This window comes from Micromonospora sp. WMMD737 (assembly GCF_049179055.1).
Lineage (GTDB): Bacteria > Actinomycetota > Actinomycetes > Mycobacteriales > Micromonosporaceae > Micromonospora > Micromonospora reichwaldensis.
In genome coordinates this window covers 1913187-1970857 of sequence record NZ_JBMHMH010000001.1, presented here as the reverse complement: position 1 = coordinate 1970857, position 57671 = coordinate 1913187, and the positions used below count along the sequence as shown (strand labels likewise).

26 protein-coding genes (1 of these 26 only partly in view) are annotated in these 57671 nt (G+C 75.0%); 3 read left to right on the top strand and 23 right to left on the bottom strand.

Annotated features, from left to right (window positions below):
• Positions 1–102 precede the first annotated feature (102 nt).
• Entirely contained in the window at positions 103–2247 is a 2145-nt protein-coding gene (locus tag ACN27A_RS07600) for a cellulase family glycosylhydrolase (protein WP_421450733.1), read from the top strand.
• 74 nt (positions 2248–2321) lie between these two features.
• On the opposite strand, the gene ACN27A_RS07595 is transcribed toward ACN27A_RS07600, so the two are convergent.
• The 8 genes from ACN27A_RS07595 to ACN27A_RS07560 all read right to left on the bottom strand — a co-directional run bounded on the left by ACN27A_RS07595 (position 2322) and on the right by ACN27A_RS07560 (position 10944).
• Entirely contained in the window at positions 2322–3581 is a 1260-nt protein-coding gene (locus ACN27A_RS07595) for an MFS transporter (protein ID WP_421450731.1), read from the bottom strand.
• Positions 3578–4708, bottom strand: coding sequence for a SagB/ThcOx family dehydrogenase (locus tag ACN27A_RS07590; protein ID WP_421450728.1), 1131 nt, complete (start codon positions 4706–4708; stop codon positions 3578–3580). Before ACN27A_RS07590 ends, ACN27A_RS07595 begins: the two co-directional genes overlap by 4 nt.
• A gap of 1147 nt (positions 4709–5855) precedes the next feature.
• Entirely contained in the window at positions 5856–7154 is a 1299-nt protein-coding gene (locus ACN27A_RS07585) for an SDR family oxidoreductase (RefSeq protein ID WP_421450725.1), read from the bottom strand.
• A gap of 59 nt (positions 7155–7213) precedes the next feature.
• On the bottom strand, positions 7214–8767 hold the full coding sequence (locus ACN27A_RS07580; protein ID WP_421450722.1) for a long-chain-fatty-acid--CoA ligase: 1554 nt from the start codon (positions 8765–8767) through the stop codon (positions 7214–7216).
• Positions 8764–9015, bottom strand: a complete 252-nt coding sequence (locus ACN27A_RS07575) for an acyl carrier protein (RefSeq protein ID WP_421450719.1) — start codon at positions 9013–9015, stop codon at positions 8764–8766. The genes ACN27A_RS07580 and ACN27A_RS07575 overlap by 4 nt, the downstream gene beginning before the upstream one ends.
• 2 nt (positions 9016–9017) lie before the next feature.
• On the bottom strand, positions 9018–9290 hold the full coding sequence (locus ACN27A_RS07570) for an acyl carrier protein (protein ID WP_132240601.1): 273 nt from the start codon (positions 9288–9290) through the stop codon (positions 9018–9020).
• Entirely contained in the window at positions 9287–10306 is a 1020-nt protein-coding gene (locus tag ACN27A_RS07565) for a transglutaminase domain-containing protein (protein ID WP_421450716.1), read from the bottom strand. The genes ACN27A_RS07570 and ACN27A_RS07565 overlap by 4 nt, the downstream gene beginning before the upstream one ends.
• Positions 10303–10944: a hypothetical protein gene (locus tag ACN27A_RS07560; RefSeq protein WP_421450713.1), complete on the bottom strand. Its 642-nt coding sequence runs from the start codon at positions 10942–10944 to the stop codon at positions 10303–10305. Before ACN27A_RS07560 ends, ACN27A_RS07565 begins: the two co-directional genes overlap by 4 nt.
• 272 nt (positions 10945–11216) lie before the next feature.
• Here ACN27A_RS07560 and ACN27A_RS07555 point away from each other — a divergent pair, with 272 nt between their 5' ends.
• Positions 11217–12272: an FAD-dependent oxidoreductase gene (locus tag ACN27A_RS07555; protein ID WP_421450711.1), complete on the top strand. Its 1056-nt coding sequence runs from the start codon at positions 11217–11219 to the stop codon at positions 12270–12272.
• 85 nt (positions 12273–12357) lie between these two features.
• On the opposite strand, the gene ACN27A_RS07550 is transcribed toward ACN27A_RS07555, so the two are convergent.
• The 14 genes from ACN27A_RS07550 to ACN27A_RS07485 all read right to left on the bottom strand — a co-directional run bounded on the left by ACN27A_RS07550 (position 12358) and on the right by ACN27A_RS07485 (position 55844).
• Positions 12358–13233 (bottom strand): TauD/TfdA dioxygenase family protein, encoded by an 876-nt coding sequence (locus ACN27A_RS07550; protein WP_421450708.1) that lies wholly within the window; start codon positions 13231–13233, stop codon positions 12358–12360.
• A 22-nt stretch (positions 13234–13255) separates the two neighbouring features.
• Positions 13256–13924: a hypothetical protein gene (locus ACN27A_RS07545; protein ID WP_421450705.1), complete on the bottom strand. Its 669-nt coding sequence runs from the start codon at positions 13922–13924 to the stop codon at positions 13256–13258.
• The gene (locus ACN27A_RS07540) at positions 13914–14975 is read right to left on the bottom strand and encodes a GSCFA domain-containing protein (RefSeq protein ID WP_421450703.1); all 1062 of its coding nucleotides are present in this window, start codon (positions 14973–14975) and stop codon (positions 13914–13916) included. The genes ACN27A_RS07545 and ACN27A_RS07540 overlap by 11 nt, the downstream gene beginning before the upstream one ends.
• A complete protein-coding gene (locus ACN27A_RS07535) occupies positions 14972–24463 on the bottom strand; it encodes an amino acid adenylation domain-containing protein (protein WP_421450701.1) in 9492 nt (3163 codons plus the stop codon). Before ACN27A_RS07535 ends, ACN27A_RS07540 begins: the two co-directional genes overlap by 4 nt.
• Positions 24463–28521: an amino acid adenylation domain-containing protein gene (locus ACN27A_RS07530; RefSeq protein WP_421450699.1), complete on the bottom strand. Its 4059-nt coding sequence runs from the start codon at positions 28519–28521 to the stop codon at positions 24463–24465. The genes ACN27A_RS07535 and ACN27A_RS07530 overlap by 1 nt, the downstream gene beginning before the upstream one ends.
• Positions 28518–42110 carry an amino acid adenylation domain-containing protein gene (locus ACN27A_RS07525; protein WP_421450697.1) on the bottom strand — a complete coding sequence of 4531 codons (13593 nt, stop codon included), beginning with the start codon at positions 42108–42110 and terminating at the stop codon, positions 28518–28520. Before ACN27A_RS07525 ends, ACN27A_RS07530 begins: the two co-directional genes overlap by 4 nt.
• A 129-nt stretch (positions 42111–42239) precedes the next feature.
• Positions 42240–42911 (bottom strand): hypothetical protein, encoded by a 672-nt coding sequence (locus ACN27A_RS07520; RefSeq protein ID WP_421450695.1) that lies wholly within the window; start codon positions 42909–42911, stop codon positions 42240–42242.
• Complete coding sequence (locus ACN27A_RS07515) at positions 42908–46201, bottom strand: non-ribosomal peptide synthetase (protein ID WP_421450693.1); 3294 nt, start codon at positions 46199–46201, stop codon at positions 42908–42910. The genes ACN27A_RS07520 and ACN27A_RS07515 overlap by 4 nt, the downstream gene beginning before the upstream one ends.
• Before the next feature lies 1 nt (position 46202).
• Entirely contained in the window at positions 46203–51680 is a 5478-nt protein-coding gene (locus ACN27A_RS07510) for a non-ribosomal peptide synthetase (RefSeq protein WP_421450690.1), read from the bottom strand.
• A gap of 21 nt (positions 51681–51701) precedes the next feature.
• Positions 51702–51923 (bottom strand): MbtH family protein, encoded by a 222-nt coding sequence (locus ACN27A_RS07505; RefSeq protein WP_421450687.1) that lies wholly within the window; start codon positions 51921–51923, stop codon positions 51702–51704.
• A gap of 70 nt (positions 51924–51993) precedes the next feature.
• Positions 51994–53280 carry an MFS transporter gene (locus ACN27A_RS07500; RefSeq protein WP_421450684.1) on the bottom strand — a complete coding sequence of 429 codons (1287 nt, stop codon included), beginning with the start codon at positions 53278–53280 and terminating at the stop codon, positions 51994–51996.
• Positions 53281–53305: 25 nt separating this feature from the next.
• The gene (gene menC, locus ACN27A_RS07495; protein WP_421450681.1) at positions 53306–54436 is read right to left on the bottom strand and encodes an o-succinylbenzoate synthase; all 1131 of its coding nucleotides are present in this window, start codon (positions 54434–54436) and stop codon (positions 53306–53308) included.
• 70 nt (positions 54437–54506) lie between these two features.
• Entirely contained in the window at positions 54507–55142 is a 636-nt protein-coding gene (locus ACN27A_RS07490; protein WP_421450679.1) for a MurR/RpiR family transcriptional regulator, read from the bottom strand.
• A gap of 3 nt (positions 55143–55145) precedes the next feature.
• A complete protein-coding gene (locus ACN27A_RS07485) occupies positions 55146–55844 on the bottom strand; it encodes a GNAT family N-acetyltransferase (protein ID WP_421450676.1) in 699 nt (232 codons plus the stop codon).
• 97 nt (positions 55845–55941) lie between these two features.
• Here ACN27A_RS07485 and ACN27A_RS07480 point away from each other — a divergent pair, with 97 nt between their 5' ends.
• Positions 55942–57084, top strand: a complete 1143-nt coding sequence (locus ACN27A_RS07480) for a M20/M25/M40 family metallo-hydrolase (protein WP_421450673.1) — start codon at positions 55942–55944, stop codon at positions 57082–57084.
• 142 nt (positions 57085–57226) lie between these two features.
• On the opposite strand, the gene ACN27A_RS07475 is transcribed toward ACN27A_RS07480, so the two are convergent.
• Positions 57227–57671 carry the 3' end of a hypothetical protein gene (locus tag ACN27A_RS07475; protein WP_421450670.1) on the bottom strand. The gene runs 638 nt beyond the window's last position, so the window shows 445 of its 1083 coding nt (coding positions 639–1083); its start codon lies off the right edge, out of view; it ends in the stop codon at positions 57227–57229.

The window sequence follows — 57671 nt, the reverse complement described above, 5'->3', positions numbered from 1 at the left end:
TTGGAACCCAAACTTAATCTGCGGTTCGCGATCGGGTGCGGCCGCGTTCGTGGTGGCGCCTGCCGCGAGCCCGTCCCAGCGGCACCCCAGGCGAGGAGCGTCATGGCCGAGATGCGAGGCACGACGAGAAGAACCCGATGGCGGCTGAGCCTGTTCACCAGCGCCCTCACCATGCTGTTGGTGAGCCTCGGCCTGACGTTCGCGGTGAGCGCGCACGCGGCTGCCGGCTGCCGGGTGGCGTACTCGGCCAACCAGTGGCCCGGCGGCTTCACCGCGAACGTGGCCGTGACCAACCTCGGCGACCCGATCAACGGTTGGCGGCTGACCTGGACGTTCCCCTCCGGGCAGCAGGTGACCTCGGCGTGGAACGCCAACGTCACCGCCGCCGGCGCCAACGTCACCGCCACCGACGTCGGCTACAACGCCGCCATCGGCACCAACGCCACGGTGTCCTTCGGCTTCAACGGCTCCTGGTCGGGCGCGAACACCGCCCCCACGTCGTTCGCGCTGAACGGCGTCACCTGCACCGGCGGCGTCGGCCCCACCTCCGCGCCACCCACCACCGTGCCGCCGACCACCCCGCCACCCACCACCCCGCCACCCACCACCCCGCCACCCACCACGCCGCCGCCGACCGGTGACCCGATGGCCTACGTGGCCGCGATGCAGCCCGGCTGGAACCTCGGCAACACCTTCGACGCGGTCGGCAGCGACGAGACGGCCTGGGGCAACCCGCGGGTCACCCAGGCGCAGTTGGACGCCATCCGGGCGCAGGGCTTCAACAGCATCCGGATCCCAATCACCTGGAGCAACCACCACGGCCCCGCGCCGGCGTACACGATCGACGCGGCGTGGCTCAACCGGATCAAGGAGGTCGTCGGCTGGGCACTGGACGACGGCTTCTACGTGATGATCAACATCCACCACGACTCGTGGCAGTGGATCAACGCGATGCCGACAGACCGGACCACCGTCCTCAACCGCTACAACGCGCTCTGGACCCAGATCGCGGCCGCGTTCCGGGACGCCTCGCCGAAGCTGCACTTCGAGAGCGTCAACGAGCCGCAGTTCGCCAACAGCTCCGGCGACGCCCAGAACGCCCAACTGCTGCACGAGCTGAATACGTCCTTCCACCGGATCGTGCGGGCCTCCGGCGGCAACAACGCCACCCGGATGCTCGTCCTGCCCACCCTGCACACCTCGTCGGAACAGGCCCGCATCGACGAGCTGACCAGCACCTTCACCCAGCTGGGCGACCGCAACCTGATCGCCACCGTGCACTTCTACGGCTACTGGCCGTTCAGCGTGAACGTCGCCGGGGGCACCCGGTTCGACGCCACCACCCAGAAGGACCTGACCGACGCCTTCGACCGGGTGCACAACGCCTTCGTCGCCAAGGGCATCCCGGTGGTGATCGGCGAGTACGGCCTGCTCGGCTTCGACCGGCACACCGGAACCATCCAGCAGGGCGAGAAGCTGAAGTTCTTCGAGTTCCTCGGCTGGTACGCGAAGACCAGGAAGATCACCACCCAGCTCTGGGACAACGGGCAGCACTTCAACCGGCTCACCTTCCAGTGGAAGGACCCGGAGCTGTTCGCGCAAATCAAGTCGAGCTGGACCGGCCGGTCCGGGACGGCCCACGCCGACCAGGTGTACGTGCCGCGTACCGGCTCGATCACCGCCAAGACGCTCGCGCTGAACCTGAACGGCACCACCTTCCAGGGGCTCTACCAGGGCAGCACCGCCCTGGCGCAGGGCACCGACTACACCGTGTCGGGCAGCCAGCTCACGCTCACCGCGAGCGCGCTGACCCGGCTGGTCGGCAGCCGGGCGTACGGCGTGAACGCCACCCTGCACGCGCGGTTCTCCGCCGGGGTGCCGTGGCGGATCAACGTCATCACGTACGACCCGCCGGTGCTGTCGAACGCGACCGGGAGCACCACCTCGTTCGCCGTGCCGACCCAGTTCCGGGGTGACCAGCTCGCCACCATGGAGGCGAAGTACGCCGACGGCAGCAACGCCGGCCCGCACAACTGGACGCCGTTCAAGGAGTTCGACGTGGCCTTCGCCCCCGACTACACCGGCAACCGCATCACGCTGACCGAGGCCTTCTTCGCGGAGGTCAACGACGGCGCCCGGGTGACCCTCACCGTCCACTTCTGGAGCGGCACGACCGTCACCTACCACGTCACGAAGTCGGGCAGCGGCGTCACGGGTGTCACCGCCGCCGCGGCCCGGGTGGGCTGACCCGGCAGCGGTCTGCACGCGCAGCGGGCCGCGGCCGCCAGGCGGTCACGGCCCGTTCCGCGTACCCGATGGGATCATCCGCTGCGGTCCGCGCCGGCGGCGTGGGCACGGGCGGGGTCGCTGAAGGTGCTGACGCCGGGGACCAGCAGCGTGAGGGCGCTGGCCGCGGCGGTCAGGGCGGCCGCCGCGACGAGGGTGGGCTGGATCCCGAACGCCGTGACCGCCGGCCCGGTGAGGGCGTAGCCGACCGGCAGCAGGGCGAACGCGCTGAGCTGGTCCAGGGCGAGGGTCTTGCCCAGCACCTCGGCGGGGATCTCGCGTTGCAGGGCGGACAGCCAGTAGAGGAAGTAGATCTCCACGACGAACCCGCCGACCGCGAAGCAGAGCGCCGTGACGGGCAGCGGCAGGGCGAAGGCGAGGCTGGCGGGCAGGGCGGCGTAGGTGGTGAGGGCGAGCATGCTGACCGTGCCGGGCCGCCGGGGCCGCCACCGACCGGCCAGCACGATGGCCGGCAGGGCACCGGCGGCGGCAGCGGCGAGGACGATCCCGTAGGCGAGTTCGCCGCCGAGGCGGTCCGCGGCGATCAGCGGCAGCAGCGTCAGGCTGGGTGCGGTGCCGGCGAAGAGCTGGACCGCCACGGCAGCCATGACGGCGGCGACCCAGGGGCGGCGCCGGACGGTGGCGATGCCGGCCGCGGCATCGGCCAGGACGCTGGTCCGGGGCCGGTCACCGGCGGCGACGTCGCGCACGCCCAGCACCGCGAGGGCGCCCGTCGCGAACAGCAGGGCCGCCAGGCCCAGCGCGGCGTGGATGCCGATGGCCGTGACGATCGCGGCGCCGGCGAGCGCCCCGAGAAGGGTCGCGAAGCGCTGCACGGCGGAGACCATGGCGTTGCCGCGTTCCAGCAGGGCGGCGGGGAGCAGCGCCGGAACCAGGGAGCGCATCGCCGGCCGGGACAGGGACTCGGCCACGCCGGACAGCGCGGTGACGACGCCGAGCGCGGCCAGGGGCAGGTCGTCGAGGGCGAGCAGCGTGCCGAGGACGATGGCGGTGCGCATCAGGTCGGCGGTGAACAGGATCCGGGGCCGGGAGACGCGGTCGGCGAGGATGCCACCGGCGAGCAGGCAGACCACCAGGGCGATCGCCCGGCCGGCGAGGATGACGGCGATGGTGCCGGCACCGGCCCCGCGCTGTACGGCGTACAGCGCGAACGCGACCGGCAGGATCTGGTCGGCGACGGCCCCGGCGGACTGGCTGGCCCACACCCGCAGGAACAGCGGATGCTGGCTCAGCTTCCGCGCGGCGACGGTGGCGGGGCTGGCGGGCGCGCTCACTCCGGGTCGGCCGGTGACCGGTGGGAGCTGGCGGCCAGGCGGAACGGCGGTGGATATCCCGGCCCGGTGGGACCGGTGCCGTCGTCGGGTGCGGGATTGCCGGCGGAGAGCAGGTAGGTGGCGAACTCGTGGTCGGGATCCACGCCGAGCATCGCCTCGACGCCGCTGTCGTGGAACGCCACGGTCTGGAACGGCGCCAGGCCGAGCGCCGTGCAGGTCAGCGCGAAGGTCTGACCGTAGTGGCCGGCGTCGAACATCCACAGCCGGTAGGCCCGGGGGTGCCGGTACTTCCAGGACAGGCGGGCGGCGACGGTGGTGGTGAGGCAGGTGAAGGCCCCCTGGTAGGAGGGTTCCTGCTCGTACGCCAGGGCGGCGATGCGCGCGCGGTCGACGGTGGCGTCGAGGAGTTCGAGGCGGTGCACCTCGGGCGCGTAGTGGTAGAGGCCGGCCGGGACGCCGGTGACGTCGTGGACGGCCACGTAGCACTCGACCTCGTGCCGGCCACCGGCGGAGGCGCTGATGCGTCCCTGCTGCGGGCCGAACGCGCCGCCGTCGAGGAACCGCTGGGGCGCGAAGGTGCAGGACAGGACGGTCGCGAGCGCGTCGATGCCGACCGGGGTGCCGGCGAACGCGCGGTGGGTGCGTCGGGCGGCGAACACCTCCTCCACGGGCGTGCGCAGCGGCAGGGCGCGTCGGGGAAGGTGCACGGCCGGGGCGTCCGGGTACCGCTTGAACGGCGCCGGAGGCGCGCCGTCGGCGGCGATCTGCGCGGCGGTGGCGTCGCGCTGCGGCGAATCCACCAGGTAGTTGGCGTCGCGGGCCTCGGTGTGCATGCGCGACGCGATCGGCCCCCAGTGCTGCCAGACGGGCGGGGTGCAGGCGTCGTCGGTGTCGGCGACGAGGATGCCGGCCTCGCGGAGCTTGTGGACCGCCTGGACCGCGGCGTCGGCGGCCTCGCCCCCGAACTGGGCGGCGACCTCGTCGACGTCGGTGAAGTCGTCGAGCCGCTGCAACAGGCTCAGCAGGTCGGGGGTGACCCGCAACCACCGGCGTTGACCGGGCAGGGCGACCATCAGCGCATCGCTGTCCCAGCGGCAGACGAGCTGGTCGCGGCGACGTACCCGCATTCCGATGCCCTTTCCACGACGAAGCACGACGGACGGAATGGTGCCGGACCCGCACGCGGGTCCGGCACCGGGCGCGTCAGACGGCGCCGTGGTTCAGCACAACGTCGTTCGTCTCGACGATCACGATGTCGAAGGCCATGGCTCGTACCTCCTCTCGGGCGCGGTGGGCTCGGTGCACCCCTGGACGGGGCCGTCCCCGCTGCAGCCGGGACGGGCGTTCGGGGGAACCTCGGTGCCGCGGAAACGCAGTCAGGATGCGGATCGGTCGGGCGGACGAGGCGGGGAAAGTCGACTGCGGCGAGCTTTCGGGACCCCGAAAGAGAAATTCGGAGCAATTTCCCGGGCGGCGCGCCGTGACGACGACTCCCTTCATCCGTTCCCGCTTGCGGCAATAGAGAAGGTAGCGAATGCGTCGACCCCCTGCCAAGGGGTCGGCGTCCTTTCTCGGGCCGCCTTACAGCGAGAATCAATGGAGATGCGAGGCGACCGCCAGGGCCGGCGGCGGCCGGGGCGCCGGGCACCTGGTCGCCGCCACGACCGGGCGGCTGAGCCGGCGGTCAGGTGCCGGGAGTTGGCGTGCCGTCCAACGGCTCGGCGCAGGCATTCGTGCAGGTGGCGCCCCTGTTCCGGCCGACCCCGCGCCCGCTGGCGAGGGGCTCGCCGGGCGTCTCGGGTGGTGGTAGCCGGAGCTTCCTCGGGTTCGGCGCGCCGCCGCGCGGGCGGGTGGTCGGGTGCTCCTCGGCGGCGATGGGGCGAATCGCCTGTCCCGGGACGGGCAATGCCGCCGGGTGGTGGGGAATTCCCTCTCGATGGGTTGCGGGTGGGGCATTTGTGCACAGGCTGGCGTATCGCCTCGGCGGGCCTTTGGCCATTGGTGTCCGGGCATTCCTACCGGCGGCTTGGCGGCTGGTCAACGCATTCGGATGCGTCAAAGTCCCGGAGGTGGCCGACTGGCTTCGCGGCCGAGGGGGAGCGCCAGCACCGCATCCACCGCCAGGCCCGCCGCGGCCAGTGCGGAGACCTCGGCCGGCCTGCCGGACCGGGGCCGCCAGCCCGCCAGCCCGCGCTGTGTGCCGACGCGCCGACGCCGGCCGACCTGGCTCGGGTGCCAGGTCGGCCGGCGTCGCTGTCGCGCGAGAGGGGAGGGTCAGACGGCCCCGACGGCCACCGGCTCGGCGGCGGGGGCCTCAGCGGGAACCGGCGCGGCGACGGCGGCGGGAGCCACCGTCTCCGCGGGCAGGTACTTGCCGAGCTTGCGGATCCGCCTGGCGTTGTTGACCAGGACGTCGATCGGCGGCAGGTCGGTGTCGAGCCGTACGGTCGTCGGGTTGGCGGCGGCGTGGTGGATGTTGCTCAGCAGCGTGTGGAACGACCGCGGGAAGAGCGAGCGTACGAACTTGGACTGCTGCCGGCCGCGCTTGATGCTGGTGATCGGCTTCGACCAGTCGATCTGGCCCGGCCGGAACCGGTGCTGCCGCATCAGTTCGCGCCGGAACTCCTGCCACGACACCAGCTTCAGGTCGAACCGCTCGGCGATCTCGCGGGTGGTCGCCGGGGTCACCGGGTAGCTGATCGGCCGCGGCGCGTCCGACAACGCGTTGTCCACGACCGACCGGGCCAGCACGTCGCCGGCGACGATCGGGCTGGTGACCTCCGAGTCCCAGATCAGGCCCAGCTGGAGCATGTGCGAGATCATGTTCCAGAACGAGTACTCCATGCCGGGGTCCTTGAACCCGGTGGGCGCGCCGCCCAACGCGAACGGCGCCTGGTAGATGTGGATGGGCACGCCGTCACGGTTCGCCCGCAGGCTGAGGTGCTTGACGACCCACTTCATCCGGCTGTAGCCGGTGTAGAAGAAGCTGTTGCGGTAGAAGTCGCGCCGCTGCTGGTAGACCTCGCTGCCGACCGAGCCGATCACGTGCAGGGTCTTGAACCGCTCCTGCAGGCAGAATTCGGCGAGCCGGAGCGTCGGCAGGACCTTCTCCTCGCGGTACCGGGCGTAGGGGTAGTCGTGGGTCGTCGCCCCCGCGGCGTCGATGACCACGTCGACCTCGGTCAGCAGCTCGTGGTGGGCGGCGCGGTCGAGCCCCATCGCCGGCTCCAGGTAGCTGCCCTCCAGGACCGACAGCTTCCCGGTGTCGGGCAGCTCCATCTTGTACTTGCGCAGCTGCCGGGCGATGCGGTCCTCGCCGGACTTGTCGCCCTTGCGGCGCACCAGGGCGTAGACCGTCGCCACCCGGGCGTCGCCGAGGAGCTCACGCAGCATGTGCATGCCGACGTATCCGTTCGCGCCCAGCAGGAGCACGTTCTTCGGCTCGTCGGCACCGCGTCGGGGGAGCCGGCCCGCTACCGCCCGCGGGTCCTCCGAGTAGCCGAGCGAGAGCCGGTTGGGGCTGCCTGTCGACAGCGCGATCCGGTCGCTGTGGTGGCGCAGGAAAATGTGCATCGATCCGCCTTTGCACGAAGGGTGGGTGTTGGGGATCCGGACGGGGACCGCGCCGGCTGTCAGGCCACGCGCCGGTCGAGGTGCTGCCAGAACCTTTCGCGCAGCTCCCGCCGGAGAAGCTTCCCGCTGGGGTTGCGGGGCAGCTGGTCGACGAACTCGAAGCTCGCCGGGATCTTGAAGTCGGCGATCCGTCCCCGCAGGAACGGGGTGAGATCGCGGGCGGTCGCGGGCTGGTCGGGGTGGGTCACCACGAAGCAGTGCACGACCTCGCCCCAGTGCTCGTGCGGCACGGCGACGGCGGCGGCCTCGACCACCCCCGGGTACGCGCAGACCGCGTTCTCGATCTCCGCCGGGTAGACGTTCTCGCCGGCCACGATGATCGTGTCCTTGATCCGGTCGCGTACGAAGAGGAAGCCCTCGTCGTCCAGGTAGCCGGCGTCGCCGGTGTGCAGCCAGCCGTCGACCAGGGTCGCGGCGGTGGCCTCGGGCAGGCCCCGGTACTCGATCATCCGCGCCGGGGTCGACAGGCAGATCTCGCCGACCTCGAACGGCGGCAGCACGCGGCCCGTACCGTCGATGATCTTCACGGCGAAGCCCGGGTACGGCCGGCCGGCCGCCTGCATGCGCGGCCCGCCGACGACGTGCTCCGACGGCGGCAGGCAGACGGCGGTGTTGCCGCTCTCGGACAGGCCGTAGATCTGCGCGAACTCGCAGTCGAACATCTCGATGCTGCGGCCGAGCAACGCCTCGGAGATCGGCGACCCGCCGTAGACGATCTTCCGCAGCGAGACGAAGTCCTCCCGCTTCGGCCGGGGCGGCGCGAGCATCATCTGCAACTGGGCCGGCACGACACACGCCGTGGTGACGCCGTGGCGCCGGATGAGGCGGACCGCCTCGTGCCCGGCGAACACCCGGACCGACACGTTGGTGATGCCGGCGCTGAACCCCTGGATAGACCACCAGAGCCCACCGATGTGGAACCCCGGGATGCCGATCAGGCTCACGTCGTCCGGCCGCCAGTCGATCCAGTCCAGGCCCTCGGAGGCGAGCGCGTCCCGCACCGCGAAGAAGCTGCGGTGGGCCAGCACGACACCCTTGGGGTTGCCGGTCGTGCCGCTGGTGTACACCTGGGCCAGGGGTTGCTCCTCGGACCAGGACGGGTCCAGGTCGCCGTCCTCGTCGGCCTGCCAGCCGGTGAAACCGGCCAGCGACACGACCTCGCGCAGCTCGGGCAGGTCCGGCCGCAGCGCGTCGACGGTGTCCAGGAGGTCCTCGTCGCAGAAGAGGACCGTGCTGCCGGAGTCGCGCATGATGTGCCGGATCTCGCCGGCGCGCAGCCGCCAGTTGATGGGGACCAGCACGGTGCCGGTCTTGGCGCAGGCGAACAGGACGTCGTAGTAGTGCTCGGACTCCTTGCCCAGGTAGGCGACCCGGTGCCCGGCCGTGACCCCGGCGCGCCGCAGGGCGTGCGCCGTCCGGTTGCTCGACCGGTGCAGCTGCGCGTAGCTGACCGTACGGTCCTCGCAGTGCACCGCCGGATGGTCGGGTCGCTGCCCGGCGTGGAAGGCGACGACGTCGTGCACCGTGCGCAACTGCGGGTGGTACGCCGTCATCGGCCCGTCCCGTCCGGGACCGCCAGCGTCTCCTCGAGGTACTGCACGATCGCCGGGCCGGACGCGAGGGCCGGCAGCAGGTTCGGGTCGATCTCGATGCCGAACGCGCTCTCCAGCGCCATCATGAGCTGGATCTGGCGCAGCGAGGTCCAGCCCGGGACGGTGTCCGGGTCCAGGCGCTCGGGCAGCTCGTCCGGTGCGACACCGAACACCGAGGCGACCACCTCGCGGACGCGGGTCTCCAACATTGCTACTCCTTGGGTGTCGCGCCGGGGCCCTGCCCCGGGGTGAAGAAACGTCGCGTGATCCGCGAGATGGTGCGGAAGTCGTCCGTGCTCACCTCGTCGAGGGAGATCTCCGTGCCCAGCTCCGCCTCGATCAGGTAGAGCAGCTCGACGAAGTGCATCGAGTTCAGCACGCCCGTGTCCACGAGGTCGTCGTCGAGCCCGACCGAGTCGATGTCCGGACATCTGGCGCGCAGGAACGTGGTGAGGAACTCCGGAACGGTCTCGGTCGTACTCATGACCCCTCCTGGGGGCGTGTCGGTGCGGGGAGGATCTTCGTGGTGAGCCGGGCCGCCGACGGTTCGCCGGCGCACCGGTGTGCGGCCACGGCCCGTCCCGTGGACAGGCCCGTCGGGATGAGCCGGTTGGTGCGCAGCGCGACGGCCGGATCGCGCAGCAGCGGGTTGGTGTCGCGCACGGTGGCGGAGAACAGCGCGAAGACCGGGTCGATGACCTTGGTCGCCCCGTCGGAGTCCTCGACCTCGACCCAGGCGTGGACCAGGTCGAGCATGCCGACCACCCAGCCGATCCGGGTGACCGCCGGGATGCCGGCCCGGCGGCAGAGCTGGGCCAGGTACCGGCTCGCCGAGTCGCAGCTCGCCACGCCGTGCGTGGTCACCAGGTCCACGTCGTTCTGCAGGGCCTCGGGCAGCTTGACCCAGCGCAGGTCCATGGCGGCGAACTCGGCGGCGATCGCGCGCAGCTCCGGGGAGCGCAGCTCGGCCCGCTCGCCCGTCGTGTGGACGGTGGCGGTGACGGCGAGCTGCGACGTCGTACGGGTGACGGTGTCGCCGCGCTCGGCGTCCGGCCCGGCGACGCCGTCGGCGGGTTCCACCGTCAGGTCGTGCACCGCGCCGCCGCAGCGTTCGGGGCGCGGCAGCGCCAGCATGCTGGTCGGCTGCGGGCCGCACGCGTCGGCGGCACACTCGATCCGCAGCGCGAACCGGGAGGCGCGGGGCGCGAGCAGCTCCTCGGTCGACGAGCGCATCCACCGCAGCGAGTAGGCGAAGGCCTGCTCCGGCACGGTCGTGCCGGTGCCCGAGTACAGCGCCAGGTTGAACAGGTCGCGCGAGTCGAACCGCTCCTCGCCCGGGTCGCCACTGGCCGGCAACCCGCGGTCGAGCAACACCGAGAGCGTGTGGTCGTCGCAGCCGAGGACCTGTCTCGCCGAGGCGCGGTCGACGTCGCCGAGCCGGTGCTCCGGCGGGACCGCGAAGAGCGTGTCCAGCCCCCGGGCCAGTCCGGCCGCCGTCACGACCGCACCGGGTTGTCGCGCCACATCGTCTTGATGACGCTTCCGGTGCTCAGCACGTACTCGTCCACGGACGTCCAGCCGAGCATCTCGTTGATCTGCACCTGTTCCGGGCCGGCCGAGGTCTCCAGGTAGCCCGGTAGGCCGAGGGCCTCGGCCCGCTTCTGGCCGGCGCGCATGAGGACGTAGCCGACGCCGACCGAGTCGACCCGCCGGCCGAGCACCGCGAACCACACGTGCGGGCTGTCGGGGCGCATCCGGTCCAGTGCGTTGGAGATGCGGACGGCGTGCACCACGGCCCGCGGCCCGGCCAGCAGGCACGCCACGGAGCGCAGTGCCCACCCCCACCACGGCGTGGTGCGCTCGTCGCCGTAGAGGACGAGGATCCCGTCGAGCCGGTCGGCCCGGTACGCGGCGAGGGTGATGCCCGAGCTCATCAGCTGGGCGATCACCAGTTCCGCCAGGTAGAGGGCGGTCAGCGCCGACCGACGCTGCCACCGGGGGAGCGAGCCGGCGGCGGCCCAGATGGCGCCGTCCTCGTACGCCTCGGCGAGCAGCCGGGAGCCCGCCCACAGCTGTCCCCACCCGAGGTCGCGGACCTCGAGCCTGGGCTCCGGGCGCGCGATCGTTCGACTGTTCACATTTCACCCCACGTACAGACGGGAGCCCGCTGACCTGGGTGAATTTAATGGTCTTGGGTAATCGGCCAGTAATAACGAGATCCCCTCGACGGTGTGCGCCATGGCGGCGACCTCGGGGCCGTCGCGCGACGTCGCGCCCCGTCGTCCACGAGGACCGCGCCCCTCGCCGGGCTGCTCCCTTCCCCGAGTCGGGTCCGGATGGGAGACTGAGCCGTGTCGCGTGACGACGTCGGGAGCCCGCCGGAGCACCACCGCGTCGAGCCGGTGCCGGCGTGATCGCCGGCCACTGGGAGGTCGTCGTGGTCGGCGGCCGGATCGCCGGAGCGTGCACCGCCTGGGCCCTCGCGCCGTACGCGGAGCGGGTCCTCGTCGTGGACGCCTCGCGGCCCACCGCGTTCTGGCCGCAGCAGTCCACCTGGGACCGCTCCGGCAACCTCGCGTGGGCCGAGCTCGGCCTGCTGGATACGGTCCTGGCCTGCGGCGCCCCGCCCACCTACGGCGACACCCAGCGCATCGGCGAGGACGTGGTCGAGCGGGTCTACCCGCGCGAGGACGCGTACTCGTACCGGATGAGCGTGCCCCGCGAGGTGCTGGACCCGGCGCTGCTGGCCGCGGCGCGCGGCCGGGGCAACGTCACCGTGCGGCGCCCGGCCCGGGTACGGGACCTCACCATCGACGCGGGTCGGGTGCGCGGCGTGACCGTTCGGCACGACGCCGTCGACAGCGAGGTCACCTGCGACCTGCTGGTGCTGGCCGACGGCCGGCTGTCGCGCAACGCCGAGCGCGTGGGGGCGGCGGCCTACCGGGTCGTCGAGTCACCGTGGTTCGCGCTGCTGGCCTACTACGAGAACCTGCCGCTGCCCACCGACCGTTCCTACTTCTCGTTGCAGGACCGCAGCGTCCTCATCTCGACGCCCTGCGGCGACAAGCAGTGGTGCGTCGCGGTGGACCTGCACCAGAGCCTCATCGACGAGACCGGCCGGCACCCGGCGCGCTCGTACGAGCGGATGGTGCGCGACGACCCGTATCTCGGCCCGGCCGTCGCCGCCGGCCGCCGGAGCACGTCGATCGGCGGCGCCGGGCGGATGCGCATGCTGCGCCGGCCGATGAGCGGGCCCGGCTGGTGCCTGGTCGGCGACGCCGGCTACCACCTGGACCCGGTCACGGCCCAGGGCACCCGGGCCGCCGTGGTCACGGCCCGGATCCTGCGGGACCGGATCGCGGGTGCCGGCCGCGTCGCGGGCGCGGACCTGAGCGGCCTGACCGGCGAACGCGACGCCGCCCTCGACGACGACTGGGCCTACACCGAGCAGATCGTGCGCGGCTGACCGACGCCCCCACCGGCCCGCGCCGTCACCGGCCGACGCCCACACCGGCCGGCGAGTGGATCCGCCGCCGAGCCGGCCCGACCGGCTACGCCGCCGGCCGGCTGCCGTTGATGGTCACCCGCTGGCCGTAGCGGGAGTGCGGGTAGTAGTCCCAGACGGCGTGGTGCTGGGTGCAGCGGTTGTCCCAGAACACCAGCGTGTTCGGTGTCCAGCGGACCCGGCAGCTCAGGATCGGCTGCTGGGCGACCCAGCCGAAGAGCATGTCCAGCAGCGCCCGGCTCTCGTGGCGGGAGAGCTGCACGATGTGCGACGTGAAGCCGGCGTTGACGAAGAGCAGCTTGCGGCCGGTCTCCGGGTGGCGTACGACGACCGGGTGCTCGCTCTTCGGCACGACGTACTCCGGCGGCGGGGTGTGGCCCTGCCAGGGGATCAGGCCGTCGTGGACCGCGGTCAGCCCGTCGAGGAAGGCCCGCATCGGCGCCGAGAGCATCTCGTACGCCAGGTGCATGTTCGCCCAGAGGGTGTCGCCGCCGACGCCGATCTCCGGCGTCCTGGTGACGTAGAGCATCGAGCCCAGCGACGGCTCGGCCTCGGCGGTGCCGTCGGTGTGCCAGTCCTCGCCGGCCACGAACCGCGAGTCCCGGCCGGCGCTGATCTCGAGGACGGCGGGGTCGCCGCCGTCGAGGTCGGCGAGGGGCTGCCGGCGCAACTCGCCGAACAGGCCGGCGAAGCGCTTGTGGTCCTCGGCGGTGAGCACCTGGTCGCGGAAGACCAGCACGTGGTGGGCGAGGAAGGCGCGCCTGACCTCGGCCAGTTGCCCGTCGGACAGTTCGGTGGCGAGGTCGAGGCCGGAGACCTCCGCGCCGATGACCGGAGAGATCGGCCGGACGGTGATGGTGTCGTAGCGCTCCGGCGGGCGGGTCGTCGCCCGCTCGACGGCGGCAAGGACGTGCTCTTCCATGCGTTCCCTCCTGGATTCGGTGTCACAGCCCCCGCGCCAGCAGGTCGGCCACGATCAGCCGGCCGAAGGCGAGGTTGCCGTGGATCGGGTCGTCCGGCTCGCAGAACGCGGCCCGCTGCCGGCCCGCGCCGTCGGTGACCCGCGCCCGCAGGTCCACGATCTCCACGCCGAGCGCGACGAGCGCGCGGCGGACCGTCTCCTGGGCCGCCATGAACACCAGCGGGTCGGACATCCCCGGCACCCGCTGCGGCGGCAGCACCGCGAGGACGCGCAGCCCGAGGTCGAGGGCGTGGCGGTAGAAGGCCAACGCGTCGCGGGCCATGGCGCGCACGATGTCGTCGAAGAGCCCGCCGGCGAGGAAGCCCGCCGGGAAGGCGCCGTCGCCCGCCCGGTAGATCCGCCAGTTCTCGGTGGTGGCGAAGAAGTGGGCGCTGAGCCCGAACGTCGAGACCAGCGGGACGGCGAGCTGCCCGACGTCGGCCACGCCCAGCTCGGCCAGGAAGCCGCGGTGGCGCTCCTGCACGGCGGCGTCCCGGAACACCAGGCCCTCTTCGCGTACGTCGAAGAAGCCGACGTTGAAGTCGCGCCCCGAGCCGACCGGCCCGCCGACGAAGGGCAGCCCGGCCGCCGTGGCCGCGCGGGCGATCGGCCCGGCGTGCGAGTCGCCCAGCAGCAAGAACCTAGCCGGCACGGTAGTGGTCGAGGACGGCGTCGTCACAGTAGAGGTCACCTCCGTCGGCGGCGTCGGCGCGGCGGTCCGGAGCCGTGGGATTTGTCGGCCGGCCCCCGCCGCGGGTGCGTTCGAGGGCGTCGAAGAAGTGGCGCATGACGAAGGCGACCCCCGCCGGCGTCACGGCGCGCAGGTTCGGCGCGAAGAAGACCCCCCGGAACGGGAAACCGGTGATCAGCTCGTACGAGGGGAAGTAGTCGACGTGGTCGTGTTCCTGGGCCAGCTGGCCCGCCGCGGCCCGCAGCACCGACTTGGAGTACCCGGTGGCGGTCAACGCGTGCGCCCCGGTCGCCGTCGCGGTGAGCGGCACCGGCGACACGGTCAGCAGGACGGTCAGCCGGGGGTTGGCGGCGCGCAGCAGCGCGACGACGGCGCAGAGGTCCCGGTGCACCTCGGCCACGGTGAAGTTGTGGAAGACGTGCCGCCCGGCGTCGAAGGTGCCCCGGACGGTGCCGGGGCAGACCGGGTGGACGGTGCCGGTCGGCACGTCCCGCCAGGCCTCGGTCAGGCCGAGGGTGAAGATGAGACAGCCCGCCTCGGCGACCGCCCCCCGCATCGCCGCCAGGGTGGATCGGCGGGCGGCCAGGGTCGCCTCCGCCGAGTCGTACCCGTCGGGTTCGACCGACGGGCGGTACGGGTCGAAGAACCGGTCGCCCTCGCGCCAGACCTCGTCGGGCCCGGGGTCGTCCGTCAGCGCCCAGGTCAGCCACTGTCGCAGGGTGGCGGCGGTGTAGATGGCGCCGGTGCGGAAGGAGAACGCGCCGTAGTGGCGGGCCTGGCGCTCGGCCTCGGTCAGCCCCGGCGGGGGCAGCTCGACCTCATGCCAGTTCATCCCCTCGTCGCGCAGGGCGGGACCGAGGTGGCGGGCGAAGCAGGATCCGGCGGTGAGGACGGGGTCGTCGGGGTCGAGGCCGAACTTCGGCGTCCACACCTCGCCGATGTCGCGCATCTCCGGCTCGGCCACGGCGGTGCGCCAGAACGACCGCGACGGCAACGACTGGTACGGGTTCATCGCGCTGCCCTCGGGTCGGTTGTCGACGTCGCCTCGTTGATGGCCCCGGCCACCGCGTCCACGTGCGGCGCCCCGACGATGCCGTAGTGGGTGGTGTCGACGAGGTGCCAGGCGAGCCCGGTCAGGTGCCCCCGCCACGTGCGGGCCTGCTCCTGCGGCGCGCCGAGCGCCGGCAGCCCGGCCGTCGGGCGGCCCGCGAGCCAGAGCCGCGCGGGCGTCCCGGCCAGCCGGGGCAGGGTGTGCTGGGCCATGCTCGCCAGGTTGGCCCGGCAGCAGCGCGCCAGCGCGTCCGCGTACGCCGTCGCGGCGGTGTTTCCGCCGGTCGCCGCCCCCAGCTCGTGGGCGAAGAGCGCGGCGAGCCGTTCCTCGTCGTACGCCTCGAGGGTCGGCGCGGCGTCCGGCGGCGGCGGGTCGAGCAGGTACAGCTCGTCCGCCGGCTGGCCGGCCGCCTCGGCCTCCGCCGCCATCCCGAGCGCCACCCAGGCGCCGAAGGACCAGCCGGCGAGCCGCCAGCGCCACTCGTCGCGGGGGAAGCGGTCCCGTAGCGCGGCGTGGTAGCGCGCGGCCCGCTCGGCGAGGGACCAGGCCGGCTGCCCGGGGCGTGTCAGCGCGGGATCGGCGATGACGCAGACCGTGAGCTGCGGGTCGAGCGCCGACACCAGCGGCCGGTACGCCTGGACGTCGCCGCCGACGGGATGGACCAGGCAGAGCACCGTACGCCCCCGGCCCGCCTGCCAGACCTCCACCGCCACGGCGGGATCGGCGGGGTCGACGGCGCGGACCGGCTCGCCGAGGAGCCCCAGCACCTCGGCCAGGCTCACCCGGTGGCTGAGCTGGGACAGGCCGAGGCTGACGCCGAAGTGCTCCTTGACCCGGTCGATCAGGTCCAGCAGCAGCAGCGAGTCGGCCCCCAGGTCGTAGAGGGACGCGGTCGGGTCGAGCCGGTCGGCGCCCAGCCAGTCGCAGAGCCACTCGCCGACCTGCTCGGCGGCGGACCGGGGCAGTACGGCGGGTGTCGCGTCCGCCGCGCCGGCGGGCGGCGCGTAGAACTCCCGCGCCCGGTCCAGCGCGGTGGTGCAGACGAGCAGCTGCGGCAGCCGCAGCCGCAGGGCCTGCGCGAAGAGCCGGCGCCCCTCGTTCACGGAGAGGCCGACCGCCAGGTGTGCCCGGTGCCGGGCGTCGGTGGGCAGGGCGTCCCGGGCCAGGCCCACCTCGCTCCAGACGTCCCAGCCCACGGAGATCCGCAGCGTGGCGTCGGCCCCGTCCGTCCGGTGCCGGGCGAAGCCGTCGAGCAGCCCGTTGGTGGCGGCGTAGTCGAGCTGGCCGACGCCGCCGAGCTGCGCCGACATCGACGAGCAGTAGACGACGAACGACGGCCGGTGGCGCGCGACCAGCCGCTCCACGAGCAGCGCGCCGTACGCCCTGCCGGCCGTGGCCCGCCGCATCGCGGCCGCGTCCCGCCGGCCGATCAGCCCGCCGGCCGCGGTCCCCGCGGCGTGGACCACCCCGTCGACCCGTCCGGTCCGGGCGTCGAGCCGGGCCAGCAGTTCGTCGGGTCCGGTCTCGGCCAGGTCGCCCTCGACGAGGTCGACGCGATCGGCCCACCGCGCCAGCCCGGCCGGCAGCGACCCGCGCCGCGCCAGCAGGACCACCCGGCAGTCGCCCTGCTCCAGCAGCCAGGCGGCGATGCTCCGCCCGATGCCGCCGGTGCCGCCCAGGATCACGTACACGGCGGGTCCGGCCGGCAGCGCGCGCGTGGCGGGCACGGCCGGCAGCGGACGCGGGGCCGGCGCGGCCGGCGGGCGGACCGGCAGCAGCGCCTGCTCCCACCAGTAGCCCCCGCGCAGCGCGAGTCGGCGGGGTGGTGGCGCCTCCTCCGCCAGCAGCGCCGCGAGCGCCGGCGCCCAGTCGGCCGGATCTGGGCCGGGCAGGTCCACCCAGTGGCTCGCGACGTCGCCCTCCTGGGGTGCGACCTCGCAGACCCCGGCGAGCAGGCCCAGCTCGGGCCGGCGTACGTCGTCGTGCACGGGTTGCGCCTGCTGCGACAGCCACCAGGCCCGCAGCCGGGGCCGGCGGGGCAGCGCGGCGACGGCTGCCAGCAGCGCCGCCGGGGTGTCGACGCAGGCCCGGTACGAGTGGGCGAGTGCGTCCGCGCCGACCGGCCCGTCGACGGCCAGCGGCAGCGCGTGGAGCCAGTCGACACCGCCGTGCCCGGGCGCGGCCGGCGAGCCGGCGTCGGCGGTCAGCGCGTCGAACAGCCGGGCCAGCGACCCGGGATCGGCCGGGTCGGCCTGGTAGCTGTCCGGTCCGAGCCGGGCGAAGCCGTCCGCGGCGGTGACGGCCACCACCCGGGCGTGGGACGCCGCGAAGGCGCGGAGCGCGGCCGGCGGCGGTGGTTCCGCGGCCATGATCACGAGCGTCTCCGGGCGGCGGGCACCGGGGTCGGCCCCCGCGTGCCGCCAGCGCAGCCAGTGCGGCTGGTGCAACCACTCGGCCTCGGGCAGCCGCGCCGGCCACGGCTGATCGCCCGCCGCCACCCCGGCCGCCGCCACCCCGGCCGTCGCCACCCCGGCTGATGCCACCCCGGCGGGCGGTGCCGTCCCGGTCGGTGGTGTCGTGCTGGCGGGCGGTGTCGTGCTGGCGGGCGCCGTCGCACCGGTCGGCAGCGTCGCCCCGGCCGGCGGGGCGACGCGGGCGAACTCGTGGTCGACGAGATCGAACGCCGGCGGGGGGAAGTCCCAGGGCGGCTGTGCCGGCCCGGCCGGCCACCGGACCGGCCGACCGGCCAGCCAGGCGGCGACGAGGTCGGCCGCCGGCGGCGTACCGGCCGGGCCGGTGACCTCGACGGGTGCCGCCTCGACGGGGGTGACCTCGACGGCGGTCGCGGTGCGCAGCCAGGCCACGGCGGCGGCCGCGTCGGCGCAGACGGCCGCCGCCCGCCACCGGCCCGGCGTGCGGCCCGCCTGGAGGTGGCGCAGCACCCGGTGGTAGGCCTCGGGCCGGGCCGCCAGGTAGTCGGCGACGCGGTCGGCGTCGGCGCGCAGGCCGGCCGCGCTGCCGCTGGCGAGCAGCACCACCGGTACGCCGGGACCCGGCGGAGTCTCCGGGCCGGCGCCGACCTGCTCGACCGCCTCGCAGACCAGGTGGGCGTTGGTGCCGCCGATGCCGAAGCTGCTCACCGCCGCCACGCGTGGCCGGTCGACGGGCCAGGGCCGGGCCTTCGTGGGGATGTGGAACGGGGCCGGATCGGGGCCCAGCCGTGGATTGAGGCGACGGAAGTCGACGTTCGGCGGGATCAGCCCGTGGTGCACGGCCAGCACGGCGCGGACCAGGCCGACCACCCCGGCCGCCGCGCCGAGATGACCGATCTGGCTCTTCACCGAGGCCAGCGCGACGCGACCGGACCCGGCCAGGCCGAACGCCTGGCGCAGCGCCGCCACCTCCACCGGATCGCCCAGCTCCGTACCGGTGCCGTGCGCCTCCACGTAGCCCACGTCCCCGCTGGTACGCCCGCTGCGACGCAGCGCGGTACGGATCACCTCACGCTGGCCGGCGACCGACGGCGCGGCGAAGCCGATCTTCTCCGCGCCGTCGTTGTTGACGGCGGATCCGGTGATCACGGCGTACACGGTGTCGCCGTCGCGCCGGGCCAGCCGCAGGGGCTTGAGCACGACCACGCCCACCCCGCTGGCGCCGACGGTGCCGCCGGCGTCGTCGCTGAACGGCCGGCAGTGCCCGTCCGGGGAGAAGATGTGCTGCGGCTGGTAGCGGTAGCCGGCGCTCAGCAGCGGGTCCACCAGCACGCCGCCGACCAGCATGACGTCGCTGTCGCCCTGGCGCAGCAGCCCGGCCGCGACGTGGACCGCCACCAGCGAGCTGGCGCAGGCCGCCTGCACGGTGAAGGCCGGACCGGTCAGCCGCAGGTGGTAGGCGACCTTCGTGGCCAGGAAGTCCTTCTCGTGGTGCAGCGCCAACTGGAAGGAGTCCGGCAGCCGCGCCGGATCGGCTTCGCGCAGCATCGTCTGGAAGTACGTGTTCTCGCCGCAGCTGGCGAGCAGGCCGACCCGCTGCCCGCCGGGATCGGCGATGCCGGCGTGTGCCAACGCCTCGACGCAGCTCATCAGCAGGTGCCGCTGCTGCGGATCCATCAGCCGCGCCTCCTGCCGGCTGATGCCGAAGTGCCCCGGGTCGAAGCCGAGCACCCCGGCCAGCTGGCTGCGGGCGCCGACCAGGCCGTCGGCGGCGTCGAAGTGCTCGATGCCCCGGTCGCCGGCCTCCACCATCGCCCAGAAGGCGGCCAGGTCGGCCGCGCCGGGCAGCCGGACGGCCATCCCCACCACGGCGACCGGCTCGTCCGTCGGGCCGGCGACGGCCCCGTCCCGCCCGCCCACCGCCTCCGTGGCCCGCCGCTCGGTGAGGAACCGGGCGAGGCGACGGATGGTGAGATGCTCGAAGAGGTCGGGGATGCTCAGCGGCAGCCCTTCGGCGGCGCAGCGGAGGTGGAAGCGCATCAGGTCGAGGCTGCCCGCGCCCTGGTCGAAGAAGCGCCGGTCGGGTGCGATCGGCGTCCCGACGACCTCCTCGAAGAGCCCGGCCAGCCGGGACTCCAGGACCGACATGACCGGTGCCGGCGCGGCGGCGCCCGGCCGCAGCTCCTCGCCCGGTGCGGTCAACGCGCGCCGGCGGTCCAGCTTCCCGCTGGCGGTACGCGGCAGCTGCGGCAGCCGCCGGAACCGGTCCACCCGCACGTACCCGGGCAGGAGCCCCGCCAGGTGACCGGCCAGCTCCTCCGGGGACGGTGGATCCGCCCGCAGCTCCAGACAGGCGACCAGGTGCGGATCGTCGCGGACCACCACGGCGTTGACCACCGCCGGATGCGTCAGCAGGGCCGCCTCCACCTGGCCCAGCTCCAGCCGGTGCCCGCTCACCTTCACCTGCTGGTCGTCGCGGCCCAGGTAGTGCAGCAGACCGGCCCGGTCGAACCGGGCCCGGTCGCCGCTGCGGAAGAACCAGCCGTCACCGGGCAGCTCGACGAAACGGGCCCGGTCGAGCGCCGGATCGTCCAGGTAGCAGGGCGCCACCAGCTCCCCGCCGATCAGCAGCTGCCCGGGGCAGTCCGGCGGCACCACCTCGTCGGCGGAGTCCACCACCCGCAGCCACGTGTTGGCGACCGGGCGGCCGATGGCGGGGCGGGCCGGCCAGGTGGCCGGGTCGCCATCGAGGCAGAGGCTGCTGACCACGTGGGTCTCGGTCGGGCCGTAGTGGTTGAACAGGCGCGCACCGGGCAGGCCGGTGAACCAGCGGCGGATGCTGTCGGTGCAGATCAGCTGCTCGCCGGCGGTGACGACCTCCCGCAGCCGCGACGGGTACCGGCCGAGGCGGACCCCGTGCTCGGCCAGGAGTTGCAGGGCGACGTACGGCAGGAAGATCCGCTCGATGCCGGCGGCGTCGAGGTGCGCCAGCAGGGCGGGCATGTCCTGCCGGAGCCCGGGACGGGGCAGGTGCAGGGTGCCGCCGCCGCAGAGCGTGCCGAAGATCTCCTGGAAGGAGACGTCGAAGGAGAGCATGGAGAACTGCAGGGTCGCCGCCGCGCCCGCCAGGCCGCCGGCCTCGCCCTGCCAGTGCAGCAGGTTGACCAGCAGGGCGTCGCCGACCTGCACCCCCTTGGGCGTGCCGGTCGAACCCGAGGTGAAGAGCGTGTAGAGCGGGCGGCCGGCGTACGAGGGCGCGACGGGCGTGGCCGACCGGGACAGCACCACCGGGTGCCGGGGATGGGCGCCCTCGTCGATCACGTCGAGGGCGGGCTCGTCGCCGGGCGCGAGCAGCACGCAGAGCGGGTCGACCTGGCCCAGCACCTGACGCAGCAGCGCCGGCGGGTAGGCCCGGTCGAGCGGCACGACGGTCAGGTTGAGCCGGGCCGCCGCGAGCAGCGCCACCACGTGCTCCACCGACGGCGCGAAGAACAGGGCGACGCGGTGCCGGTCGCCGGCCGACACCGGATGGTCCCGCAGCAGTTCGGCGGCGAGCGCCGAGGCGTACGCGTCGAGGTCGGCGTAGCTGAGGCGACGGTCGCCGGCGACCAGCGCGGTCGCGGTCGGCTCCGCCCGCACCCGCCGGGCGAAGGCCTCCGCCACGGTGGGGAAGTCCGACGGGGTACGCGAACCCCGGCCGGGCTCGGGCAGGCTGCGGCGGTGGGGCCGCACCAGCTCGGCCAGCGTGCGCGGACCGGTGCCGGTCAACGCGTCGAGGCCGCGCACGAACAACTCGGCCGCCGCGGCCACGTCGGCGGCGTCGAAGTGCTCGTCGGCGTACTCCCAGAGACAGTCGAGGCCGGAGTCGTGCGCGACGACCGAGAGGGTGAGCGGGCACTTGGCCTCGGTCGGGGCCAGCCAGACCGGCCGGGAGGCGCAGCCGGGCAGCGCCAGCGTGGAGAAGTCGGTGTTGTCGAGGACGAAGAGGAAGTCGAACAGCGGCGCGTCGGCGCCGAAGTCGTGGTCGGCGACGGCGTGCGCGAGCGCCACGTCCTGCGCGTCGAGCACCGCGCGTACGGCGTCGGCCTGTCGGCGCAGCTGAGCCCGCAGCTCCTCGGCGGGGGCCAGCGCCAGGGGCAGCAGCACCGTGTTGGCGAACATGCCGACGCTGGCCTCGAAGTCGCGTACGGGCCGGTTCGCGACGGGGCTGGCGACGCGTGGACGGGTGCGGCCGGTCACCCCGTGCACGGCCCAGCCGAAGAGCGTCAGCAGCAGCGGGAAGCGGGTCAGTCCCAGCTCGGCGCCGAGCCGGTCGAGGGCGGCGCGGCGTTCCGGGCCGATCGTGGTGTGGAGCAGGTGGTCCCCGGTGCCGCCGTGCTCCCGGACCGGCCGCAGCGGCGCGGCGACCTCCGCCACGTCGGCGTAGTGGCCGCGCAGGGCGTCGCGTTGTGCCCGGTAGGCCGGCTGGGCGAACCACTCGGCCTGCCACCGGGCGTAGTCCAGCGGCGTCGGGGCGGGCGCGTCCTCGTCCTCGGTCGTGCCGGCCAGCGCCGCCGCGTACGCGGTCGACAGCCCGCGGAAGAGGACGTCGAGCGACCAGCCGTCGACCGCGATGTGGTGCAGGTGCAGCAGGAGCACCCCGCCGCCGTCGCGGGCCAGCCAGTACGCCCGCAGCATGCGCGGCTGCCCGAGGTCGAAGGGGACGGCGAAGAGGGCGCGGGCGCGCTCGCGCCACCCGGCCCGGTCGCCCTCGCCGGCCCCGTCGCCGTTGCCGGCCCCGTCGCCGGCCCCAGCCCGGCCGTCAGCCCTGGCCCCGTCGTCAGCCCTGGCCCTGGCCCAGTCGCCGTCGGCGCCGGGAGCGGGAGCGGGCTCGCGCCACGGGTCGTAGGGCTCGCCGACCTCCTGGCGCAGCCCCGGCGGCGTGGCCCGGAAGGCGGTCCGCAGCGCCGCGTGACGCGCCACCACCCGGCGCAGCGCGTGCCGCAGCGCGTCGACGTCGACCCGGCCGCGCAGCTCGAAGGCGAGCCCCACGTGGTAGGCGGTGGACGCCGGCGACCGTTGCTGCAACAGCCAGAGCCGCTGCTGCTCCGAGGTGGCCGGCGCGGACCGGGCCCCGGACGGGGGAGCCGGCACCGGGTACGGCGAGCCGGTCGCGGTGAGGGCCGCCGCGACCGCCGCGGCCAGCTCGGCGAGGTCGCCGCCCAGCACCACCGCCTGCGGCACCTCGGCGCCCCAGCGCCGCTGGATCTCGAAGCGCAGCCGTAGCGCCTTCAGCGAGTCCCCGCCGCTGGCGATCCACCTGTCGTCCGGTCGCAGGTCGGGCACGCCCAGCACCTCACCGGCCAGCCCGAGCACCGCCCGCTGCCACGCCGTGCCGGCCGCCTCGGCGGGACCGCCGTGCGGGTGCGGGTCGTGGCGTTCCTCGCGCCCGTCGGGTGGGTGCGGGGCGTCGCGTCCAGCACGGCAGGGCGGGTCCTCGCGCCCAGCACGCCCAGGTGGGTCGTCCCGCCCAGCACGCCAGGGCGGGGCGTCGCGCCGCAGCAGCGCGTCGGCGTCCACCTTGCCGTTCGGGGTCAGCGGCAGCGCCGCGACCCGGTGGACCCGGTGCGGGCGCAGGTACGGCGGCAGAGTGGCGGCCAGGTGCCTGTCGAACTCCGCGAACGAGAGATCGGGAGCCGTCACCAGGTACGCCAGCAGCTCGTTCGTGCCGTGCGCCGGGTCGCGCCGGGTGCACACGTACGCCTGCCGGACCCCCGGGTGGGCGAGCACCTGCCGCTCCACCTCGCCGGGCTCGACCCGGAAGCCCCGGACCTTGACCTGCCGGTCGACCCGGCCGACGTACTCGACGCGGCCGGCGGCGTCGGCGCGCACGAGGTCCCCGGTGCGGTAGTGGCGGCCGGCGGAGCCGTCCAGCCAGGGCAGCCGGACGAAACGCGCGGCGGTCTCCTCGGGCAGGTTGCGGTAGCCGGCCGCCAGCGCCGCGCCGCTCAGGTACAGCTCGGCGACCTCGCCCGGCGCGGCGACACGCTCGCCGTCGACCACCAGGTGCGCGTCGGTGCCCGGCAGCACCCGGCCGATCGGCACCACCTCGGCGTCGAAGTCGCGCGGGATCGGATGGCACAGGGCGAACGTGGTCGCCTCGGTGGGCCCGTAGACGTTGTGCAGCCGGGTGCGGCTGGCGGGGTTGTCGCGGTACCAGCGGCGGATCAGCCGGGCGTTGAGCTGCTCGCCGCCGACGAGCACCTGGCCGACGTCGGCGAAGCAGTGCGGCCGTTCGTCGACCACCGTGTTGAACAGCGCCACGGTGATGAAGAGCGTGTCGATCCGCTCCCGGCGCAGCGCGGCGTCGAGCAGGTGCGGCGTCGCCACCGTCTCGTCGTCGAGCACGACGCAGCAGCCGCCGGTCAGCAGCGGCACCCAGACCTCGAAGCTGATCGCGTCGAACGCCGGGTTGGCGAGGCTCGCGTAGCGGGCCGCCGGGGTCAGCGCGACGTAGCCGGGGCGGGCCAGCCGCAGGATGCCCGCGTCGCGCACCTGCACGCCCTTGGGGCGGCCTGTGGTGCCCGAGGTGTAGAAGACGAACGCGACCGGCGCGGGCGGCCCGTCCGACCCGGTCGCGGGGTCTCCCGCGAGCAGGGCCTCCGCTGGCAGCGGGCGGATCCCGTCGGGCAGGTCGCCGGGCGCGTCCGGGCCGTGGACCACCGCCACGGCGCCCGAGTCGCGCAGCATGTGGTCCCGCCGGGCGGGTGGGCTCTGCCGGTCCAGCGGCACCACGGTCGCGCCGAGCCGCAGGATGCCGAGCATGACGCAGACCAGCCGCCAGCCGCGCGGCAGGTGCACCGCGACGGCCTGACCCGGGCGGGTCCCGGCCCGGCGCAGGGACCGGGCTACGGCGGCGCTGGCGGCGTCCAGGTCGGCGTAGCTGAGGCGCCGGTCGCCGTCGGCCACCGCGACCGCGTCGGGGGTACGGCTGGCCTGGGCGAGCACGGCGTGCGCGAGACCGGGACCCTGGACCATCACGCCTCCCGTACGGCCGGCGTCGTCGGACGGGCGTCGGAGAGCCGGTCCATCTCGCCGCGCAGCAGGGCGGCGACCCGCAGCACCACGGCGCTCTCCAGGATGTCCCAGTGGTCGCAGTGCACCTGTTCCAGCAGGAAGTCGGCCTCGCCGCGCCGCCGCCAGAAGGCACGCACCTCGCGCAGGAAGGCCTCGTCGCGCCCGGCGGTGGCCTGCAACAGCACCAGCCGGGCCGGCGACGCGGGGGTCGGATAGTCGCGCATGGTGGACCGGTTGTGGTTGTAGACGCGGTGGTACTGGTCGATCTGCTCGTCGTCGATGCCCGGGTACATCCCGTTGAACTTGATGAGCTTGTCGCGGAACTCGGCCATGTCCACCGGCTCGATCGCGCCCCGGTGGGCCGGATCGTCGGTGCCCAGGGTGTCCAGCAGGACCACGCTCAGCCCGGGATGCCCGGCGAGGGCCAGCCGGCGTCCCATCTCGTACGCGACCAGCCCGCCGTAGGAGAGCCCCGTCAGCACCACCGGCCCGTCCAGCAGGTGCGCGACCTGCCCCAGGTACGCCTCGGCCATCGCCTCCACGGTGGGCAGGAACTCCTCGCCCGGGTTCACCCCCGGGGACTGGATCCCGTACACGCCGAGGGACTCCGGCAGCGCCTTGGCCAGCGACAGGTAGCAGAACGCGGTGCCGCCGGCCGGGTGCACGCAGATGACCCGGCCGGCGCCGTCGCCCGCCCGGAACTCGATCAGGTTGCTCGGCGGCCGGCCCGACGCGCCCCGCCGCAGCCGGCCGCCCAGCGCCTCGATCGTCGGGTGCAGCATGATCTCGTGGACCGGCAGCGGCTCGCCGAACGCCTCGCCGATCGCGTGGGCCAGCTTGATCGCCGAGATCGAGGTGCCGCCCACGTCGAAGAACCGGTCGCCGATGCCGATCTCCGGGTGCAGCAGCAGGCGCTTCCAGATCTGGTAGAGGGTCAGCTCGATCTGGTCGCGCGGGCTGGCCAGGTTGACCTGCCAGGGCGCGCCGGTACGGGCCAGCCGCAGCACCTCGTCGCGGTCGAGCTTGCCGTTGGCGGTCAGCGGCAGTTGCGGCAGCTCCACGAAGAGCGACGGGATCATGTAGCCGGGCAACCGCCGCGACAGCGCCTCGCGCCACTCGCTGACCAGCAACGGCGTCGCCCCGCCCCGGGCCACCCCGGCGACCAGCCTCGGCTCGCCGGCCGCGTCCGAGTCGACCAGCACCGCCGCCTCGCGTACGTCCGGCCGGTCCCGCAGCGCGGCCTCGATCTCGCCCAGCTCGATGCGGAAGCCCCGGATCTTGACCTGGTTGTCGCGGCGGCCGAGGTACTCGATGTTCCCGTCGGGCAGCAGCCGGGCCAGGTCGCCGGTGCGGTAGAGCCGTTCCCCGGGCACGAACGGGTCGGGAACGAACCGCTCGGCGGTCGCCCCCGGCCGGCCCAGGTAGCCGCGGGCCACCCCGGCGCCACCGATGTGGATCTCGCCGGTGACCCCGACGGGCACCGGCTCCCGCCGCTCGTCGAGCAGGTGGACGCGGGTGTTGGCGATCGGCCGGCCGATCGGGCACCGCCGGGCGGACGGCTGCGGGTCGAGGTAGGCGGTGCTGTAGACGGTGGTCTCCGTCGGCCCGTACCCGTTGAGGACCCGCAGCCCGGGCAGGGCCTCCTGCATCCGGTGCAGGCCCTGCTCCGGCAGCGGTTCGACCCCGACCAGCAGTTGACGCAGCGCCGACCCCGCCAGGCGGGTCGCCGGATCCTCGTCGATCCACCGGACGAAGGCCGGCGGCAGGTAGGCCTGCACGACGCGGTGCTCGCGCAGCCAGCCCATCAGCGCCGCCGGGTCGCCGCGCACCTTCTCTGGTACGAGGTGCAGGGCCCCGCCCGTGGTCAGCGGCAGGAAGATCTCCTGCACGGAGACGTCGAAGCCGACGCTCGACCAGAGCGCCGCCGCCTCCCCCTCGGCGGCGTCGAGCCGCGACACCCAGTGGTCGAGCAGGTTCACGACGCCGCCGTGGGCGACCGCGACGCCCTTCGGGCGGCCCGTCGAGCCCGACGTGTAGATCACGTACGCCAGGTTGGCGGGGTGCACGACGACGCCGGGCGGACCGTCGTGGCGCCCCTCGGCCTCGACGGCGGCCAGGTCGTCCTCGCCGAGCACCAGGGCCGGCGCCGCGTCGGCGACCATGCCGGCGAGCCGCTCCGGCGGCAGGGCCGGGTCCAGCGGCAGGTAGGCGGCCCCGGCCTTGAGCACGCCCAGGATGGCGACGATCAGCCCGGCCGAGCGGCGCGCGTGCAGGCCCACCACCTGGTCGCGGCGTACGCCCCGGGCGATCAGCGCGTGCGCCAGGCGGTTGGCCCGCCGCTCCAGCGTGGCGTAGTCCAGCCGCTCGTCGTCGTCGGCCACGGCGACGGAGGCGGGGTGCCGCCGCGACTGCGCCGCGATCCGCCGCACCACGTCCGCCGGGCCGGTGAGCGGTCGCGCGGTGCGGTTCCACTCGACCAGCAGGCGGTGCCGCTCGTCCGCACCGAGCAGCCGCAGCGCGCCGACCGGGGCCGACGCATCGGCCGCCACCTGGGCGAGCAGGCGGACGAAGTGCCCGGCCAGCCGGGCGATCGTCGCGGCGTCGAAGAGGTCGGTGTTGTACTCGAAGATGACGTGCAGCTCGTCGGCGTGCTCCATCACCTCGACCGACAGGTCGAACTTGGCCGCGCCGGTGCTGCTCGACAGGGGCCGCAGCTCCAGGCCGGGCAGCGCCAGCCGGCCGCGCGGGATGTTCTGGAGCACCAGCATCACCTGGAACAGCGGCGAGTAGCTGGTGTGCCGCTCCGGGTTGAGCGCGTCCACGAGCTGCTCGAACGGCAGATCGGGATGGGCGTACGCGTCGAGCAGGTGCCGGCGCACGTCGGCCAGCAGCGCCGCGAAGGACTGCTCCGGGTCCAGCCGGTTGCGGATCACCACCGTGTTCACGAAGTGGCCGATCAGGCCCTCCACGTCCCGGTGGTTGCGGTTGGCGAACGGGGTGCCGACGCAGACGTCGTCCTGCCCGCTGTAGCGCCACAGCAGCACCGACAGGGTGGCCATGAGCGTCATGAAGAGCGTGGCGTCGCCGGCCCGGCCCACCTCCCGTAGGCCCCGCAGCACCGCGGCGTCCACGGTCGTGCCGTGGGTCTCGCCCCGGTAGCGCTGCACCGCCGGGCGGGGCCGGTCGGTCGGCAGGGCCAGCAGCGCGGGCGCACCGGCCAGCGTCCGCGTCCAGTAGCCGAGCTGGCGCTCCAGCTCGCCGCCGCCGAGGTGCCGGCGCTGCCACAGCGTGTAGTCCGGGTACTGCACGGGCAGCTCTGCCAGCGCGGGAGCCGCGCCCCGCGCGTACGCCGCGTAGAGGGCGGTGACCTCGCCGATCAGGATGCCGACGGACCAGCCGTCGGCCACCATGTGGTGCACGGTGAGCAGCCAGCGGTGCTCGTCGGGAGCCAGCCGGAGCAGGCAGCTGCGCAGCAGGGGGCCGGCGGCCAGGTCGAACGGCGCCCGCGCCTCGGCCTCGGCGGCCTCGTCGGCCCGGCGGGAGCGCTCCGGGCGGGGGAGCGCGGTGAGGTCCGCGACCGGCAGGGCGACCGGCCCGGCCGGCCGCACCACCTGGCAGGGCTCCTCGTCGACGAGCGCGAAGACGGTACGCAGCGCCTCGTGCCGGCGCACCACCTCGGTCAGGGCGCAGGCCAGCGCCGGCACGTCCAGGGCGCCCACGACGTCGAACGCGACCGGGTTGTTGTAGAACGGGTTGCCGGGGGAGAGCTGGTCGAGGAACCAGAGCTGCCGTTGGGCGAAGGCGACCGGCACCGGCGCGTCCGGTCGCGGCCGGCGGGGGATCGTGTCCGCGTCGGCGCCGGTCAGGATCGCGACCAGCTCCTCCTTGTGCGCCTTGAGGTCGGCCAGCAGGTCGGGCGTGAGGACCTCGCGGGAGCCCGTGAGGCGCAGCCGGTCGCCGTCGACCCGCAACCCGACCGCGTGCCGGTTGAGTGTGTCGAGCAGCTCGTAGGCGTTCACAGCTCGACCGTGATCGTGTCGGTGGTGGCGGCGTCGGGCGCGGCCGGCTCCGCCCCGGGACGGCCGCCGCCGAGCAGCGCGTACACCAGCCGGTGCGAGGGGTCCAGGTCGAACAGGGCGGGCAGCTCCGCCGTGTCCAGGGCGCCGACGCCGCACAGGCCGAGACCGTGCTCGGGGGCGGCCATCGTCAGCAGCTGGGCCATGGCGCCCGCCTCGATCGCGGTGAAGGTCGCACTCTGCTCCTGGTAGAGGGGCTCGATGGCCGCGCGCTGCGCCACGAGGAACAGCGCGAACGCGGCGGCCTCGAAGACCGGCCGGTTGACGAAGTAGTCGAAGGCGTCGGGGCTCAGCTCACGGTCGCGACCGAGCGCCAGCAGCCGGTGCGCCGCCGGGTCGTGGTAGTACGCCCCGCCCGGCACCCCGTCGATGCGCCCCGCCCTGACCAGCACGTACGTCTGCACGGCGTAGGTGCCGCCGGCCGAGCCGTACTGGAACTTGGCCCGACCGTCGACCTCCCGCTGGGCGAGGGTGGCCAGCAACCCGCCGAGCGCCTCCGCCGGCAGCGGGTCCGCGGCGAAGCGGCGCACCGTGCGGTAGCCGGTGTAACGCCGGTCGTACGCCTGGTCGGCCGGTGCGGTCAGCGTGACCGCCGGGGTGTCGGGCGCGAAGCCGCGACGGCCCCGCGCGTCCGAGGTGAACGCGGCGCGCGCGGCCGGGTCCTCGACCACCGTGGCGGCCCGCTGCGCGGCCGCGACGACGGCCCGCTCGGCGGTGTGTTCGCGGAACATCCGCAGCAGGTCGGCGAGGGTCGGCTGGCGCATCAGCCGGGCCAGCTTCGGCCGGAAGCCCAACTCGCCGGAGAGGGCGTTCGCGATCCGGACGACGTCGATCGACGTGGCGCCGAGCATCAGCAGGTTGGCGTCGGGCGCGACGACGGGCAGGTCGAGGATCCCGGTGACGATCTCCACCAGCCGGTTCTCGGCCGGGTCGGTGAGCACCGGCGCCTCGGCGACGGTCTCCGGCGACGGCTCCGGGTCGGGGAGCTGGCCCCGGTCGACCTTCCCGTTGGCCGACAGCGGCAGCGCGTCGAGGACGGTGAACGACGACGGCACCATGTACGCCGGCAGCCGCTTCTCCAGGTACGCCACGAGGGCGGCCGGCTCGGGCGCGGGACCGTCCGGCACCACGTACGCGGCCAGCCGCTTCTCGCCCTGCGCCCGGCCGAGCAGCCGCAGCGCGGCGGCGCGTACGCCCGGGTGGCCCTCCAACGCCGCCTCGATCTCGCCCAGCTCGATGCGGTAGCCGTGCACCTTCACCTGGCCGTCCTCGCGGCCGAGGAACTCGATCGTGCCGTCCGGGCGCAGCCGGCCCAGGTCGCCGGTGCGGTAGAGCCGCTCGCCGCTGACCGGGTGGACGACGAAGCTGGCCGCCGTCGCCGCCTCGTCGCGCCAGTAGCCCCGCGCCAGCCCGACGCCGCTGATCCAGAGGTCGCCGGTGGCCCAGGTGGGCCGGGGGCGCAGCGCCTCGTCCAGCACGTGGACCCCCTGGTGGGCCAGCGCCCGGCCGTACGGGATGCTGCGCCAGGCCGGATCGACCTCGTCGACCGGGTGGTGGATGGACCAGATCGACGCCTCGGTGGCGCCACCGAGGCTCTCGACTTGGATCCCCGGCAGCGCCTTGCGCAGCCGGTCGGGGAGGGTGAGCGGGATCCAGTCCCCGGAGAGCATGGCCAGCCGCAGCGACGCCGGCAGCGGATGGCCGGCGTCGGCGTCGTCGAGCAGCATGCCGGCCAGCGCCGGCACCGAGTTCCAGACGCTGACCCGGTGGGCGTGGGCCACCTCCCGCCAGTGGGCCGGGTCGCGGGCCAGTTCCTCATCGAGCGTCACGACCGCCGCGCCGGCCGCGAGGGTGCCGAAGATGTCGAAGACGGAGAGGTCGAAGCTGAGCGCGCTGACGGCCAGGACCCGGTCGGCCGGCCCGACACCGAAGCGAGCGTTGACGTCGAGCAGCGTGTTAACCGCACCGCGATGGTCGATCGTCACCCCCTTCGGCGTGCCGGTGGACCCGGACGTGTAGATCACGTACGCGACGTCGGTCTCCGCCAGCTCGACCGGCCGCAGCGCCGGCCCGCCCGCACCGACGGCGGACGCGTCCACCACCAGGCGCGCGACGCCCTCGGGCAGGTCCACCCGGTCCGAGGCGGTCAGGACCAGCCCCGCCCCGGCCCGCTGGAGCACCCGGGCCACCCGCTCGGCCGGCCAGTCGGGGTCGAGCGGCAGGTACGCGCCCCCGGCGTGCAGGACCGCGAGGGTGGCGACGACCTGCTTCCAGCCCCGGTCGAGCAGCACCGCGACGAGTTGGCCGGGGCCGACGCCGTGGTCCTGGAGCCGCCCGGCCAGCCGGCGTGCCTCGACGCGTACGGTGGCGTGGTCCAGCTGCCGGTCCGGGGCGAGCACGGCGGGCGCGGCGGGGGTCGCCAGCGCCTGCCGGTCGACCAGCTCGTGCAGGAGCCCGCGATTGGCCGGCGGGGTCGCCGGCACGGGCGGGGCGAGCGGCCCGTCCAGCGTGCCGTGCCAGGCGTCCGGCTCCGCCAGCCGCCCGAGCAGCTCCCGGTACGCCGCGAACATCTCGGCGACCAGGCCGGCGGGGAAGAGCTCGTCGATGCTGTCCCAGTTGACGTGCAGCCGCCCGCCGGCCTCCAGGACCGTGTGGTCGATCCACACCTGCGGGGTCTGGGTGATGCCGTGCAGCACCTCGCCGCCGAGCGCCGCCGCGAGGCCGCTGTCGCCGACGTCGGGGGCCGATTCGGTGAGCGTGCTGTTGAAGACGACCGGCAGGGCCGCGTGGCGGGTGCCCCGGGCGCGGGCGAGTTCGCGGTTGACCCGTACGCCGCTGACCGCCGAGTGGTCGATGTCCTGCCAGAGCTGCTCCTGCACGGCACGGGCCCGGGTCACGAAGTCGACCCCGGCCGCCACGTCGACCTCCAGCAGCACCAGCGACGTGAAGTCGCCGATCACCGCGTTGATGCCGGGATGCAGCGGCAGCCGGTTGAACAGCGGCAGGCTCAGCGTGAACCGCGACTGGCGGCTCCACCGGGCCAGCACCTGCGCGAACGCGGTCACCAGCAGCACCGACGGGGTCACCTGGTGCCGGCCGGCGAGCGCCTTCAGCCGGCTCCAACGCTCCGCCGGCACCACCTCGTCGTAGCGGGTGAAGCGCGGCCGTTCGACGCTCTCCGGCTGCCGTTCCAGCGGGAGCTGCGGCGCGGGGGCCAGCGTGCCGACCCGCTCCCGCCAGTAGTCGAGGGCCCGCTCGTAGCGCGGCGTGCGCCGCAGGGCCCGTTCGGCCAGGACGTAGTCGCGGAAGGTCACCGCGAGCGGCGGCAGGTCGACGTCCGGGTCGGCGTAGAGCAGCGCCAGCTCGTGTTCCAGGATCTGCCCGCTGGCCGCGTCGAGGATCAGCGCGTCGAGGCTGACGTGCAGCCGCGCCTCGCCGTCGAGCAGCGTCACCGCGAACTCGAACAGCGGCCAGCGGCCGGCGTCGAACACCTGGTGGGACATCCGCTCCCGGGTCTCGCCCAGCCGGCGGTCGGCGGTCCGCGGGTCGAGCCCGCGCAGGTCCTGCCGGGCCATCGCGTAGCGCGGCACGCTCGGCAGGACCCGCTGGGCGCCGTCGTGGAAGACCGCGCGGAGCATGTCGTGGCGGTCGACCAGTCGGTGCAGCGCCCGGGTGAAGCGCTCCTCGTCGAAGTCGCGCAGCCGCAGCTCGCTGTAGCCGTGCGCGCCGACGCCGCCGAGTTCGATGGTGGACCCGCGGCCCACCCAGTAGGCCTCCTGGATGTCGGTGAGCGGGAACGGCTCGTACCGGCCGGCGGGATCTGCGACGAGCGACGGGAGGGCGTCGACGGCGGGGGAGCCGGGCTCCGCCAGCTCGGCCGCCAGGTCGGCCAGGACCGGCTTCCGGAAGAGGGTACGTAGCGACAGCCGCGCCGACATCCGCTCGTTGATCGCGTGCACGAGCCGGGTCGCCAGCAGCGAGTGGCCGCCCAGCGCGAAGAAGTCGTCGTGCGCGCCGACCCGGTCGCGGCGCAGCACCTCGGCCCAGATGGCGGCCATCCGGGCCTCCCGGTCGTCGCGCGGCGCGACGTAGGCGGTGGCGACGTCGGACTGCTCCGGCGCGCGCAGGGCCCGCCGGTCCACCTTGCCGTTGGCGGTCAGCGGCAGCCGCTCCAGCACCACCCAGCGGGTCGGCACCAGGTGCTCGGGCAGCCGGCGCCGCAACTGCTCGCGGGCCGCCTCGGCGGTGACGTCGCCGACCAGGTAGCCGACCAGGTGCGGGTCGCCGGGGGTGTCCTCGCGCAGCAGCACGGCCGCCTCGCGTACGCCCGGAACGTGCCGCAGGGCGGCCTCCACCTCGCCCGGCTCGACCCGGAAGCCGCGCACCTTGACCTGGTCGTCGGCGCGCCCGACGAACTCGATGGTCCCGTCGGGCCGGCGGCGGACCAGGTCGCCGCTGCGGTACATCCGCTCGCCCGGCCCGACGAACGGGTCCGGCAGGAACCGCGCCGCGGTCGCCGCCGGCCGGTTGAGGTAGCCGCGCGCCAGGCCGGACCCGCCGATGTAGAGCTCGCCGAGCACGCCCGCCGGCACCGGCTCGCACCGCTCGTCGAGCACGTAGAGCCGGGCGTTGGCGATCGGCCGGCCGATCGGCGGCAGGGCCGGCCAGTCGGCCGCCGCCTCGGTGGCCAGCGCGAACTGGCTGACCACGTGGGTCTCGGTCGGGCCGTACTGGTTGTAGAGGTACCGGCCGCCCAGCCCCACCAGCAGGGCCCGGAGGTCGTCGTTGACCCGCAGCGCCTCGCCGGCGGTGACGATCTCGCAGCCGGGCGCGAGCGGGGCGACGGCCCCGGTGAGACCGGCCAACTGGTGCAGCACGGCCGCCGGCAGGAACGCCCGCCGTACGCCCTGCTCGGCCAGGACGTGGCGCAGCCGGCCCAGGTCCCGGCCGCTCTCCTCGCCGATCAGCACCAGCGTGCCGCCCTGGCAGAGGGTGCTCCAGATCTCCTGCGCGGAGACGTCGAAGCCGATCGAGGCGAACTGGAGCACCCGTTGCGGCACGGGGCTGCCCGGCGCGGCGTAGCGGAGCTGCCAGTCGATCAGGTTGTCCAGGCACCGCCAGGTCTGCGCCACGCCCTTGGGGCGGCCGGTGGAGCCGGAGGTGTGGATGACGTACGCGAGGTGGTCGGGCCGGGTGCCGGGGTCGGGGCTGGTGGTGGGGCGCTCGGCCCAGCGGTGCGCGTCGGTGTCGAGGTCGACGAGGGGCGCGTCGGTCAGGCCGTCGAGGGTGGCGCGGGTCGCGGCGTGGGCGAGGACGGCGACCGGGGCGCCGTCGGCCAGCAGGTGCCGCAGGCGTTCGGCGGGGTGGGCCGGGTCCAGGGGCAGGTACGCGCCGCCGGCCCGGGCGACGGCCAGGAGCGCGACGATCAGCTCCGGCGACCTGCGCAGGCAGACCGCGACGAGGGCGTCGGGGCCGACGCCGTGCGCGCGCAGGTGGTGGGCGAGCCGGTTGGCGCGCGCGTCGAGGTCGCGGTAGGTCAGCGAGGTGCCCTCGAACGTCAGGGCCACCGCGTCGGGGGCCGCGGCGACCCGCTCCGCGAGGCGGGCGACGACGCCCGTGTCCACCGGCGACGGCTCGGCCTGGCGCAGCGCCTGCTCCCGTTCCCGTTCGTCGAGCAGGGTCAGCCGGTCGATGGGCTGGTCGGGGTGCGCGACGAGTTGGGTGAGGACGTGGCGCAGGTAGCGGATGTGCCGCTGGGCGGTGGCGGTGTCGAAGAGCGCGGTGGCGTATTCGAGGCTGCCGGTGATGCGGCCGTCGTGCTCGGCGAGGGCGAGGGTGAGGTCGAACTTGGCCGTGCTGTGGGGCGGCGGCAGGGCGGTGACCCGCAGGCCCGGGAGGGTCAGCTCGCCGTCGTCGGTGTTCTGCCAGGCGAACATGACCTGGAAGAGGGGGGTGTGGGCGAGGTTGCGGGTGGGGTTGACGGCTTCGACGACGTGTTCGAAGGGGAGGTCCTGGTGGTCGAAGGTGGTGAGGGTGAGGTCGCGTACGCGGTGCAGGAGTTGGGTGGTGGTGGGGTGGTCGGTGAGGTCGATGCGCAGGGCGAGGGTGTTGACGAAGAAGCCGATGAGGTTTTCGAGTTCGGCGCGGCGGCGGTTGGCGGTGGGGGTGCCGATGATGAGGTCGTGTTGGCCGGTGAGGCGGGACAGGACGATGGCCCAGGCGGTGAGCAGGGTCATGTAGAGGGTGGTGCCGTGGTTGGTGGTGAGGGTTTTGAGGGCGGTGGTGAGGTGGGTGTCGAGGGTGATGGGGAGGTGGGCGCCGTGGTGGTCCTGTTCGGGGGGTCGGGGTCGGTCGGTGGGTAGGTGCAGGAGGGTGGGTGCGTCGGCGAGAGTCTGGCGCCAGTGGGTTTCCTGGCGTTGGAGGGTGTCGTCGGTGAGCCATTGGCGTTGCCAGGCGGCGTAGTCGGCGTACTGCACGGGCAGCGGCGGCAGGGGGTCGGGCTGGCCGTGGTGGAAGGCGGTGTAGAGCGCCCCCAGCTCACGGGTCAGGACGCCGATGGACCAGCCGTCGGACACGACGTGGTGCATGGTGACGAGCAGGACGTGCCGGTCCGGGGCGAGGGTGACCAGGCGGCCCCGGATCAGGGGACCGGTGGTCAGGTCGAACGGGGCCGTGAACTCCTCGTCCTGGAGCCGGGCCAGCCGGGCGGCGGCGTCGGGCGCCCCGGTGAAATCGTGCGTGTGCAGGGTGAAGCCGGTACCGGGCGGGTCGACGTGCTGGTGGACGTCGGAGCCGGCGGGCACGAGCCGGGTGCGCAGGGCCTCGTGCCGGGCGACGAGGGCGTCCAGGGCCGCCCGCAGCGCGTCGTGGTCGAGCCAGCCGGCCAACTCCAGGGCGAGGGGCATGTGGTAGGCGTGGCCGAGACCGCCGAGGCGTTCCAGGAACCACAGCCGCCGCTGCGCGAAGGAGGGCTCCAGCGCGCCGGACCGGTCGACCGGGCGGATCGGGGGCAGCACGTCGCGGCCGTCCGGCGTGAGCCGGGCGACGAAGGCGGCGAGGACCGGCGCCGCGAAGAGCGCCGCCGGGGAGACCTCCCGCCCCAGCACCTGCCGGATCCTGGAGACCAGCCGCATGGCGAGCAGCGAGTGGCCGCCGAGGGCGAAGAAGTCGTCGTGCCGGCCGACCCGCTCGATCCCCAGCACCTCGGCCCAGACGCCAGCGACCATGGTCTCCAGCAGGCCGACCGGCTCGACGTGCCCGCGCTGGCCGAAGGCCTCCCCGTCCGGTGCCGGCAGCGCCGCCCGGTCGAGCTTGCCGTTGGGCGTCAGCGGCCACGCGGCCAGCCGGACGTACGCCGACGGCACCATGTGCTCCGGCAGCTGGGCGGCGAGCCGGTCCCGCAGCCGCGCGGCGTCCGGCGCCCCCGCGCCCAGCACGTACGCGACGAGCCGCTGCTGGCCGCCGGCGTCGGGGCGCGCCACGACGACGGCCTCGCGGACGCCCTCGGTCGCTGCCAGCCGCGACTCGATCTCGCCCAGCTCGACGCGGAAGCCCCGGATCTTCACCTGGAAGTCGTCGCGGCCCAGGAACTCCAGTTCCCCGGCCGGCAGGCGTCTGCCCAGGTCACCGGTGCGGTAGAGCCGCTCGCCCGACACGAACGGGTTGGCGCGGAAGCGCCGCGCGGTCAGCTCGGGCCGGTTCAGGTAGCCGCGCGCCACGCCCGCGCCGCCGATGTGGATCTCGCCGACCACCCCGTCCGGCACCGGCTCGCCCTCGGCGTCCAGCAGGTAGACGCGCACGTTCGGCAGCGGCCGGCCGATCGGCAGGCAGGTCGCCCCGGCCAGGCCGTCCGTCGCCAGCACGTGGCAGGTGCTGTCGACGGCCGCCTCGGTCACGCCGTACGCGTTGACGATCCGCACCCCCGGGCCGCACAGGGCGCGCAGCCGGGCGGCGTCGGCGGCGGTCCAGGCGTCCGAGCCGCAGACCACCGTCTCCAACCCGGCGAGGCTCCCGCCGGTCGGCTCCAGGTGCTCCAACAACGGGTTGAGCACGGCCGGCACGAAGTCGGCGAAGTCCACGTCGTGGCGGCGCAGCAGGGCGTAGAGGCCCGCGCTGTCCAGCAGCAGCGGACGCGGGCAGAGCACCAACCGCCCGCCGAAGCCGAGCGCCCGCACCACGTCGGCGGTGAAGACGTCGAAGGAGAAGCTCGCCATCTGCAGGTGCACCAGGCCGGGCCGCAGGTCGAACAGGCGCTCCCAGGCGGCGGCCACGGCCACCAACTGCCGGTGCTCCACCAGCACCCCGTTGGCGGTGCCGGAGGTGCCGGACGTGTAGATGACGTACGCCAGGTGGTGCGCGCCCAGCCCGTCGACCAGCGGGTCGGTCGCCGGCAGCTCGGCCCAGGCCGACGCGTCGAGGTCCAGGTCGACCACCGGGGTGTCGAGCCCGGCCAACGCGGCGCGCAGCCGCTCGCGGGCCGGGCCGTGGGTCAGCGCCGCCACCGGGGCGCTGTCGCGCAGCATGGCGGCGAGCCGTTCGGCCGGGTACGCCGGGTCGAGCGGGAGGTAGGCGCCGCCGGCCTTGAGGACGGCCAGCAGGCACACCACCGTCTCCAATGACCGCTCGACGCAGATCGCCGCGATCCGGTCCGGCCCGACGCCCCGGGCGCGCAGGTGGTGGGCGAGCCGGTTGGCCCGCGCGTTCAACTCGCCGTAGGTGAGCCGCTCGTCGCCGTCGACGAGGGCCACCGCCTGCGGGTCGCGGGCCGCCCGGGCCTCGACGAGGTGGTGCACCAGGCGCCCCGGCGGGTACGACACCGTGGCGTCGTTGCCCTCCTCGACGAGCCGGCGCCGCTCGGCGGCGGGCAGCACGTCGAGCCCGCCCACCGGCGCGTCCGGCGCCCGCTCCAGCGCGTCGGCCAGCGTCTCCAGGGCCCGTTCGACCATCGCGCAGACCCGGTCGGGCGTCACCCCGGCCGCGGCGGCGACGGTCAGCGCCACGTCGTCGCGCAGGTCGTCGACGTCCAGCGCGAGCGGGTAGTTGCCGTGCTCCTGCGCGGCCAGGTAGGTCAGGTCGTCCGCGTCGGGTTCCGGCGCGGGGGCGTCCGACTCGGCCAGCACCTCGGCGTGCCGGTAGTTCAGCAGGGCGGTGAAGAGCGGCGCCGGCGGCGCGACCCCGCTGCACGACTGCGCCAGCGCCAGCGACGCGTGCTCGTGCCGGATCAGCCCGGTCAGCGCCTCGTGGGTGCGCAGCACGCACTCCGTGGCGCCGGTGGCGTCGACGGTGACCCGCAGGGGAAGTGTGTTGAGGAAGGGCCCGAGGACGCGGTCGCTGCCCGCGCCGGCATCCATCCGCCCGGACAGCACGGTGCCGAAGACGACGTCCCGGCGGCCGGCGGCCCGGGCCAGCACCTGCCCCCAGGCGACGTGGAAGAGGCTGGTCACCCCGACCTGGAGGGCTTGGGCCCGCTGCCGCAGCCGCCGCGTCAGCTCCGGCCCGAGCCAGACCCGCGCGTCGCGCATGGTGTGCCCGTCGCCGTGGATGTCCCGCAGGCCGAAGGGCACGGTCGGGCTGTCCACGTCGGAGAGCATCCGGCGGAAGAAGCTCTCCTGCTCGGCCCGGTCGACGCCGCGTCGGATCCGGGCCACGAAGTCGCGGAACGGCAGCGGCGGCGGCAGTCGGTCGCCCTCGCCGGCCAGGTACGCGCGGACCTCGGCCCGCAGCTGCTTGAGCGAGGTGTTGTCGTCGACGATGTGGTGGATCAGCTCCACGGCCAGCCACCCGCTGTCGCGCGGGTCCCGCGCGACCAGCAGCCGCAGCAGGGGGGCCTGGTCGAGGGGAAGGCGGGCGTACCGCCGCTCGACGTGCTCGCGGAGCTGCCGCAGCGGGTCGTCGCCCGCCGGGTCGAGCGTGACCTCCTCCACGGGCAGGGGCGCACGGCGCCACACCACCTGCACCGGCTCGTTGATCCCGTGCCACACCACCCCGGTGCGCAGCACGTCGTGCCGGGCGATGACCGCCTCCAGCGCGGCGGCGTAGCGGTCCAGCCGGTCCCGGTCGGCGAAGCGCAGGACCGTGGTCACCAGGTAGGGGTCGCGGTCGCTGGCCATCAGGTGGTGGAAGAGCATCCCCTCCTGCACCGGGGCCAGCGGGTAGACGTCCTGCACGTTCGGCGCCCCGCCGGACACGGTGGCGACGACCGCGTCGATCTCCGGCTGGCTCAGCTCCACCAGCGGCAGCAGGTCCGGGGTGATCCGGTCGCAGCCGGCCGGGATCGGCTCCGGCGTCGCGTCGGCCCGGTCCGCGCCGGCACCCAGGGCGGCGGCCAGGTCGGCCAGGACCGGCGAGGCGAAGAGCGCGCGTACGTCGGCGGAGAGGCCCTGACGGCGCATCCGTTCGAGCACCCGCAGGGCCAGCAGCGAGTGCCCGCCCAGCGCGAAGAAGTTGTCGTGCCGCCCGACCCGCTCGACGCCGAGCACCTCGGCCCAGATGGCGGCGAGGGCGGTCTCCGTCGGACCGACCGGCTCGGCGTAGTGCCGGGCGGCGAAGGCGGACCCGTCGGGTGCGGGCAACGCCCGGTGGTCGAGCTTGCCATTGGGCGTGAGCGGCCACTCGGCGACCCGCACGTACGCGGCCGGGACCATGTGCTCCGGCAGGACGCCGGCCAGCCGGGTCCGCAGCGCCTCGGCCGTCAGCCGGCGCACCGACGCGGTGTAGTAGCCGACCAGGCGCGGCTCGCCCGTGGCGTCCGTCGTGACCGTCACGACCGCGTCGCGTACGCCGGGACAGGCGGCCAGCCGGGCCTCGATCTCGCCCAGCTCGACGCGGTAGCCACGGATCTGCACCTGGGAGTCGTTGCGGCCCAGGTACTCGAGACCGCCGTCGGGGCGGTGGCGCACGAGGTCACCGGTGGCGTAGAGCCGGTCCCCCGCGACGAACGGGCTGGGCCGGAAGCGTTCCGCGGTCAGCGCGGGCCGGTTGAGGTAGCCGCGCGCGACCCCCGCGCCACCGACGTGCAGCTCACCGACGACCCCGGGCGGCACCGGCTCCCCCCGCCCGTCGAGCACGTAGAGCCGCAGGTCCCCGATGGGTCGCCCGATCGGGCTGACGCCGGGTCGTTCGGTGTCGGCCGGCGTCAACGGCCGGTGGGTCACGTGCACGGTGGTCTCGGTGATGCCGTACATGTTGACCAGTTCGGTGCGCCCGTTGCGCGCGTCCGCATACCACGGCCGCAGCATCGTCGGGTCCAGCGCCTCGCCCCCGAAGACCACCGTACGCAGCCGGTGCGCCCGCGCGCTGTCGGCCTGCGCGGCGATCAGGCTGCGGAACGCGCTGGGGGTCTGGTTGAGGACGGTGACGCCCTCGTCGCAGAGGAGCCGGTGGAAGTCGGCGGGGGAGCGGCCGACCAGCCGGGGGACGATCACCAGCCGGCCGCCGTGCAGCAGCGCCCCCCAGATCTCCCAGACGGAGAAGTCGAACGCGAAGGAGTGGAAGAGGCTCCACACGTCCGTCGGGCCGAAGCCGAACCACCCGGCCGTGGCGGAGAAGAGCCGCACCACGTTGGCGTGCTCGACCATGACGCCCTTGGGTCGGCCGGTGGAGCCGGAGGTGTAGATGACGTACGCGAGGTGGTCGGGCCGGGTGCCGGGGTCGGGGCTGGTGGTGGGCCGGTCCGCCCAGCGGTGCGCGTCGGCGTCGAGGTCGACGAGGGGCGCGTCGGTCAGGCCGTCGAGGGTGGCGCGGGTCGCGGCGTGGGCGAGGACGGCGACCGGGGCGCTGTCGCCGAGCAGTTCGCCGAGGCGCTCCGCCGGATGGGCGGGGTCGAGCGGCACGTACGCGCCGCCGGCCTTGAGCACGGCCAGCAGGGCGACGACCAGCTCGGGTGAGCGTTCCACGCAGACCGCGACGAGGGTGTCGGGGCCGACGCCGTGCGCGCGCAGGTGGTGGGCGAGCCGGTTGGCGCGCGCGTCGAGGTCGCGGTAGGTCAGCGAGGTGCCCTCGAAGGTGACGGCCACCGCGTCGGGGGCCGCGGCGACCCGCTCCGCGAACAGCCCGGGGATCGTCCGCCCGGCCGGGTACGCGGTCGCGTCGCCCCAGGTCGCGAGGAGTTCGCGGCGCTCCGCCGGGTCGAGCAGGGTCAGCCGGCCGATGGGCTGGTCGGGGTGCGCGACGAGTTGGGTGAGGACGTGGCGCAGGTAGCGGATGTGCCGCTGGGCCGTGGCGGTGTCGAAGAGCGCGGTGGCGTACTCGAGGCTGCCGGTGATGCGGCCGTCGTGCTCGGCCAGGGAGAGGGTGAGGTCGAACTTGGCGCTGGTCCACGGGCTGCGCAGGGCGGTCACCTCGACACCCGGCAGGTCCAGGTCCACGTCCTCGTTGTTCTGCCAGGCGAACATGACCTGGAAGAGGGGGGTGTGGGCGAGGTTGCGGGTGGGGTTGACGGCTTCGACGACGTGTTCGAAGGGGAGATCCTGGTGGTCGAGGGTGGTGAGGGTGAGGTCGCGTACGCGGTGCAGGAGTTGGGTGGTGGTGGGGTGGTCGGTGAGGTCGATGCGCAGGGCGAGGGTGTTGACGAAGAAGCCGATGAGGTTTTCGAGTTCGGCGCGGCGGCGGTTGGCGGTGGGGGTGCCGATGATGAGGTCGTGTTGGCCGGTGAGGCGGGACAGGACGATGGCCCAGGCGGTGAGCAGGGTCATGTAGAGGGTGGTGCCGTGGTTGGTGGTGAGGGTTTTGAGGGCGGTGGTGAGGTGGGTGTCGAGGGTGATGGGGAGGTGGGCGCCGTGGTGGTCCTGTTCGGGGGGTCGGGGTCGGTCGGTGGGTAGGTGCAGGAGGGTGGGTGCGTCGGCGAGGGTCTGGCGCCAGTGGGTTTCCTGGCGTTGGAGGGTGTCGTCGGTGAGCCATTGGCGTTGCCAGGCGGCGTAGTCGGCGTACTGCACGGGCAGCGGCGGCAACGGATCCGGCCGACCGTCGTGGAAGGCGGCGTAGAGCGCCCCCAGCTCACGGGTCAGGACCCCCAGCGACCACCCGTCGGAGACGATGTGGTGCATCGTCAGCAGGAGCACGTGCCGGTCCGGGGCGAGGGCGACGAGGCGGCCCCGGAACAGCGGGCCGGCCGCCAGGTCGAACGGGGCGGTGCTCTCCTCCTGCTGGAGCCGGGCCAGGGCGGCGGCAGCGTCCGCGTGCCCGGTCAGGTCGTCGAGCCGGAGCGGGAACGCGGCCCCGGGCGGGTCGACGCGTTGGGCCGCCTCGGCGCCGTCGGGCACGATGCGGGTACGCAGGACCTCGTGCCGGGCGACCAGGGCGTCGAGGGCCGCCCGCAGCGCCTCGTGGTCGAGCCGGCCGTCGAGCTGGAGGGCGAGGGGCATGTGGTAGGCGTGACCGACCCTGCCGAGGCGTTCCAGGAACCACAACCGCCGCTGCGCGAAGGAGAGCGGCAGGAGACCGGAGCGGTCCGGCAGGCGCTCGACCTCGGCGGGTGTCCGTGCCGCCGGGACGCGACCGGGGGCCGGAACACGGGTCGGTTTGTCGTCCGGCAAGTGCGCCCCCTCGATCGCCCGACGGCCCGTCGCGCCACCTGACTGCGCCACCTGACATCGGCCGAAGTGGATCCACAGTAGACGACTCGACAGGCTGGGACCAGGGACCGACGGGCCGGTCCGGGGACCTCAATCCGACACGCGGCTCAGACTTTCGGCCAGCGCGTCGGCGAGCCGGCCGTACGCCGCCGCCAGCACGTGCGGGGCACCCGCCGCGCCGGCCCGGTTGGCCGCCGCCAGGGCGTACGCGCGTGCCAGGGCGGCCGGGTACGTCTCGGCGTACGCCGCCGCGTCGGCCATCGCCAGGGCGTCCGCCAGCGCGTCGGCGTTCGCGATGGCGTTGGCGTCGGCGAACGCCTCGGCGTTGGCCCCGGTGCTGAGGTCGGCGTAGTGCGCGGCGAACTCGACGACCTCGTCGGGGCCGTAGCCGTTGGCGCTCGCATAGACCTCGGCGTTGGCGTACGCGACCGCCCGGGCCTCGGCGTACGGGTAGGCGGCCCGGTACAGCTCGCGCAGGGCGGGCCGGAGCGCGTCGCGCCACTCGTCGGCCCCGACCCGGTCGCCGGCCAGCGCCCGTCGGTGCAGGTCACCCACCAGCCGGCCGGCGTCGCCGCCGGGCGTCGAGGCGAGCACGCGCGCCTGCCAGTCGTGCACCACCGGGAACGGCACCCGGCCGGCGAGCCGGTCGAGTTCCCCGTCGACCCGCCGCCGCCAGTCCGGCGGGGTGGCCGGGTCGTGGCCCTCGGCGAGCGCGGCGAGCACCGCCGCCAGCCAGGCCGGTGGCTCCGGCGGGCCGCTCATCCGTCCCACCTCGACGGCCCGTCCATGCCGGCGAGGAGGTCGTCGACGTCGTCGTCGGTCAGCGTGTCGAGGTAACCCGCGCCGTCGGGACCGGCCGGCGCGCCGGCCCCCGCCGGTGCGGCGCCGGCGGGTGTCGCGCGGGTTCCCGCCCCGGCGGCGGTGACCGCGGCGGCCAGCCCGGCCACGGTGGGATCGTCGAAGAGCGTCCGGACCGGCAGGTCGACCCCGTACGTCGTCCAGACCCGGGCCATCAGCTGGGTGGCCTTCACGGAGTGCCCGCCCAGGACGAAGAAGTTGTCGGCGACCCCGACCGGGCCGGGCAGGCCCAGCAGGTCGGCCACCAGTCCCGCCAGTTCCCGCTCCAGCGGGCTGCGCGGGGCGACGGGCGGCTCGCCGGAGCCGGCACCCCGGGCCGGCGGTGGCAGGGCGCGCAGGTCCAGCTTGCCGCGGGAGGTGCGGGGCACCTCGGGCAGCGCCACGAGGACCGCCGGCACCATGTGCGCGGGCAGGAACCGGCGCGCGTACCCGGGCAGGTCCGCCGGCGGGTCGGTCGCGGGCGGGTCGGTCACCACGTACCCGACCAGCCGTACGCCGTCGTGCGCCACGTCGGACACGGCCGTCACGACCGCGTCGCGGACCTGCGGGTGGCCGCGCAGCACCGCCTCGACCTCCGCCGTCTCGACCCGGAACCCCCGCACCTTCACCTGCCGGTCGGCCCGGCCCAGCGGCTCGATCCGCCCGCTCGGCAGCCAGCGGCCCAGGTCACCGCTGCGGTAGAGCCGGCCGCCGGGGGTGAACGGGTCGGGCACGAACCGCTCGGCGGTCCAGCCGGGCGCGTCGGCGTAGCCCCGGCCGACCCCCGCGCCGCCGATGCAGACCTCGCCGACCACGCCCGGCGGCACCGGCCGCAGCCACCGGTCCAGCACGTAGACCCGGCTGCCGGTGACGGCCGGGCCCAGGTCCGGCGGCGCCGACCCCGGCTCGACCTCGGCCCCGGTGGAGTAGACGGTCGTCTCGGTCGGACCGTAGAGGTTCCACAGGCGCGTGCCCGGCTCCGCGAGGGCGTCGGCGAGGGCCCGGGGCAGCGCCTCCCCGCCGCTGAGGCGCAGCCGCACCCCCGCCGGCACCCCGCCGGCCGCCACCAGCATCCGCCACGTCGTGGGGGTCGCCTGAAGCATCGTGGCCCCGGTCGTGGCGAGCAGCCGCCGCAGCCGGTTGCCGTCGATCACGTCGTCGTCGCCCGCGACCACCACCGGCGCACCGCACAGCAGCGGCAGGAGCAGGTCGAGCAGGGCGATGTCGAACGCGAACGGGCTCACCGAGAGGACCCGGTCGGCCGGCCCCAACGGGACCATCTCGCGGAACGCGTGCAGCAGGTGCGCCACCGCGCCCTGGGTGACGGTGACCGCCTTCGGCCGGCCGGTCGACCCCGAGGTGAACAGCACGTACGCCGCCGCCGTCGCCGGCACCGCACACGGCGGCGCCACCGGTCGCGCCTCCGCGCCGGTGGGCTCCGGCCCGGCCAGGTCCAGCAGGGTCACCGACGCGGCCAGCTCGGCCAGCAGCGGTGCCGGGACGCCGCCGCTGTCCGTGACGACCACCCGCACCCCGGCGTCGGCGAGCATCCCGCGCAGCCGCCCCGGCGGGTGGGTCGGATCGAGCGGCAGGTACGCCGCCCCGACCCACCAGACGCCCAGCAGCGCCGGGAGCGGACGCGCTCCCCGGGGCAGGACGATGCCCACGGTCTCCTGGACCCGTACGCCGAGCCCGCGCAGCCCGGTGGCGATCCGGCCCGCGAACCCGCGCACCTCGGCGCCGGTCAGGGTCGCGTCGTCGCCCACGATCACCACCCGGTCGCCGGCGTCGACGTCGGTCACGAGCGCCGCCGCGGTGCACTCCGGCGGCGGGAGGGACCCGGAGCGGGCCGCCGGCCACACCCGGGTGACGAGGTCCGCCGTCGCGGGGGAGAGCAGGTCCACGTCGCAGACGCGGGTCTGCGGGGCGGTCGCCAGCGCGGCCAGGATCGCGCCCAGGGCGTCGGCCAACCGGCCCGCGCCGTCCGTAGTGAAGAGGTCGGTCAGGTAGCGCAGGCGCACCGTCAGCTCGTCCGGGCCGGCGACGGCGGCCAGCTCCAGCTCGAACTTGCCGGTGCCGGTGGGCACCAGCTCCGGCCGCCAGCGCAGCGCCCCCCGCTCCAGCGTCGGCAGGGCCTCCTCGACGGTGCACATCACCTGCACCAGCGGCGCCCGCGTCGGCTGCCGCTGCGGCCGGCACAGCTCGACCACCCGCGTGAACGGCAGGTCCTGGTGGGCCTGGGCGCGTGCGGTGGCGGCGTGCAGCCGGTCGAGCAGCTCGGCGAGCGTCGGGTCGCCGTGCAGGGTCGCCCGGATCGCGACGGTGTTGGCGAAGAGGCCCAGCATCGGCTCGGTCTCGATCCGGGTGCGCCCGGCCACGGGCACGCCGACGAGCACGTCGTCCGCGCCGCCGAGCCGGGACAGCAGGGCCGCGTACGCGGTCAGCAGGACGGTGAAGAGGGTGCTGCCCCGCGCCCCGGCCAGGCGGCGCAGCGCCCCGGCCAGCTCCCCGTCGACCGGCACCGCGACCTCGGCGGCGGCCGGCGACAGCCGGTCGGGGTACGGGTGGTCGACCGGGAGCGGCACCTCCGGCGGCGCACCGGCCAGCTCGGCCGGCCAGAATCGTTCCGCTTCGGCGTGGCCGCCCGCGTCGTCGTGCTCCCGCTCCCAGAGGGCGAAGTCCGCGTACTGCAGGGGCGGCTCGACGGAGCCGGGCGGGCGGCCGGCGCGCAGCGCCTCGTAGTCGGCGGAGAGCTCGTCGAGGAGCAGCCGCAACGACCAGCCGTCGACGATCGCGTGGTGCGCCACCAGCGCCAGGACGTGCCGCTGCGGGGCGAGCCGCAGCAGCCTGACCCGGGTCAGGGGGTCACGTTCCAGCGGCAGGGGGGTGCGGGCGTGCTCCCGCAGCGCGGCCCGGGCCGCGGCCTCCCGGTCCGCCTCGGGCAGCTCGTCCAGGGCCACGATCTCGATGGCGGTCGCGGGGGCGTCGTCGTCGATCACCTGGATAGGCCGCCCGCCGTTGGCCCGGAACCGGGTGCGCAGGATCTCGTGCCGGGCGACCGCCGCCGCCCAGGCCCCGTCGAGCGCGGTGGTGTCCAACGGGCCGTCCAGCCACACCGCCCAGCCGACGTGGTAGGTCGGCTGGCCCGGGTCGAGCTGGTCGAGCAGCCACATCCGGCGTTGCGCCGCCGACGCCGGAAACTCGAACACGGCCATCTCAGCGCACCCGCCCGTCGACCGCGACGACCCGCAGTTCGGCGGTGTACCGGCCGTCGGGCCCGGTCAGCCAGAGCTGGTCCGGCGCCGGCAGCATCTCCACCACGGCGACCGTGGCGTCGTCGCCGCCGTGCCGGCGGGCCCGGCGGACCGACCGGGACACCAGGTCGACCGAGGCGAGGCCGGTCAGGTCGGCGTGCACCGGCTTCCGCTCGCCCGCGCAGCGCAGGAACACGTGCCGCGGCAGGCCGTGCTCGCCGGCCCAGGCCCGCGCCTGCCGGAACCGCAGCGCCTCGTCGCGGGTGTCGGCGAAGGCGAGGTCGGCGGCGGCGAAGGTCCACGACTCGCGGCTGACCACGAGGGAGTCGATGGTGATCCGGGGCTGGTGCGCCGCCGGGGGCAGGACGCGGAAGAGCTGGGACAGCCCGGCGCCGACCACGTCGCCGAGGACGTGCATCAGGTCCACGTCGAAGCGCCCGTCGCGCGACCGTACCCGCAGCCCGCCGGCCACCTCGACCAGGTCGCACTCGCCGACGCGCAGGCTGCGGCGCGGGTCGTGCCCGAACGAGTCGTGCGCGAACACCAACCGGACGTCGTCGGGCCCGGCCAGCGCGTTGCTCTGCCTGGTCGGCACGCCGCCCTCCTGACCGGTCTCGGCGGGATAGACCGCACCGGCGCCCACGTCGCGGGCCAGCGCGGCGCGCAGCGCGTCCGCCTCCGGGTGGTAGGCCACCCAGGTGGCGTACCGCAGCGTGTTGACGCCCGGGTGCAGCTCGCCCAGGACCCACTCGTCGCCGGCCCGCATCAGGTCCGGGCTGTGCTGCCGCGCGGTCGGCCAGCCGGGCCGCCCCGGCGGGAAGGCGGCGGCCACCGCCGGAGCCAGCTCCGCCGCCGTGAGCCGGATCCGTCGCCGGTCCGGCGGCAGCGCCAGCACGTCGGCCCAGCGCCGGTGCAGCGCGGCGGTCAGCAGGTCGGTCAGCCGTCGCGGCGGATGGAACAGCGCCTCACCGGCCAGCAGCCAGAAGTCGGCCAGCGGCACCACGTCGGTGCCCAGCTCGGCGGCTCGGCGGCGGTAGATCTCCGCGCAGAGGCGGCGGTAGAGCGCCGCGCCGGCGGCGGTGAACCAGCGTGCGCTCTCCAGCACCAGGCCGAGCGCGTCGCGGATCCCGTCGAGGCTAGCCTCGCCGACGCCGACCGAGCCGGCCCGCAGGCACTCCTCGTAGACGGGGGTGCGCCCGGCGTACATCGTGCCGGCGCGCCGGGTGGCCGGGACGCCGGCCAGCCGGGTGAAGGTGGCCTCCAGGCCGGCCATCGCACCGGTCAACCGCTCCGGGTCGCCGGCCGCCGAGGCGAGCGCGTCCCGGGCGGCGACAAGCTCGGCCAGGGCGGCGAGCGCGGGTGCGCGCACGGCCTCGTCGGTGACCCGGGCCAGCCGGGCCCGCATGGTCCGCTCCGGCCGGGTGTCGTGCGGCGCCACCTCCGGCTGCCAGGCGATCCGGTGGGCCCCGGCCAGCGTCTCCAGCACCTCGTGCACCTCCCGCGTCGAGCGCAGTCCCGAACCCGGCTCGGCCAGCACGGCCCCGGCGACCTCGTGCGCGTCGCGGACCCCGTCGCAGGCGCGCAGCACCGCCGCCTCGGCGTCGGTCAGCGCCACCGGCGGGGCGAGCGGCACCCGCAGCGTCGTCCCGGCCAGCTCCAGGAAGGGCATGAGCCGGGGTACGAGCCACGGGCGCAGCCGTTGCGCGTACGGGGCCAGCACGGCGGCGACCGCCCACCCCTCCAGGTAGACGGTCCGCCCGGCGAGTAGCGCCGGTGGGTCCGCGGGGTCGACCCGCACGCCGCCGCCCGGCTCGATCCGCGCCCAGCCGACCGGCCCGAAGAACCCGATGGTGTCGTTCTTGGCGCAGTAGCGCTGGAGGTAGCTGGTGACCAGCGCCTCGTGCTGGCGGTGCTTGGTGTTGCGGGTCGGGCTGTCCGGGCCCCGGCGCAGCAGCGCGTCGACGCCGGTGCGCAGCGCGTGCGGGTTCTGCCAGGCCACCGCCTCGCGGAAGCGGGGGTGGGCCGCCACCGCGTGCAGCGCGACCGCGAGTCGGCCGACGGCCTCCGGGTACGCCGCCGCGTACGCCGCCTCGGCGGCGGCGACGCCGGCCGGGTCCCCGTCGGACCGGGCCGCCACCACCCGGTCGGCGGCGGCGGCGAGTTCCGCGTCGCCGAGCGGGGCCAGCAGGTCGACCGGGAGGCCCGCGCCCCGCAGGCAGACGGTCCGCCACAACGCCCACCCGTCGGTCAGCCGGGCCAGGTGCGCCGGCAGGTCCCGTCCGCTGCGGTGCGGCACCCGGTCCCGGCGGCGCAGCGCCGGCCCGGCCTGTCCCCGGTGGCCGGGCGCCGATCCGGTCGCCGCGTCGATCGCCGCCGCCGTCGCGGCCAGGGTCGGCGCCCGGTAGAACGGACCCACGCCCAGCTCCACGCCGAACGCCTCGCGGATGCGGAACATCAGCCGGGTGGCGGTCAGCGAGTTGCCGCCGAGGGCGAAGAAGCTGCTCTCCCGCCCGATGCGCGCGGGCGGGCGCCCGCCGGGCAGCAGCCGGGACCAGAGTTCGGCGAGCCGGTGCTCGGTCGGCGAGGCGGGCCCGGCGACGTCGGGATCCTCGTCGGCGGGGTCGGGTGCCGGCAGCGCCGCCCGGTCGACCTTCCCGTACGCGGTCAGCGGCAGCCGGTCGAGGACGGCGTACGCGGCCGGCACCAGGTGGGCCGGCAGCCGGGCGGCGACGTGCTCGCGCAGGCCCGCCGGGGTCGGCGCCGCCGGGCCGGCCGGTGTGACGTAGCCGACCAGGTGCCGCTCCGGCCCGTCGCCCCGTACGCCCACCGCCGCCGAGGCGACCTGCGGGTGGGTCCGGAGCACCGCCTCCACCTCGCCCGGCTCGACCCGGAATCCCCGGATCTTCACCTGGTCGTCGCGGCGGCCGAGGAACTCCAGCACCCCGTCCGCGCGCCAGCGCACGACGTCCCCGGTGCGGTAGAGGCGCTCGCCGGGCGCCTGCGGGTCCGGCACGAACGCCCGGGCGGTGGCCGCCGGGTCGCCGAGGTAGCCGCGGGCAAGCCCGTCGCCGCCGGTGTAAAGCTCGCCGGCGACCCCGACCGGCACCGGCCGCCCGCTGCCGTCGAGCACGTGGACGGTGGTCTGCGGCACGGGACGGCCGACCGGCACCGGGTCGCCGACCGGCCCGGCGCCGCTCATCAGGTGGCAACTGGTCATCGTCGTGTTCTCCGTCGGCCCGTACGCGTTGACCAGCGGAAGCCCGCCGCGCGCGGCGAGCGCGGCGCGGACCGCGCCCGGGTCGGCCACGTCGCCGCCGGTGAGCAGCTGCCGGACCTCCGCGAGGGACGTGACGTCCTCCTCGGCGAGCTGCCGGAAGAGCCCGGCGGTGAGGAAGGCGACGGTGACCCCGCCGTCGCGGATCAGCGCGGTCAGCCGGGTGAGGTCCATCGGGTCCGGGGGCGCGACCACCGCCGTGGCGCCGGTGAGCAGCGCGCCCCATATCTCCCAGGTGGACGCGTCGAACGCGGTCGGGGCGAACTGGAGCACCCGCTCGCCGGGGCCGAGGGTGGCGAAGTCCGGGTCGGTCACCAGCCGCACCACGCCCCGGTGGGTGATCCCGACCCGCTTGGGCGCGCCGGTCGAGCCGGAGGTGTGCAGGACGGCGGCAAGTTGCGACGGGTGGATCCGCCCCGGCGGCGGGCCGGCCGGCGCCGGCTTCCCGGCGGGCGCGTCGACGTCCAGCACCCGGACCGGGCCCAGGTCCGGCAGGTCGGCGGCGGTCGCGGCGGTGGTCAGCAGCAGGCGGGTGCCGCTGGCCGCGAGGAGATCCGCGATCCGGGCGGGTGGGGCGGACGCGTCCACGGGAAGGTAGGCGCCGCCGGCCTTGAGCACGCCCAGCAGGGCCCGGATCAGCGGTTCGCCCCGGGGGAGCAGCACGGCGACGGGGGTCTCGCCGGCGACCCCGTGCCGGCGCAGCGTCCAGGCCAGCCGGTCCGCCGCCCGGTCCAGCTCCGCGTAGGAGGCGGTGCGGTCGCCGACCACCAGCGCGGTGGCGGCCGGGTCGTCGGCCACGCGGGCCGCGAAGACCTCGGGGACGGAGGCGTCGCGGGGGTAGGGCCGCCGGGTGGCGTTCCAGGCGGCGCGCAGCGGCGCCTCCTCGGCGGCGCCGAGATCCAGGTCGGCCAGGCGGGCGTCCGGCCGCTGCGCCAACTCCAGCACGGTGCGGTGCAACTGCGCGAGGATCCGCCGCGCCGAGGCGTCCAGCAGCCTGGTGCCGTCCCACGTCACGCCCAGGCGCAGCTCCGGCTCGTCGAAGGCGTGCACCGTCAGCGGATAGCCGGGCATCCGGTGTACGCGGGCCGAGCGCCGGGCCGCCTCCGGGCCGCCCTCGGCCAGGGCGGTGGACAGCCGCTGGCGCTCGAACACGACCAGGCTGTCCAGCAGCGGCGTGTCGGGCGCCAGTCCCGCCTGGTCGAGGATGGTGTGCAGCGGCGTGAGCTGGTGCTCGCGGATCCGCCGGATCCGGACCGCCACGTCGGCGAGGAGCCGCCGCACCGTCCACTCCGGATCGAGCCGGATCCGCAGCGGCACCGTGTTGAGCAGCAGTCCGACGATCCGGTCGGCGTCCGGGACGCTGTCGTACCGGCAGGATCTCGTGACCGCGAAGGTGACGTCGTCGACCCCGCCGTAGCCGCCGCGCAGCAGCGCCCAGGCCACGTGGACCACGGCGCTGACGCCGACGCCCACTCCGGCTGCGGCGGCGCGGAGCCGGTCGGAGTCCGTCCGGGTGACGACGACCTCGTGCGAGGCGGGCACGCCCCGCGCGCCGGGATCCGCGTCGAGGCGGCCCGGGAGCGCCCGCGGCATCGGGGCGCCCGCGAGGTAGCCCTTCCAGAACGCGTCGCCGGTGCTCGGGTCGCGCGTGCCCCACCAGTGCACGAAGTCCGCGAACGGCGGCGGGGGCGGCGGGTCCGGCACCCGGCCGGCCCGGCGCGCGGCGTAGTCGGCGAGGACCTCGTCGAGCAGCATCCGGGTGGAGCGGCCGTCGAGGATCGCGTGGTGGAAGGTGACGACGACCTGCTGGTCGCTCAGCGCGGTGACCCGGAGCAGGGGCGCCCGGCCCACGTCGAAGGGCTCGTACCGGTCGGTGGCGAGGAAATCGTCGAGCGTCGTCTCCCGCCACCGCAGGTCCGGCGCCACGGTGGACCGGACGACCTGGGCCACGCCGTGGTCGCCGTCGATCTCGAAGGCCGTACGCAGCACCGCGTGCCGCCGGGTCGCGGCCTGCCAGGCGGCGCCGAACGCGTCCCGGTCCGGCGGGCCGTCCCACCTGATCGTGACCTGCTGGACGTCCACCCCGCCGGCAGGCTGCCGGAGCGTCTGCAGCACCATCCCGCGTTGCACGGCGAGGGCCGGATACCGCTGGCAACTGTCGCTCATGCGCCCTCGTCCGGTGCGGCGTCAGCCGGTCGGGGCGTGCTCGTCCATCCAACGCCGCAACGACGCGGGCCGCATGTCCGTCCACACCTCGTCGATGTGGGCGAGGCACTCGGCGCGTGTCCCGGTGGTGCCCTCGCGCCGCCAGCCGGCGGGCACCTCCCGGTCGTCCCACCAGATCGAGAACTGTTCCTCGTCGTTGACGACCACGGCGTACGTCCGGGTGTCGTCGTCCTCAGCGCTCATCGGACCCCCTTCGCCGGGAAGGATTTCAGCCGCGTCGATTCCGTGTCAAGGATCGGTCGATCTTCCGACGTCACGCGGAGGTGGGCTCGGGATCCTTTGTGGATGGTGGCGGCGGCGCGTCGGCGCCGGCGCCGGTCCGCGGCGTTCGGGCGACCCAACCGACGGCCGGGCCGGCGGCCAGCGCGCAACCCACGAAGATCGCCGCGACGACCCACCAGCCCCAGCCGCCGGTCTGGATCGCGAGGAGGGTCAGGCCGACCGGCGCGAAGACGTCCGCCGCCGAGCTGATCGTCTGCGCCGTGCCGAGGTACACCCCGCGCGACGCGGCCGGCGGCACGTCGGTCTGGAAGAACCAGAGCGCCGCCGAGAACCACAGCTCGGTGGTGGTCACCAGCACCACGACGCCGAGGAGCGCGACGACGGTCCACCAGCCGCCGGTCCGACCCGCGAACGCGGCCAGCGGGCAGGCGAGCGCGGTGACCAGGGCGCCCCGGCGGATCAGGCGGGCCGCGCCGGGGAGCGAGTCGGCGCCGCGCGCCGCCGGCACCTGCAACGTGATCACCAGCACCGTGTTGAGGGCCAGCATCGCGCCGAGCAGCGGCTTGGGGGCGTCGGTGTGGGTGATCGCCCAGAGCGGCAGGATCTCGACGAGGATCACCGAGTGGAACATCATGACGGCGAGGAGCACGGCGCTCGTCGCGTAGGGCAGGTCCTTCAGCACCGCCCACCGCGAGGCGGTGGCCGTCCGCTCGTGCCGCACGATCGGCGCGGCCGGGAGCCGGGTCACGAGGGCGGCGTTGAGCAGTGACAACGCGGAGTTGAGCAGCACCATGGCGACGAGCGCGGCGGCGGAGTCGAACGCCAGCGCCGCCGCGCCGAGACCGGTGCCGACGGTGAATCCGGCGTTGAGGTACGAGCGGGCGTACGCCATCGTCCGCACCCGGTCCCCGGCCGGCATGGCGGCGGCGGTGTAGATGGTGCGCCCGGCGTTGGCGAACGAGTCGGTGACGGCGGCCACCACCATCAGCACCGCGAAGCCCGCGAACGACGTCACGAGCGGGTAGGCGGCGAACGTCAGCGCCGAGCCGAGCGCGCCGAGGGCCCAGGACCGCTGCCCGCCGATCCGGTCGGCGAGCGCGCCCAGCGGCAGCGAGGTGGCCACCCCGGCGAGGCCCGCGATCGAGAATCCGATCCCGATCTGCACCGGGCTGAGCCCGAGGACCTCGGTGAAGAACACGATGCTGCCGGTGAGGAACGTGCCGCTGCCGACGGCGACCATGGCGGACTGGTACGCGATGGCCCGGGGCAGCCCGGGCGGTGGCAGGAGCCGGGACACGGCGAATCGGTGACCGTCCATGGTGCCGGTCAGGCTACCCGGCCCGTCACGCCGCCGGGTCCGCGCGCAGCACGAGCCGGTCGGTGGTCCTCTCCCCGATGTACGTCAGGTCGGCGTCCCACCCGAGGCCGGGCACGGTGGGCACCTCGACCAGCCCGTCGGCGCTCACGATCGGGCGGGTGGTGACGTCACGGGCGTAGTACTTGTCGGAGCCGGAGACGTCCGAGGGGAGCGTGAAGCCGGCGAGCGCGCTCAGCGCGACGTTGGCGGCCCGGCCGATCCCGAACTCGTGCATCCCGCCGCACCACACTCCGACGCCGTGCTCGCGTGCGAGGTCGTGCGCCCGTACGGCGTGGGTCAGCCCACCCATCCGTGAGACCTTGACGTTGAGCACGCGTACGGCGCCCAGGCGCAGCGCGGTGACGAGGTCGTCCAGCTCCTCGACGGACTCGTCGAGGCAGACGGGCGTGGCGATGCGTTCCTGCAGGGCGGCGTGCGCGACGAGTGCGCGCGGCGCGAACGGCTGCTCGATCATCAGCAGGCCCAGGCCGTCGAGTTCGGCCAGGACGGCCCGGTGTTCCGGGGTGTCCTCGTAGGCGCCGTTGGCGTCGACGTGCACCGGCACGTGCGGATGCGCCGCGCGTACGGCCCGCACCGGGTCGACGTCCCAGCCGGGCGCGATCTTGAGCTTGATCCTGCGGTAGCCCTCGTCGACGCGCAGCCGCACCTGCGCGAGAAGGTCGTCGACGGTGCGTTCGATCCCCAGCGACACCCCCGCCTCGACGCTGCCGCGCGTGCCGCCCAGCGCGTGCGCGAGGGAGATGCCCTCGGCGGCCGACCACAGGGCCCAGGCGGCGATGTCGAAGCCGGCGCGGGCGAAGTGGTTGCCCCGGACCCGGCCGAGCGTCGCGGCCAGGTCCGCCGGGTGCTCCCAGTCGGTACGCAGGACCAGCGGCGCGAGGTGGTCGCGGGCGACGGCCCAGCAGCTCTCGACGGTCTCGGCGCAGTAGAACGGGCCGCTCGGTGACGCGATCTCGCCCCACCCGACGGCGCCGTCGGTGTCGGTGAGCGCGACCAGGATGTGCTCCAGCTCCCGTTTGGCGTGGGAGCTGGTCTGGAACCGGTGCACGAGCGGCAGTCGTACCCGGCGCAGCTCCACCGCCTCGATCCGCCTCACGCCGTCACCTCGCCGTGCCGGCGGTCCCCGGCCGGCTCGTGGGCGGCCCCTCCGCCTCGCCTGCGGTCGGTCACGGTTCCTCCTGGTAGAGATCGAGTTCGGCGGCGAGGGCGTCGCGCTCGCGCAGGCGGCGGCCGGCCCCCTTCGAGCTGGCGATGGTCAGGGTGGCGAGCAGGTGCAGGGCGAGCACCACGGAGGTGGGGGAGTTCGCGTAGGAGGCGCTGTCGGTGCCGATGACGATGCGGACGGCGGCGGTCTCGGCCAGCGGCGCGTCCTCGGCGTCGGTGACGAGGACCAGCTGGCCGCCGTGGCGGACGTAGGCGGAGGCGACGTCGATGGTCTCGCGCCGGTAGCGCGCCATGCAGACGGCCACGAGCAGGTCGCCCTGGCGGATGTCGCTGAGCACGTCGAGGGGCCGCAGCGCCGCGCCGTCGACGAGGTGGACGCCGGAGAGCCCGGCGCTGAGGTCGGCGGCGAGCAGGGAGGCGAAGCCGAGCGACTTGCCGTGGCCGAGCAGGTACCGCCGGCGGGCCGACACGATGAGCGCCGCGGCCCGCTCGATGGCGTCCTGCTCGGCGGCCCACGCCAGCGCCTTGGCGAACTCGCTGCGTTGCTGCTCCAGGACCCGCTGCTTGAGCACCTGCGCTGACCTGCGCTGCACGTTACGGTCGAAGCGCTCCGCAGGGGTCGATCTCTTCGTGGTCATGCCTCAATCCTGTGCGAACAGGTAGCTGACGCGGCCGGGGGTGTCCGCCCGTCGCGCGACGCCGACGAGCCGCCCGCCCGCGGCGAACCGGCCGGCCAGCTCCAGGCGCAGCCGCGCCCGGTCGTCGGGCCCCCGTGCGGCGGTGCGGTCGTCGGCGGGCGAGTCGACGGCCGCGTGCCCGTGCCCCGGCGCCCAGGTGCTGCCCCCGGGACGGTCGAGGTCCCACCGGACCAGGACCCGGTCGCTGTCGCCGTCGTCGTAGAAGTCGGGCAGGAAACGGATCCCGACGGCGCCCAGGACGTTCAGGTTGAAGTGGACGTTGCGCAGCGCGTACGGGTCGAAGGTCCACCGCATCGTGTGCACGCCCGCGCGTCGTGCGGCCTCGGCCTGGGCGTGCTTGAGCAGGCGGCCGACGCCGCGCCCCTGCGCCCGCGCGTCGACGACGGCCGCCTGCGAGTAGTGGTAGAGCTCGCCGTGCTCGACGCCGGTGAAGCCGTAGCAGAAGCCGACGAGGGAGCCGTCCTCGTCGAACGCGCCGACCGCGGTCCCCGCGTTCTCGCGCAGCGCGGCCAGGAGGCGGGGGCTGACGGCGTGTTCGAGGCCCTCGTAACCGAAGACGCTCCGGTAGAGCGCCGAGGCCGCCGTCCACTCGGCGAGCCCGGCGAGGTCACGCGCCACGATGCCTTGCGTGTCAGCGGTCATCAGCCACTCCCTTGCAACGATAGCGATCGTATGTTGTCCATGCTGCCGTTGATCGCACCCGTTGACAAGGCGTTCGAGTGAAACATACGGTCCACATATGTCGCCCTCAGGATCCAGCGCCGCGCTCGACGCGCTGCACCGCTACACGCTGCACGAGTCGCCGACCGGTGACCGGCGGGCGCTGGCCGCGCTGGCCGACGTGCTCGACGCCGACGCCGTTCGCGCCGGCTTCGACACCGCCCGGGAGCCGCACCCGAGCGGCGACCATCTGGTCTGGACCCTCCCGGCGCGAGGGGTCCCGGGCGACCCGGTGCTGCTGCTGACCCACTACGACACCGTCTGGCCGGTCGGCACGCTGTCCGGCATGCCGTGGTCCGTCGAGGGGGACGTGGTCCGCGGTCCGGGCGTCTACGACACCAAGGCCGGGATCGTCGCCCTGCTCACGGCGGCGGCACGCGTCGAGCGGCAGGGCGCCCCGCACCCCGAGATCAGGGTCCTCGTCGTCGCCGACGAGGAGATCGGCTCGCCCACGGCCACCGGGCTGGTCAAGGCCGAGGCGGCCCGCGCCCGCGCGGTGCTCGGCCTGGAACCGCCGCACCCCGGCGGCGACCTCAAGACCGGCCGGCGCGGCAGCACCCGGGTCCGCATCGAGGTCACCGGGGTCGAGGCGCACGCCGCGCTCGACCCGGACGCCGGCGTCAACGCCATCGACGAGCTCGTCGACCAGCTCGTGCGGCTCCGCGCACTCGTGCGGGGCCGGCCGGTCCTGCTCAACACCGGCACCATCGCCGGCGGAGGGCGGACCAACGTGGTGGCCGGCGCGGCCCACGTCGAGCTGGGACTGCGCTTCACCGACCCGGCCGACGAGGACGCCGTCCTCGCCGGCCTGCGGTCGCTGCGCCCGGTGCGCGACCGTGCCCGGCTCGACGCCCGGCTGCTCTCGCACCGGCCCACCTGGCGGCCGGACGAGGCGGGGGCGCACCTGCTCGACCGGATCGTGGACGTCGCCGCAGGCGTCGGTCAACGCCTCGCCGGTCGGCCGGCGGACGGCGCCGCCGACACCAACACGACGGGTGCCCTCGGGCGCCCCACCGTCGACGGGCTCGCCCCGCCCGGGGGCGGCGCCCACGCGCGGCAGGAGTGGGTCTCGGCCGCCGGCATCGACGCGCGCGGCGACCTGCTGGCAGCGCTGTTCACCGGCCTCCACACCGCGGCGGCGTCCCTTGAGGGCGGCGCCTGACCCGGGCGCGCGCCCCCGGCAGCCGGGACGGCTGACGCGACCCGACCCGCCGCGCGCAGGTCAGCGCGGTCCGGCGTACCGCGTGGCGGGACCTGGCACGCCGCGCGCCGGATCGGCGCGACCCGGTGTACCGCGTCGCGGGTCAGCGCGGTCCGGCGCGCCGCGTGCGGATCAGCGCGACCAGTCCCACGGCGATCAGCGCCAGTCCGAGCGCTCCGGCCGCCAGGAGGTAGGTCCCCACGGCGCCGGCGCGGCCGGTCCCGTCGTCGGCGGCGCGGGCCGTCGGCCCGGACGTGGTGGGCGGCGCGGAGGAAGGAACGGCCGCCGGCAGCGGGTAGCGCCGGACCACGGGCAGCGTCCCCGGCGGCTGGTCGGCGGTCTCGGACACGGTGAGCAGGGAACGCCCGTCGCGGCTGTAGGTGACCGACTCGCCCTGCGGTTCGTCCGGCAGCGCGACGATCCGTGGCGTTCCGCCGGTCAACGCGGTGACCACGTCGCCGTCGGTCACGTCGAACTCGTACGCGTCCGCGTAGGTGCGCAGGACGATCCGGCGCCCGTCCGGTGCGGTGGCGGCGCCGGTGACCGCC

Excerpts from the sequence above, each read along its gene's own strand:
- ACN27A_RS07600 (WP_421450733.1), top strand. The coding sequence starts at position 103 with ATGGCCGAGATGCGAGGCACGACGAGAAGAACCCGATGGCGGCTGAGC.
- ACN27A_RS07590 (WP_421450728.1), bottom strand. The coding sequence starts at position 4,708 with ATGCGGGTACGTCGCCGCGACCAGCTCGTCTGCCGCTGGGACAGCGAT.
- ACN27A_RS07585 (WP_421450725.1), bottom strand. The coding sequence starts at position 7,154 with ATGCACATTTTCCTGCGCCACCACAGCGACCGGATCGCGCTGTCGACA.
- ACN27A_RS07580 (WP_421450722.1), bottom strand. The coding sequence starts at position 8,767 with ATGACGGCGTACCACCCGCAGTTGCGCACGGTGCACGACGTCGTCGCC.
- ACN27A_RS07575 (WP_421450719.1), bottom strand. The coding sequence starts at position 9,015 with ATGTTGGAGACCCGCGTCCGCGAGGTGGTCGCCTCGGTGTTCGGTGTC.
- ACN27A_RS07570 (WP_132240601.1), bottom strand. The coding sequence starts at position 9,290 with ATGAGTACGACCGAGACCGTTCCGGAGTTCCTCACCACGTTCCTGCGC.
- ACN27A_RS07550 (WP_421450708.1), bottom strand. The coding sequence starts at position 13,233 with ATGGAAGAGCACGTCCTTGCCGCCGTCGAGCGGGCGACGACCCGCCCG.
- ACN27A_RS07540 (WP_421450703.1), bottom strand. The coding sequence starts at position 14,975 with ATGAACCCGTACCAGTCGTTGCCGTCGCGGTCGTTCTGGCGCACCGCC.
- ACN27A_RS07535 (WP_421450701.1), bottom strand. The coding sequence starts at position 24,463 with ATGGTCCAGGGTCCCGGTCTCGCGCACGCCGTGCTCGCCCAGGCCAGC.
- ACN27A_RS07520 (WP_421450695.1), bottom strand. The coding sequence starts at position 42,911 with ATGAGCGGCCCGCCGGAGCCACCGGCCTGGCTGGCGGCGGTGCTCGCC.
- ACN27A_RS07515 (WP_421450693.1), bottom strand. The coding sequence starts at position 46,201 with ATGGCCGTGTTCGAGTTTCCGGCGTCGGCGGCGCAACGCCGGATGTGG.
- ACN27A_RS07510 (WP_421450690.1), bottom strand. The coding sequence starts at position 51,680 with ATGAGCGACAGTTGCCAGCGGTATCCGGCCCTCGCCGTGCAACGCGGG.
- ACN27A_RS07505 (WP_421450687.1), bottom strand. The coding sequence starts at position 51,923 with ATGAGCGCTGAGGACGACGACACCCGGACGTACGCCGTGGTCGTCAAC.
- ACN27A_RS07500 (WP_421450684.1), bottom strand. The coding sequence starts at position 53,280 with ATGGACGGTCACCGATTCGCCGTGTCCCGGCTCCTGCCACCGCCCGGG.
- ACN27A_RS07490 (WP_421450679.1), bottom strand. The coding sequence starts at position 55,142 with ATGACCACGAAGAGATCGACCCCTGCGGAGCGCTTCGACCGTAACGTG.
- ACN27A_RS07485 (WP_421450676.1), bottom strand. The coding sequence starts at position 55,844 with ATGACCGCTGACACGCAAGGCATCGTGGCGCGTGACCTCGCCGGGCTC.
- ACN27A_RS07480 (WP_421450673.1), top strand. The coding sequence starts at position 55,942 with ATGTCGCCCTCAGGATCCAGCGCCGCGCTCGACGCGCTGCACCGCTAC.